This is a genomic window from Pseudomonas sp. TE6283, from assembly GCF_054060555.1.
This window is the reverse complement of the sequence record NZ_JBSSDH010000012.1, coordinates 1-56859: the sequence shown is the minus strand read 5'-3', so window position 1 is coordinate 56859 and position 56859 is coordinate 1. Positions and strand designations below refer to the sequence as shown.

48 protein-coding genes (1 of these 48 only partly in view) are annotated in these 56859 nt (G+C 66.1%); 28 read left to right on the top strand and 20 right to left on the bottom strand.

All coding sequences use genetic code 11. From position 1 onward, the window contains the following. From ybeY to ACVWZ5_RS16785, 6 genes are all read right to left on the bottom strand, one after another. Positions 1 to 241 carry the 5' portion of an rRNA maturation RNase YbeY gene (gene ybeY, locus ACVWZ5_RS16810; protein WP_062575294.1) on the bottom strand. 233 nt of this gene lie to the left of the window's left edge, so 241 of the gene's 474 nt are visible here — the first part of the coding sequence; it begins with the start codon at positions 239 to 241; its stop codon lies beyond the left edge, outside the window. Beyond that, positions 234 to 1232, bottom strand: a complete 999-nt coding sequence (locus ACVWZ5_RS16805; protein WP_050707047.1) for a PhoH family protein — start codon at positions 1230 to 1232, stop codon at positions 234 to 236. The genes ybeY and ACVWZ5_RS16805 overlap by 8 nt, the downstream gene beginning before the upstream one ends. A 179-nt stretch (positions 1233 to 1411) precedes the next feature. Further along, positions 1412 to 1957, bottom strand: coding sequence for a tetratricopeptide repeat protein (locus ACVWZ5_RS16800; RefSeq protein ID WP_050707046.1), 546 nt, complete (start codon positions 1955 to 1957; stop codon positions 1412 to 1414). Between the two features lie 199 nt (positions 1958 to 2156). Continuing rightward, a complete protein-coding gene (hemL, locus tag ACVWZ5_RS16795) occupies positions 2157 to 3440 on the bottom strand; it encodes a glutamate-1-semialdehyde 2,1-aminomutase (protein WP_457340738.1) in 1284 nt (427 codons plus the stop codon). Between the two features lie 17 nt (positions 3441 to 3457). Beyond that, entirely contained in the window at positions 3458 to 4081 is a 624-nt protein-coding gene (gene thiE / locus ACVWZ5_RS16790) for a thiamine phosphate synthase (RefSeq protein ID WP_062575292.1), read from the bottom strand. A gap of 14 nt (positions 4082 to 4095) precedes the next feature. Continuing rightward, positions 4096 to 4893 (bottom strand): hydroxymethylpyrimidine/phosphomethylpyrimidine kinase, encoded by a 798-nt coding sequence (locus tag ACVWZ5_RS16785; protein ID WP_457340737.1) that lies wholly within the window; start codon positions 4891 to 4893, stop codon positions 4096 to 4098. Positions 4894 to 5158: 265 nt separating this feature from the next. Between ACVWZ5_RS16785 and ACVWZ5_RS16780 the strand changes: the two genes are divergently transcribed. The 4 genes from ACVWZ5_RS16780 to ACVWZ5_RS16765 all read left to right on the top strand — a co-directional run bounded on the left by ACVWZ5_RS16780 (position 5159) and on the right by ACVWZ5_RS16765 (position 11118). Beyond that, positions 5159 to 7150 (top strand): sensor histidine kinase, encoded by a 1992-nt coding sequence (locus tag ACVWZ5_RS16780; RefSeq protein WP_062575290.1) that lies wholly within the window; start codon positions 5159 to 5161, stop codon positions 7148 to 7150. A 138-nt stretch (positions 7151 to 7288) separates the two neighbouring features. After that, complete coding sequence (locus ACVWZ5_RS16775; RefSeq protein WP_457340736.1) at positions 7289 to 8941, top strand: acyl-CoA dehydrogenase family protein; 1653 nt, start codon at positions 7289 to 7291, stop codon at positions 8939 to 8941. Positions 8942 to 9018: 77 nt separating this feature from the next. Continuing rightward, positions 9019 to 10482: an AMP nucleosidase gene (gene amn / locus ACVWZ5_RS16770; RefSeq protein ID WP_028690411.1), complete on the top strand. Its 1464-nt coding sequence runs from the start codon at positions 9019 to 9021 to the stop codon at positions 10480 to 10482. A 6-nt stretch (positions 10483 to 10488) separates the two neighbouring features. Continuing rightward, positions 10489 to 11118, top strand: coding sequence for a pseudouridine synthase (locus ACVWZ5_RS16765; RefSeq protein ID WP_280084048.1), 630 nt, complete (start codon positions 10489 to 10491; stop codon positions 11116 to 11118). A 109-nt stretch (positions 11119 to 11227) separates the two neighbouring features. Here the strand turns inward: ACVWZ5_RS16765 and ACVWZ5_RS16760 are convergent, their stop codons facing one another. After that, positions 11228 to 11431, bottom strand: a complete 204-nt coding sequence (locus ACVWZ5_RS16760; protein ID WP_028690413.1) for a DUF2788 domain-containing protein — start codon at positions 11429 to 11431, stop codon at positions 11228 to 11230. A gap of 53 nt (positions 11432 to 11484) precedes the next feature. Next, positions 11485 to 11961, bottom strand: coding sequence for an Lrp/AsnC family transcriptional regulator (locus ACVWZ5_RS16755; RefSeq protein ID WP_011535815.1), 477 nt, complete (start codon positions 11959 to 11961; stop codon positions 11485 to 11487). 471 nt (positions 11962 to 12432) lie between these two features. Here ACVWZ5_RS16755 and ACVWZ5_RS16750 point away from each other — a divergent pair, with 471 nt between their 5' ends. Then, complete coding sequence (locus ACVWZ5_RS16750; protein WP_260270512.1) at positions 12433 to 13269, top strand: DUF6515 family protein; 837 nt, start codon at positions 12433 to 12435, stop codon at positions 13267 to 13269. Positions 13270 to 13290: 21 nt separating this feature from the next. Here the strand turns inward: ACVWZ5_RS16750 and ACVWZ5_RS16745 are convergent, their stop codons facing one another. Next, complete coding sequence (locus ACVWZ5_RS16745) at positions 13291 to 14160, bottom strand: cation diffusion facilitator family transporter (RefSeq protein WP_457340735.1); 870 nt, start codon at positions 14158 to 14160, stop codon at positions 13291 to 13293. Between the two features lie 24 nt (positions 14161 to 14184). Further along, positions 14185 to 14604 carry a hypothetical protein gene (locus ACVWZ5_RS16740; RefSeq protein WP_028690416.1) on the bottom strand — a complete coding sequence of 140 codons (420 nt, stop codon included), beginning with the start codon at positions 14602 to 14604 and terminating at the stop codon, positions 14185 to 14187. A 119-nt stretch (positions 14605 to 14723) separates the two neighbouring features. Here ACVWZ5_RS16740 and hrpB point away from each other — a divergent pair, with 119 nt between their 5' ends. After that, complete coding sequence (gene hrpB, locus ACVWZ5_RS16735) at positions 14724 to 17252, top strand: ATP-dependent helicase HrpB (protein ID WP_062575284.1); 2529 nt, start codon at positions 14724 to 14726, stop codon at positions 17250 to 17252. 19 nt (positions 17253 to 17271) lie between these two features. Here the strand turns inward: hrpB and ACVWZ5_RS16730 are convergent, their stop codons facing one another. Further along, positions 17272 to 17928 carry a YciC family protein gene (locus ACVWZ5_RS16730; RefSeq protein ID WP_062575283.1) on the bottom strand — a complete coding sequence of 219 codons (657 nt, stop codon included), beginning with the start codon at positions 17926 to 17928 and terminating at the stop codon, positions 17272 to 17274. Positions 17929 to 18085: 157 nt separating this feature from the next. Here ACVWZ5_RS16730 and ACVWZ5_RS16725 point away from each other — a divergent pair, with 157 nt between their 5' ends. Together ACVWZ5_RS16725 and ACVWZ5_RS16720 are read left to right on the top strand one after the other, a co-directional pair. Next, a complete protein-coding gene (locus ACVWZ5_RS16725) occupies positions 18086 to 18811 on the top strand; it encodes a DUF2076 domain-containing protein (RefSeq protein ID WP_028692069.1) in 726 nt (241 codons plus the stop codon). A 91-nt stretch (positions 18812 to 18902) separates the two neighbouring features. Next, positions 18903 to 19382 carry an NYN domain-containing protein gene (locus ACVWZ5_RS16720; protein WP_028692068.1) on the top strand — a complete coding sequence of 160 codons (480 nt, stop codon included), beginning with the start codon at positions 18903 to 18905 and terminating at the stop codon, positions 19380 to 19382. Positions 19383 to 19423: 41 nt separating this feature from the next. Here ACVWZ5_RS16720 and ACVWZ5_RS16715 read toward each other — a convergent pair whose 3' ends face one another. Next, positions 19424 to 19882 (bottom strand): Lrp/AsnC family transcriptional regulator, encoded by a 459-nt coding sequence (locus ACVWZ5_RS16715; RefSeq protein WP_028692067.1) that lies wholly within the window; start codon positions 19880 to 19882, stop codon positions 19424 to 19426. 153 nt (positions 19883 to 20035) lie between these two features. Between ACVWZ5_RS16715 and yedA the strand changes: the two genes are divergently transcribed. Together yedA and ACVWZ5_RS16705 are read left to right on the top strand one after the other, a co-directional pair. Continuing rightward, positions 20036 to 20956: a drug/metabolite exporter YedA gene (yedA, locus tag ACVWZ5_RS16710; RefSeq protein ID WP_062575282.1), complete on the top strand. Its 921-nt coding sequence runs from the start codon at positions 20036 to 20038 to the stop codon at positions 20954 to 20956. A gap of 64 nt (positions 20957 to 21020) precedes the next feature. Then, positions 21021 to 22352, top strand: coding sequence for a DEAD/DEAH box helicase (locus ACVWZ5_RS16705; RefSeq protein WP_062361989.1), 1332 nt, complete (start codon positions 21021 to 21023; stop codon positions 22350 to 22352). A 34-nt stretch (positions 22353 to 22386) separates the two neighbouring features. On the opposite strand, the gene ACVWZ5_RS16700 is transcribed toward ACVWZ5_RS16705, so the two are convergent. The 3 genes from ACVWZ5_RS16700 to pmrG form a co-directional block, all read right to left on the bottom strand. Continuing rightward, the gene (locus ACVWZ5_RS16700; RefSeq protein ID WP_062575786.1) at positions 22387 to 23628 is read right to left on the bottom strand and encodes a TIGR03862 family flavoprotein; all 1242 of its coding nucleotides are present in this window, start codon (positions 23626 to 23628) and stop codon (positions 22387 to 22389) included. A gap of 149 nt (positions 23629 to 23777) precedes the next feature. Then, a complete protein-coding gene (locus ACVWZ5_RS16695; protein ID WP_084941841.1) occupies positions 23778 to 24692 on the bottom strand; it encodes a histone deacetylase family protein in 915 nt (304 codons plus the stop codon). Between the two features lie 83 nt (positions 24693 to 24775). Next, a complete protein-coding gene (gene pmrG / locus ACVWZ5_RS16690; RefSeq protein WP_062575280.1) occupies positions 24776 to 25462 on the bottom strand; it encodes a lipopolysaccharide core heptose(II)-phosphate phosphatase PmrG in 687 nt (228 codons plus the stop codon). A 167-nt stretch (positions 25463 to 25629) separates the two neighbouring features. Here pmrG and ACVWZ5_RS16685 point away from each other — a divergent pair, with 167 nt between their 5' ends. From ACVWZ5_RS16685 to ACVWZ5_RS16670, 4 genes are all read left to right on the top strand, one after another. Continuing rightward, positions 25630 to 26199: a GNAT family N-acetyltransferase gene (locus ACVWZ5_RS16685; RefSeq protein WP_028692061.1), complete on the top strand. Its 570-nt coding sequence runs from the start codon at positions 25630 to 25632 to the stop codon at positions 26197 to 26199. Positions 26200 to 26290: 91 nt separating this feature from the next. Beyond that, entirely contained in the window at positions 26291 to 27160 is an 870-nt protein-coding gene (gene tesB, locus ACVWZ5_RS16680; protein ID WP_062575279.1) for an acyl-CoA thioesterase II, read from the top strand. After that, entirely contained in the window at positions 27157 to 27747 is a 591-nt protein-coding gene (locus ACVWZ5_RS16675) for an HAD family hydrolase (RefSeq protein WP_084941842.1), read from the top strand. The genes tesB and ACVWZ5_RS16675 overlap by 4 nt, the downstream gene beginning before the upstream one ends. A gap of 94 nt (positions 27748 to 27841) precedes the next feature. After that, positions 27842 to 28852, top strand: a complete 1011-nt coding sequence (locus ACVWZ5_RS16670; protein ID WP_084941843.1) for a zinc-dependent alcohol dehydrogenase family protein — start codon at positions 27842 to 27844, stop codon at positions 28850 to 28852. 89 nt (positions 28853 to 28941) lie between these two features. Here ACVWZ5_RS16670 and ACVWZ5_RS16665 read toward each other — a convergent pair whose 3' ends face one another. Both ACVWZ5_RS16665 and ACVWZ5_RS16660 read right to left on the bottom strand, forming a co-directional pair. Beyond that, complete coding sequence (locus tag ACVWZ5_RS16665; RefSeq protein ID WP_157763516.1) at positions 28942 to 29835, bottom strand: GNAT family N-acetyltransferase; 894 nt, start codon at positions 29833 to 29835, stop codon at positions 28942 to 28944. A gap of 137 nt (positions 29836 to 29972) precedes the next feature. Continuing rightward, positions 29973 to 31079 carry a peptidase C39 family protein gene (locus ACVWZ5_RS16660; RefSeq protein ID WP_084941845.1) on the bottom strand — a complete coding sequence of 369 codons (1107 nt, stop codon included), beginning with the start codon at positions 31077 to 31079 and terminating at the stop codon, positions 29973 to 29975. 92 nt (positions 31080 to 31171) lie between these two features. Here ACVWZ5_RS16660 and ACVWZ5_RS16655 point away from each other — a divergent pair, with 92 nt between their 5' ends. The 13 genes from ACVWZ5_RS16655 (at position 31172) to ACVWZ5_RS16595 (ending at position 52401) form a co-directional block, all read left to right on the top strand. Beyond that, the gene (locus tag ACVWZ5_RS16655) at positions 31172 to 32758 is read left to right on the top strand and encodes a RimK family protein (RefSeq protein WP_336197379.1); all 1587 of its coding nucleotides are present in this window, start codon (positions 31172 to 31174) and stop codon (positions 32756 to 32758) included. Positions 32759 to 32770: 12 nt separating this feature from the next. Next, entirely contained in the window at positions 32771 to 33787 is a 1017-nt protein-coding gene (locus tag ACVWZ5_RS16650) for a magnesium transporter CorA family protein (protein ID WP_062575273.1), read from the top strand. 352 nt (positions 33788 to 34139) lie between these two features. Then, positions 34140 to 35534, top strand: coding sequence for a GABA permease (gene gabP / locus ACVWZ5_RS16645; RefSeq protein WP_062575272.1), 1395 nt, complete (start codon positions 34140 to 34142; stop codon positions 35532 to 35534). A 141-nt stretch (positions 35535 to 35675) separates the two neighbouring features. Then, positions 35676 to 36452: an efflux RND transporter periplasmic adaptor subunit gene (locus ACVWZ5_RS16640; RefSeq protein ID WP_096049279.1), complete on the top strand. Its 777-nt coding sequence runs from the start codon at positions 35676 to 35678 to the stop codon at positions 36450 to 36452. Beyond that, positions 36449 to 37768 carry an efflux RND transporter periplasmic adaptor subunit gene (locus tag ACVWZ5_RS16635; protein ID WP_084941848.1) on the top strand — a complete coding sequence of 440 codons (1320 nt, stop codon included), beginning with the start codon at positions 36449 to 36451 and terminating at the stop codon, positions 37766 to 37768. The genes ACVWZ5_RS16640 and ACVWZ5_RS16635 overlap by 4 nt, the downstream gene beginning before the upstream one ends. Then, on the top strand, positions 37765 to 39861 hold the full coding sequence (locus ACVWZ5_RS16630) for an HlyD family efflux transporter periplasmic adaptor subunit (protein ID WP_084941849.1): 2097 nt from the start codon (positions 37765 to 37767) through the stop codon (positions 39859 to 39861). The genes ACVWZ5_RS16635 and ACVWZ5_RS16630 overlap by 4 nt, the downstream gene beginning before the upstream one ends. A 25-nt stretch (positions 39862 to 39886) precedes the next feature. Beyond that, the gene (locus ACVWZ5_RS16625; protein WP_062575269.1) at positions 39887 to 40687 is read left to right on the top strand and encodes an aspartyl/asparaginyl beta-hydroxylase domain-containing protein; all 801 of its coding nucleotides are present in this window, start codon (positions 39887 to 39889) and stop codon (positions 40685 to 40687) included. Then, positions 40675 to 41658, top strand: a complete 984-nt coding sequence (locus ACVWZ5_RS16620; RefSeq protein WP_457340734.1) for a sulfotransferase — start codon at positions 40675 to 40677, stop codon at positions 41656 to 41658. The genes ACVWZ5_RS16625 and ACVWZ5_RS16620 overlap by 13 nt, the downstream gene beginning before the upstream one ends. Before the next feature lie 175 nt (positions 41659 to 41833). Beyond that, complete coding sequence (locus tag ACVWZ5_RS16615) at positions 41834 to 42328, top strand: GNAT family N-acetyltransferase (RefSeq protein ID WP_062575267.1); 495 nt, start codon at positions 41834 to 41836, stop codon at positions 42326 to 42328. Positions 42329 to 42340: 12 nt separating this feature from the next. Then, a complete protein-coding gene (locus ACVWZ5_RS16610) occupies positions 42341 to 42649 on the top strand; it encodes a DUF6916 family protein (RefSeq protein ID WP_028692047.1) in 309 nt (102 codons plus the stop codon). A 75-nt stretch (positions 42650 to 42724) separates the two neighbouring features. Then, the gene (locus ACVWZ5_RS16605; RefSeq protein WP_028692046.1) at positions 42725 to 43315 is read left to right on the top strand and encodes a phage tail protein; all 591 of its coding nucleotides are present in this window, start codon (positions 42725 to 42727) and stop codon (positions 43313 to 43315) included. Positions 43316 to 43453: 138 nt separating this feature from the next. Beyond that, complete coding sequence (locus tag ACVWZ5_RS16600; protein WP_336197382.1) at positions 43454 to 50842, top strand: Ig-like domain-containing protein; 7389 nt, start codon at positions 43454 to 43456, stop codon at positions 50840 to 50842. Between the two features lie 62 nt (positions 50843 to 50904). Next, the gene (locus ACVWZ5_RS16595) at positions 50905 to 52401 is read left to right on the top strand and encodes a TolC family protein (RefSeq protein ID WP_028692044.1); all 1497 of its coding nucleotides are present in this window, start codon (positions 50905 to 50907) and stop codon (positions 52399 to 52401) included. A gap of 32 nt (positions 52402 to 52433) precedes the next feature. Here ACVWZ5_RS16595 and cysC read toward each other — a convergent pair whose 3' ends face one another. The 3 genes from cysC to ACVWZ5_RS16580 are packed head-to-tail and all read right to left on the bottom strand — an operon-like array spanning position 52434 to position 54944. Next, positions 52434 to 53009, bottom strand: coding sequence for an adenylyl-sulfate kinase (gene cysC, locus ACVWZ5_RS16590; protein WP_081100349.1), 576 nt, complete (start codon positions 53007 to 53009; stop codon positions 52434 to 52436). Positions 53010 to 53065: 56 nt separating this feature from the next. Then, the gene (locus ACVWZ5_RS16585) at positions 53066 to 54082 is read right to left on the bottom strand and encodes a hypothetical protein (RefSeq protein WP_069016248.1); all 1017 of its coding nucleotides are present in this window, start codon (positions 54080 to 54082) and stop codon (positions 53066 to 53068) included. Beyond that, positions 54072 to 54944, bottom strand: coding sequence for a LysR family transcriptional regulator (locus ACVWZ5_RS16580; RefSeq protein WP_062575265.1), 873 nt, complete (start codon positions 54942 to 54944; stop codon positions 54072 to 54074). The genes ACVWZ5_RS16585 and ACVWZ5_RS16580 overlap by 11 nt, the downstream gene beginning before the upstream one ends. Before the next feature lie 149 nt (positions 54945 to 55093). Here ACVWZ5_RS16580 and ACVWZ5_RS16575 point away from each other — a divergent pair, with 149 nt between their 5' ends. Continuing rightward, complete coding sequence (locus ACVWZ5_RS16575; RefSeq protein ID WP_084941851.1) at positions 55094 to 56650, top strand: MFS transporter; 1557 nt, start codon at positions 55094 to 55096, stop codon at positions 56648 to 56650. Positions 56651 to 56859: the final 209 nt, after the last annotated feature.

Sequence of the window (56859 nt, the reverse complement as noted above, 5' to 3'; positions counted from 1 at the left end):
CCAGCAGCGGGATGTCGAGCAGCTCGTCGGGCACGTCGGCGGGGAAGGACAGCACGTTGGTGGCGTAGTCCTTGTGCCGATAGGTGTGGTTCAGCTCGCGGCCTTCGGCTTCGTCGACCAGGCGAATGGTCATTTCCGAGTCGGCGCTGCGCTGGCGCAGGGCAAGTTCGCACCAGCGGCGCAAGGCGGCGTCATCGGGGGCGGCGGCGTCGGTGGCCCGTTGCAGGTCGAGTTCAAGCATCTTTGCCGGGTGCCTCGGGCTTGGCCTGACGGGCGTCGAAGCGGTCGTAGGCTTCGACGATACGCTGCACCAACGGGTGGCGTACCACGTCCTTGGGCTGGAAATGGGTGAAGCTGATACCCGGGACGTCCTTGAGCACCTCGATCACATGGGCCAGACCCGACTTGGTGCCGCGGGGCAGGTCGACCTGGGTGATGTCGCCGGTGATCACTGCGGTCGAGCCGAAGCCGATGCGGGTGAGGAACATCTTCATCTGCTCGAGGGTAGTGTTCTGGCTCTCGTCGAGGATGATGAAGCTGTTGTTCAGGGTTCGGCCGCGCATGTAGGCCAATGGCGCGATCTCGATCACCTGGCGCTCGATGAGCTTGGCCACGTGCTCGAAGCCGAGCATTTCGTAGAGCGCGTCGTAGAGCGGGCGCAGGTACGGGTCGATCTTCTGGGCGAGGTCGCCGGGCAGGAAGCCGAGCTTTTCGCCGGCCTCGACCGCCGGGCGCACCAGCAGGATGCGGCGCACCTGTTCGCGCTCCAGTGCATCGACCGCGCAGGCCACGGCCAGGTAGGTCTTGCCGGTACCGGCCGGGCCAATGCCGAAGTTGATGTCGTTGGCCAGGATCTCTTTGACGTAGCGCTGCTGGTTGACGCCGCGCGGACGGATGTTGCCCTTGCGCGTGCGCAGCGAAACGCTGACTTCGTTGACCGCCGGGTTCTCGAGGGTCTCGACCGTCGACTCCTGGAGATAGAGATGGACCGTTTCCGGCGACAGGTCGGTGGCCTTGGCCTCGCGATAGAGGCGGCGCAGCAACTGTTCGGCGGCGGAGGTGGTCTTGGGTTCGCCAATCAGTTCGAATTGATTGCCGCGGTTGCGGATCTCGATGGCCAGGCGTTGTTCGATCAGGCGCAGGTGCTCGTCGAACTGGCCGCACAGGTTGGCGAAACGATGGGCCTCGAAGGGTTCGAGGATGAAACGATGGGGTTGTATGGGTGCGTTCAAGGTCGTTTTTAGCCGCTCGACGGCAATGAATGTGAACTCAAGAATAACCCTTGAGTGGCAGTGGCGAAAGCACTGAAACGATCAAGGGTCGGTGCGACGCTTCCGATCCGCGTGCCGATGATGGCAGGGCAAGTTGACGAAACGGTGATGCCGGTGGCCCGTGCAGGGGCCGGGGCGGCTCAGGGCAGGGGCGAGAAGGGCGTGCGACCTTCGGCGTTCTGCAGTTCCAGCAGGTATTTGCGGAAGATCTGGCCGAGCACCTGGGTGGCGTGCTCGAGCTCGTCGCGGGGCATCTGCTCGGTAACTTCGTCGGCCATGTCCAGGGCGTCTTCGGCGCCGTTGACCGCGGCGATCTTGAGCAGGATGTAGGCCTGCACGTTATTGGCCTTGACCCCTTCGCCATGGAAGAACATCGAGCCCAGGCGGTACTGGGCCTGGCCCTGGCCCTGCAGCGAGGCCTTTTCGAACCACTTGAGCGCCTTGTCGAGATGGCGCGGCGTGCCGCTGTAGTAGAACTCGCCCAGCTCGTACTGCGCTTCGGCATCCCCGGATTCCGCCGTCTGCTCGCAGGCCTTCAGGGCGTTCTGCAGGTCTTCGGGTGCGGTATCGAGCGTGCAGCGGCCCGTCGTTGGAATCAGCAACGAGTTTCCGCCCTCCGCCAAGGCCAGCAGGGGCTGAAGAAGCAACAGGCAGCCCAGGGTCAGGGCGCGGCCGGTGCGGTTCATGGGGATCGACTTACCTCTGCAAAGCTACGGCCAATGTCTCTGGTGGCACATTATGGGATAAGCAGCGCCTACCTTACAAAGTTTTACTCAGATTTCTACTGGGTTGGGGGAGCCAACTGATTGTGCATGGGGATTTATTGATGGTACTGACCTTTGTGGGAGCGGCAAGGCAGCTCCCACAAAGGTGGGATGCAGCTATTTACTTCAGGGCGGCGAAGGCCTTTTCGGCGGCGTCCAGGGTGATCTGCAGTTCCTTGTCGCCATGGGCGATGGAGGTGAAGCCTGCCTCGAAGGCGCTTGGCGCCAAGTACACGCCGCCTTCGAGCATCAGGTGGAAGAAGCGCTTGAAACGCTCGGCATCGCTGGCCATCACGTCGTCGAAGGTGACGATGTCGTCGGCACCGCTGAAGTACAGGCCGAACATGGCGCCCGCCTGGGTGGTGACGAATGGGATGCCGGCGGCATCGGCGCGTTGTTGCAGGCCATCGAGCATGCGGCTGGTGAAGGCGCTCAGCTCGTCATGGAAGCCCGGGCGGCTGATCAGCTTCAGGGTGGTGAGGCCCGCGGCCATCGCCAGCGGGTTGCCCGACAGGGTGCCGGCCTGGTAGACCGGACCCAGCGGGGCGATGCAACCCATGATTTCGCGCTTGCCGCCGAAGCAGCCGACCGGCATGCCGCCGCCAACGATCTTGCCGAAGGTCGACAGGTCCGGGGTAATGCCGTAGTGGCCCTGGGCGCCACCCAGCGACACACGGAAGCCGGTCATCACTTCATCGAAGATCAGTACCACGCCATGCTGGTCGCACAGCGAACGCAGGCCTTCGAGGAAGCCCGGCGCCGGGGGGACGCAGTTCATGTTGCCGGCCACGGGCTCGACGATGATGCAGGCGACGCTCTGGCCGACGTCGGCCAGGGTCTTCTCGACGGCGGCGATGTCGTTGAACGGCAGGGTCAGGGTGTGCTTGGCGAAGTCCGCCGGTACCCCGGCCGAGCTTGGCACGCCTTGGGTCAGCAGGCCGGAACCGGCCTTGACCAGCAGGCTGTCGGAGTGACCGTGGTAGCAGCCCTCGAACTTGATGATGGCGTCGCGGCCGGTGTAGCCACGGGCCAGGCGGATGGCGCTCATGGTCGCCTCGGTGCCGGAGCTGACCATTCGCACCATCTCCATCGACGGCACGATCGAGCAGACCAGGTCGGCCATCTCGGTTTCCATGGCGGTCGGCGCGCCGTAGGACAGGCCGTGCTCGAGCTGCCTGCGCACGGCATCCAGCACGTCGGGGTGGCCGTGGCCGAGAATCATCGGGCCCCAGGAACCGACATAGTCGACATAACGCTTGTCGTCCTCGTCGATGACGTAGGCGCCTTCGGCGTGCTTGAAGAACAACGGGGTGCCGCCGACGCTCTTGAAGGCGCGCACCGGCGAGTTGACGCCGCCGGGGATGTGTTTCTGGGCTTGGGCGAACAGGGCTTCTGAACGGGACATGGAGTCTTCTCTCGAAATCAGGAAACGAACAGGGCGTTGAAGGCGCGGGCGCGGCGGGTGACTTCCTGCGCGCTGTCGGCACCGAACAGGCCGTGGATCACCGCCAGCAGGTCGGCGCCATGGGCGACCAGCGGGGCGGCGTTGTCGAGGGTGATGCCGCCGATGACGGCGATCGGCAGCTTGACCTGGGCGCGGGCTCGCTCCAGCAGTTCGACGCTGGCGGCGGGCGCGCCCGGTTTGGTGACGGAATTGAAGAAGCGACCGAAGGCGACATAGCTGGCGCCTTCGCTGGCGGCCTGCTGCGCGAGGTCGAGGCTGGCGTGGCAGGTCGAGCCGATGATCGCCTGGCGGCCGAGCAGGGCGCGTGCCGGGGTGAGCGGGCCGTCGGTCTGGCCCAGGTGCACACCGACGCCCAGGCGCGCGGCCAGTTCGGCGTCGTCGTTGATGATCAGCTGGGTGCCGTAGCGTTCGCAAAGCTTGGTCAGCGCTTCAGCTTCGCGCAGGCGACGTCCGGCGTCGTCGCTCTTGTCGCGGTACTGCAGCAGGCAGACACCGCCTTCGAGTGCTGCCTCGACATGGCTCAGAAAACGGCCGGCGAGCAGCTGGCTGTCGGTGATGGCATACAGACCGCGGAGCGTCATCGGGTAGCCTCGAGTCAGGAACAGAAATCCAGGGGCAGGCGGCGCGGCACGTACTGGCCCTTGCCCAGTTGTTCGGCGTCGCGCAGGGTCCGCCAGGTGTAGTCCAGGGCGCTGCGCACGGCGCTGGTCAAATTTTCGCCCAGGGCCAGGCGGCCGGCCAGGGCGCTGGCCAGGGTGCAGCCCGAGCCGTGGTAGCTGCCCGGCAGGCGCTGGCAGGTCCAGGTGTGCTGCTGGCCGTCGCGGCTGTACAGGCGGTTGTGAATTTCCACTTCGTCGCCGTGACCGCCGGTGATCAGCAGGTGTCTACAGAACGGCAGCAGCTTATCGGCGCATTCGTCCGCGGTGCCTTCAGGCAGTTCCGCCAGGATACGCGCCTCCGGCAGGTTCGGCGTGGCAATGGTGGCCAGCGGCAGCAGGCGTTCGCGCAGCGCGTAGCCGACCTCGTCCTTGCCCAGGCGACCGCCGCCGCCGGCGCGCAGCACCGGGTCGCAGACCAGTGGCAGGTGCGGATGGGCGGCGAGCAGTTCGGCGACGGTGTCGACCATCTCGATCGAGCCGAGCATGCCCAGCTTCACCGCGGCCACCTTGGAATCGGCCAGCACGGCGTTGGCCTGGGCCAGGACCCACTCGCGGTCGAGCACGCGGAAGTCGGAAACGTTGACGGTATCCTGCACGGTCAGGGCGGTCACGGCGGGCGCGGCGTGACAGCCCTGGGCGATCAGGGCTTCGATATCTGCCTGCAGCCCGGCGCCACCACTGGGGTCGTGGCCGGAGAGACAGAGGACAACGGGGCGGGAGCTGTAGGTATTCATGGGCGGCGAGCTTATCACCAAACCTTTTTCTGCGGTTCGCTCGCGGCGAGAGAATTGCTGATCAAGTGGTCAGCTTGGCCTGGCTGTAAATTCTGAAATATGCATTCTAGAGCCTCTGCATTCAAATTCCGGGTGGCTCATTGCCAGTGCTGGAGGCTATGCTAGAGTGCTCGGATAACTCGATAAATGGGTTCTGCTGGATCACGTCGTCTCAAAGGGATGGGAGGCAACCGCGACGCGACCGGACAGACCACGCTGGGGCTGTATGCGCTATTTGCTGATTGTGCTTCTGGGCTGCTTGCCCGTGCTGGCCGGAGCGGTCGAATTCGACGACGCCACCGGACGCCTGCCGCTGGGCCGGTACATGCAGGTCTATGAAGACCACGATGGCAGTGCCAGCATCGCCCAGGTCAGCTCCGCGGCGTTCGCCGGGCGCTTCCAGGCGCATCAGGACGAAGTGCTCAATGCGGGCTACTCCACCTCGGTGTTCTGGCTGCGGGTCGATCTTGCCTATGCTGCCGCCCCTTCGGCTGCGCCACGCCAGTGGCTGCTGGAACTCGCCTATCCGCCGCTGGATCACCTGGAACTCTACCTGCCGGATGCTCAGGGCACCTATCGCCTGGCCCGGCGCACCGGTGACGCGCTGCCCTATGCCAGTCGGGAGATCCGCCAGAACAACTACCTGTTCGAATTGCCGCTGCGGCCCGGCCAGGCGACCACCGCCTACCTGCGCCTGCACAGCCAGGGCTCGATCCAGGCGCCGCTGACTTTGTGGTCGGCCGACGCCTACCTGGAAGACCAGCCCACACGCCTTTACGTGCTAGGCATGATTTACGGCGTGCTGCTGGTGATGCTGGTGTACAACCTGTTCATCTACCTCGGCGTGCGTGACGTCAGCTACCTGTACTACATCCTTTATATCGCTTCGTTCGGTCTCTACCAGGTGTCGGTCAACGGCGCAGGCATCGCCTATTTCTGGCCCGACAGCCCGTGGTGGGCCAACGCCGCCACTCCGTTGTTCATCGGTGCCGCCGGGCTGTTCGGCTGCCAGTTCGCCCGCCACTTCCTGCAACTTGGCAGCCTCAGCCGGGGCTTCGACCGCCTGCTTAAAGGGTTGATGGCCGGCGGCGCGTTGGTCATGGTGCTGGCAGTGACCTTGCGCTACGGTGTGGCGCTGCGCATGGCCACGGTGCTGGCGCTGCTGTTCACCGTCAGTATCTTCAGCGCCGGGCTCTATGCCTGGTGGCGTGGGTTGCGCGTGGCGCGCTGGTTCATCATCGCCTGGACCGCCTTCCTCGTTGGCGGGCTGGTCAACACCCTGATGGTGCTGGGTTACCTGCCCAACGTGTTCATCACCATGTACGCCAGCCAGCTCGGCTCGGCACTGGAGGTGGCGCTGCTGTCGCTGGCCCTGGCCGATCGCATCAACAGCCTGCGCGAGCAGCAGGCACAGACCCTGCGCGAGACCGGGCGCACCCTTGAACAACTGAACCTGCAGCTGGCGCGCAGCAACCGGCTCAAAGACGAGTTCCTGGCCACCGTGACCCATGAACTGCGCACGCCGATGAACGGCGTGATTGGATCGCTGGAGCTGCTGCATACCTTGCCCATGAGCGCCGAGCAGGCCCAGTACCATCGCACCGCCACCGGTTCCGCCCTGGACATGATGGCGATGGTCGACGACATCCTGATCCTCACTGAACTGCAGGCCGGGCGCCTGCGCAACCAGGGCATGGCGTTCAGCCTGCGGCGCCTGCTCCAGGAACTGCGCGCCGGCTATGCCAGCCAGGCGTTGGCCAAGGGCCTGTACCTGAGCCTGGACATTCCTGCCGACCTGCCCGACAGCCTGGTCGGCGATGCGCAGAAGCTCGCCCGCTGCCTTGCCTGCCTGGTGGACAATGGGCTGAAGTTCACCCATCAGGGTGGCGTCACCGTGCAGGCCCGTGGCCGGCGCACCGGGCCGGACAGCCTGGTCTTGAGCCTCACGGTCAGCGACAGCGGCATCGGCTTCGACGACCTGGACCAGGCGGTGCTGTACCAGCGCTTTTCCCAGCTGGACGGCTCGATGACCCGGCGTTACGGCGGGCTGGGCATCGGCCTGTCGATCTGCCGGCAACTGGGCGAGTTGATCGGTGCGCAGCTGTCCCATGAGTCGACGCCTGGGCTGGGCAGCCGCTTCGAGCTGACCCTGGCCCTCGCTGTGGCGCAGGTGCAGATACCGCCGACGCGTGCCGTTTCGGGGATGGAGCGCTTCTGACGAGTCCGTTGGTTACAGGGACTGCGTAGGGTTCGAGGGCGCGAAGCGCCCCCATGTAGTCCGTTTTGTCACTTTGACTCGAGGGCCTGCGGTGCTTCACTGGGTTATCCAGGCATGACCCGATCCAGGAGGCCGCCGATGAACCTGCACCAGTTCGCTGAAACCCACGAAGTCACCAACCAGCCGCCGTCCCTGGACGGCGCCAACCTGTATCGCCTCGATCAGCCCCTGCAGGAGTGGTCGCGCAGGTTCGGCGCCGGCTGGGCCGAATCGCGGATCGACGCCTACGGCGCCCTGGCCGGTGGTCCGCTGATGGCTGCGGGTTTCCTGGCCAATGCCCACAAACCCGAGTTCAGCAGCCATGACCGCTATGGCCACCGTATCGACCTGGTGGAGTTTCATCCCGCCTATCATCAGCTGATGCGCACCGCCGTCGAGCACGGCCTGCCCTCGCTACCCTGGGCCGAGCCAAGGGACGGCGCCCATGTGGCGCGGGCCTCGATGACCTACCTGCACAGCCAGGCCGAAGCCGGTACCGGCTGCCCGCTGACCATGACCTTCGCCGCCGTGCCGGCCCTGCGCTTGCAACCCGAGCTTGCCGGCTACTGGCTGCCGAAGGTCCTGGCCCGCGAATACGACCCGCGCAACGTCGGCGACCGGCACAAGGCCGGTGTCACCATCGGCATGGCCATGACCGAGAAACAGGGCGGCACCGATGTTCGCGCCAACACCACCCGCGCCTACCCGGTGGGCACGCCCGGCCCGGGCCAGCCCTATGAACTGGTGGGGCACAAGTGGTTCTGTTCGGCGCCCATGTGCGACGCCTTCCTCACCCTGGCCCAGACCGACAAGGGCCTGAGCTGCTTCCTGCTGCCGCGCCACCGGCCCGACGACAACCGCAACCAGTTCTACATCCAGCGCCTGAAGAACAAGCTGGGCAACTGTTCCAACGCCTCCAGCGAGGTGGAGTTCCGCGGTGCCCTGGCCTGGATGATCGGCGAGGAGGGACGCGGCGTGCCGACCATCATCGAGATGGTGGCCATGACCCGCTTCGACTGCATGGTCGGCTCCAGCGCGCTGATGCGCCAGGCCCTGACCCAGGCCGCGCACCACTGCGCGCACCGTAAGGTCGGCGGGCGTGTGCTGGCCGAGCAGCCGCTGATGCAGAACGTGCTGGCCGACCTGGTCCTGGAGAGCGAGGCCGCCCTGGCCCTGAGCCTGCGCATGGGCCAGGCCCTGGACCGCCTCGGCGACCCGCAGCAGGCGCACTTTGCCCGCCTGGTCACGGCCGTGGGCAAGTACTGGATCTGCAAGCGCGCCCCCGGGATGATCAACGAGGCCGCCGAGTGCCTGGGCGGTGCCGGCTATGTCGAGGACAGCATCCTGCCGCGGCTGTACCGCGAGGCGCCGGTCAACTCGACCTGGGAGGGCTCGGGCAACGTGCAGTGCCTGGATGTGCTGCGGGCCTTGTCGAAGGAGCCGGGCGTGCTCGAGGCGCTGTTCTGTGAGTTGGGCGACGGCCATGGCGATCCGCGGCTGGCGGCGTTCATCGGCAACCTCAAGGGTGCCTTCGCCGATACCGGTGATATCCAGTACCGCGCCCGGCAACTCACCGAGGACATCGCCGTGGCGCTGCAGGCCAAGCTGCTGCTCGAGGCGGGCAATGCCACGGTGAGCGATGCGTTCATCGGCAGTCGCCTGGGCGGCGGCGGGCGGGTGTATGGCGCGTTGCCACGCGGCGTGGACGCCGAGGCGCTGGTGGCCAGGGCCACGCCGGTGTGGGCCGGGTAACGCCCTCGTGGGGGTGTATTTGCCCGGCAACGCAGGCAAGATGGCTGTCATGCATCCCCTAAGACAGGAAGCCCAGTGTGAGCCAAGCGTTTGTAGTCGTTGATACCCCCGAACAGGCCGTCGACCGTCTGGCGGCCCTGCATGAACAGGCCACCGGGGCCTTGAGCCAGGCCCTCAAGCGCTACCTCAAGGACCGCACCGAGCCGGGCGACGAGGAGCGTGCGTTGTTCCGCTACCCGGCACTGCGCCTGACCTACTCCAGCCAGGGCGAAGTCGCCGCCACCACCCGCGCCTACGCCAAGGTCCAGGTGGACGGCACCTACAGTGTCACCGTCACCCAGCCCGCGGCGTTCCGTGGCTACCTGCTCGAGCAACTGCGCCCACTGATGCACGACTACACCGTGACCGTGGAAGTCGGCGTCAGCGAGCAGAACATCCCGTACCCCTACGTGGTCGACCAGGGCGACGAACTGGCCGGCAGCGGTATCACCGCCGCGCAACTGGCGCGGGTGTTCCCCAGCACCGACCTGTCGGCGGCCACCGACAACATCGCCGATGGCCTGTACGACTGGGAAAGCGCCGAGACCCTGCCGCTGGCGCTGTTCGACGCCGCCCGCGTGGATTTCTCCCTGCGCCGCCTGGTGCACTACACCGGCAGCGACTGGCGGCACATGCAGCCGTGGATCCTGCTGACCAACTACCACCGCTACGTCGACCAGTTCATCGCCCATGGCCTTGAGCAGTTGCGCGAGGACCCACGCTTCGTGCGCATGGTCCTGCCGGGTAACGTGGTCATCGAGAAGGGCATGGACAACGGCGAGGCCCAGGCCCTGGTCGCCAGCGTGGTCTGGCACCGCTACCAGATGCCGGCCTACCACCTGATCGCCGCCGACGGCGATGGCGTGACCCTGGTCAACATCGGCGTCGGCCCGTCCAACGCCAAGAACATCACCGACCACCTGGCGGTACTGCGCCCGCACTGCTGGCTGATGATCGGCCACTGCGGCGGCCTGCGCCAGTCGCAGACAATCGGCGACTACGTGCTGGCCCACGCCTACATGCGTCGCGACGGCATCCTCGACCGCGTGGTGCCGCCGAACATCCCGATCCCGGCCCTGGCCGAGGTGCAGCTGGCGTTGCAGGAGGCGGCCGCGCAGGTCACCGGCGAGCGTGGCGAGCAGCTCAAGAAGCGCCTGCGCACCGGCACCGTGCTCACCTATGACGACCGCAACTGGGAACTGCGCTGGGCCCAGGAACGTCCGTTGATCAACCTGTCCCGCGCCGTGGCGGTGGACATGGAGAGCGGTACCATCGCGGCCCAGGGCTACCGCCTGCGCGTGCCCTACGGCACCTTGCTGTGTGTCTCCGACAAGCCGCTGCACAGTGAGATCAAGCTGCCCGGCTCGGCCAACGCCTTCTACAACCGCGCGGTCAGCCAGCACCTGAAGATCGGCATCGCCGCCCTTGATCTGCTGCGTACCGAGCTCAACTCGCTGCACTCGCGTAAACTGCGCAGCTTCGATGAGCCGCCGTTCCGCTGAGGATCCATGTCCCTGCCACCCCGTAGCACACCGCGCCGCCCTGCGGCGCGGCCCACCGGCCCGCGTCGCCAGCCCAAGGCGCCGCCGGCCGAGCCGCGCTTGATCCTGTTCAACAAACCGTTCGATGTGCTCACCCAGTTCAGCGACGGCGAGGGGCGGACCACGCTCAAGGACTTCATCGACATCCCCGGCATCTACCCGGCCGGGCGCCTGGACCGGGACAGCGAAGGCCTGCTGCTGCTGACCAACGACGGGCGCCTGCAGGCGCGCATCGCCGATCCGAAGCACAAGCTGGCCAAGACGTACTGGGTGCAGGTTGAGGGTGAGCCGAGCGAAGAGCAGCTAAAGCACCTGCGTGACGGCGTCGAGCTCAACGACGGGCCCACGTTGCCGGCCCAGGCGCGTCTGCTCGAGGAGCCCGAGCTGTGGCCGCGCAATCCGCCGGTGCGTTTTCGCAAGAGTGTGCCGACCGCCTGGCTGGAGCTGGTGATCCGTGAAGGACGCAATCGCCAGGTGCGGCGGATGACGGCGGCGGTGGGATTGCCCACCTTGCGCCTGGTGCGAGTGCGGATTGGCGACTGGACGATCGAGGGGCTGGAGCAGGGCTGCTGGCGCGAAGTGCCAGCGAAGCTTTGAGCCGCACGCGTCCCCCGGCAGTTTCTGCCTTGATGCGGCAATCTGGGGCTGCTTTGCAGCCCTTTCGCGACACAAGGCCGCTCCTACAAGGAAGGGGGGCGTCAGGCCGCTACACCCCTTCGATAAACCCCACCACCACGCTCTTGATGATGAACGCCAGTACGCCAAGGCCCAGCACAAAGAACAGGATCAGCGTGCCAAAGCGTCCGGCCTTGGACTTCTTCGCCAGGTCCCAGACGATGAAGCCCATGAAACCGATCAGCACGGTGACCAGGACGATCATCATCCATTCTTCGAATACTGCGGGATCCATCGGTTCACTCCAGGCAGGTTGAGCCCTCGATCATACGCCGCACGCGCGAGGATTCAACGCAGGTGGGTCAATGGCAGCTCGGTGCTGGCCAGCACCTGGTTGAGCACGAAGCTCGAGCGCACGCTGGTCACGCCTTCGATACGGGTCAGGCTGCCCAGCAGCAGCTTTTGGTAGTGGTCCATGTCCGGCACCACCACCTTGAGCTGGTAGTCGGCGTCCATCCCGGTGACCAGGCTGCACTCGAGCACCTGGGGCAGGCTGCGAATCGCCGCCTCGAAGGTCTCGAAGCGCTCGGGCGTGTGCCGGTCCATGCCGATCAGCACATAGGCGGTCAGGCTCAGGCCGAGCTTCTTGCGGTCCAGCAGGGCCACCTGGCGCGAGATGTAGCCATCGTCCTCGAGCTGCTTGACCCGACGTGAGCATGGGGAAGGCGACAGGCCGATGCGTTCGGCCAGTTCCTGGTTGGAGATGCGCGCATCGCGCTGCAATTCGGCGAGGATGCTCAGGTCGTAGCGGTCGAGCTTGCTCATGGAAAGGGCCTTTTCTGTTCGGATTGCTGCGAATTATCGATCCTGAGTGAAAAATTGCGCAAGCGCTATTTATCAGAGCAATCTTCGCAATCCTCTGCCCCGGCGTCTGGCCTATCTTTATCACCAGAATCACTGCCCGGACATCAGTCCACGGCGACGCGCCCTAGGCGGGCGGTCGCGGCCAGCCATCCAACAGGATCCGCCAGGCCCCCGGGCTACGCACTGTCCAGAAGACGGCGCGAGGTGAGCCGGTGTCACAAGCACCGAGCACGGACGACAATTCCCGAAGGGAGGCCGCAAGGCCTCCCTTTTTTATTGCGCCGCAGGCTACGCTTGCCAGGCCAGCGAGCAACCCATTCAGGCCTTTGAGCAATTGGCGCACCAGAATGTCGGCTAATTTAATCTGCCGGTCGCGTTCTGCGGAGTAGACTGCCGACGATAATGGCGGGTGTTTGCATCGAGAGGAACAACATGAGTTCGCGCATCTGGCGGTTGGCAGGTGTTGGTTTGCTGGGCCTGGGCATCAGCCTGGGCGCCCTGGCCGAAGGGCCTGGAGAAGGGCATGACGGTCATGGCGGTCAGCAGGAGCAGGGCGCAGGCGAACGGCGTGGCTCGCCGCTCAATTCGCGTGATGAAGTGCGCCAGACGCAACCGCCACGCCAGGGCTACTACCAGGACATTCCCCGTCGTTACGGCGACAACCGTCACTGGGAAGCGGGCGGTCCGGGTCAGCGCCCCGGTGGCGACTGGTCAGGTCGGCCCGATGGTCATGGCAATGGCTGGGGGCCAGGGCCGCAGTACCATCCCGGGCATACCGTCGACCGCTTCCCGGATCGCTATTGGAAGGTGCCGTACCGCGGACAGGACTACTTCTACTCCGGCGGCTACTGGTACCGGCCCCATGGCGGCGGCTACGTGGTGGTCACACCGCCCTACGGCGTGCGGGTCGGCTACCTGCCGCCCTACGCCCGTGAAGTGTGGCTGAGCGGTGCGCTGTTCTTCCTGGTGGCCGACACCTACTACCAGTACCTGGCCGACAGCCGCGAGTACGTGGTGGTCAACCCGCCCGCTGTGGCGCCTGCGCCAATACCGCAGCAGGGCGGCGGCTACGATGTGATCGCCTATCCGATGTATGGCCAGGGGCAGGAGCAGCAGGAGCAGGACCGCTATCAATGCCATCGCTGGGCGGTGAGCCAGTCGGGATTCGATCCGGCGACCGCCACCTATGCGCCGCCGGCCAATGTGGCGGACAACTATCGACGGGCCTTGGGGGCGTGCCTGAGCGGGCGTGGCTACAGCATCAATTGATGGCGCTTTTGCGATAACCGGCTACACCGGGTCGGCGTGGACCATCACATCGGCCCGTGGATAGCGCTGGCGAATGACCTGCGAGGCCTGCACGCACAGTTCATGGGCGGCATGCAGCGGCATGTCGCCGGGCAGCTCCAGATGCAGTTGCACGAACCACTGGCTGCCGGAGACCCGCGTGCGCAGGTCATGCACCCCCTTTACCCCGGGGATCGCCAGCACCACTTCGAGCATGCGCTCGCCGATATCGGCGGGCAGTTCCTTGTCCATCAGGATCGCCGTGCTCTCGCGGGCGATCTGCAGCGCGCTCCACAGGATGTACAGGGCGATCCCCAGGCCGAACAGGGCGTCGAGCTGAGGCCAGCCGTAGCGGGCCAGGAGCAGCGCCAGCAGGATGCTGGCATTGAGCAGCAGGTCGGAGCGGTAGTGCAGCGAGTCCGCGCGCACGGCGGTGGAGCCGGTCAGGCGGATGACCTTGCGCTGGAGCGCCAGCAGCGCCACGGTCAGCGCCAGGGAAAGCAACATCACCGCGATGCCGACCGCGGTATCGCCCAGGGGCTCCGGCGACTTCAGCCGCTCCACCGCCTGCTCCCCGATCAGCACCGCGCTGACCCCGATGAACAGCGCCTGGGCCATGCCGGCCAGGGCTTCGGCCTTGCCATGGCCGAAACGGTGGTCGTCATCGGCCGGGCGCAGCGCGTAATGCACCGCCAGCAGGTTGAGGAAGGAGGCGGCGGCATCCAGCGCCGAGTCGGTCAGCCCGGCCAGCAGGCTGACCGAGCCGCTCAGCCACCAGGCCACGGCCTTGCTCAGCACCAGGATACAGGCGACGCTCAGCGAGGCGCGGGTGGCCAGGCGCAGCAGGTGTTGGTGTTCGGCGGTGGCGGTCATGCGCAGGGGATCATCCGGATCAGGTCAGGCCGCGGGTACCAGGCCGTAGCTGGCCAGTTGCTCGACACTGCCGCGGTGCTGGATCAGCCGCGGGTCGTTCAGCGGCAGGCGCTGGCCCAGTTCGCTCTCCAGGATAGCCTGCAGCTTGGTCCTGTCGACCTGGCCGTCGGCATTGATCGCCGGCTTGAGCTTGGCCGGGTCGATCTGCGCGCTCTTGCCGCCAGGGTAGTAGATGGCGCCGGTGGCGAAGTCGATGCCGAAGGCGATCAGGCCGGGAATCACGTAGAACAGGATACCGATGGCGTCCATGGCCGCGACCACGGGGTCGATCTTGCCTTCGATCTGGCCGCGACGGTCAGGGTAGAACAGGGTGCCGCAGGCCGTCAGCTGGGTCAGCAAGGTGGCGATGAGGGCGCCACCGATGACGCGGGAAGGGATGCGCATGTGAGTCTCCGGAAGATAACGACATACAAGGGCGCGGCAATCGTGCACGCCTGAGGTTAAGACCATGATAGGGCAGCCTCGGTTCGCCGTTATACTCGGACGATTGTTCGAGGACCACCATGATTTCATTACCGATCGATGCCGTACTGTCCGACCTGCGCCAGGCCCTGGCCCAACGTGACGAAGCGGTGCTCGAGGCGCCTCCCGGCGCCGGCAAGACCACCCGCGTGCCCCTGGCCCTGCTTGATGAGCCCTGGCTGCAAGGACAGAGCATCCTCATGCTCGAGCCCCGGCGCCTGGCCGCCCGCGCCGCTGCCGAGCGCCTGGCCAGCGAATTGGGCGAGAAGGTCGGCGATACCGTGGGCTACCGCATCCGCCTGGACAGCAAGGTCGGCCCGAACACGCGCATCGAAGTGGTCACCGAGGGCATCCTCACCCGCCGCCTGCAGGCGGATCCTGCGCTGGAGGGGGTGGGGCTGCTGATCTTCGACGAGTTCCACGAACGCAGCCTGGATGCCGACCTGGCCCTGGCCCTGAGCCTCAACGGCCGGGCGCTGCTGCGCGACGAGCCGCCGCTGAAGATCCTGCTGATGTCGGCGACCCTGGAGGGCGAGCGACTCTCGCGCCTGCTCGACGAGGCGCCAATCATCAGCAGCCAGGGACGCATGCATCCGGTGGATATCCGCTGGAGCCGACCCTGGCAGCCTGGCGAGTTCGTCGAGCCGCGCGTGGTCGACTGCGTGCTCCAGGCCCTGGCCGACGAGTCCGGCAGCCTGCTGGTGTTCCTCCCCGGGCAGGCCGAGATCCGCCGCGTGCACCAGGCCCTGCAGGAGGCCGTGGGCGAACGCCCGGACATGCTGCTCTGCCCGTTGCACGGCGAGCTTGAGCTGAGCGCCCAGCGCGCCGCCATCGAACCGGCGCCCAAGGGGCAGCGCAAGGTGGTGCTGGCCACCAATATCGCCGAAACCAGCCTGACCATCGACGGTGTGCGCGTGGTGATCGACGCAGGTCTGGCGCGGGTGCCGCGCTTCGATCCCGGCAGCGGCATGACCCGCCTGGACACCCAGCGCATTTCCCGCGCCAGTGCCACCCAGCGTGCCGGGCGTGCCGGTCGCCTTGAGCCCGGCGTGTGCTATCGACTGTGGTCCGAGGCGCAGCACGATCAGTTGGCGGCCCATGGCAGCGCCGAGATCCTCCAGGCCGACCTGGCCGGGCTGGCCCTGCAGCTGGCGCGCTGGGGCGTGCCACCGGAGCAGCTCAGCTGGCTCGACCAGCCTCCGGCCGCTGCTTACGGCCAGGCCCAGGACCTGCTGGCCCGGCTCGGTGCCTTCAAGCCCGGGTGCCGCGACAACCTGAGCACCCATGGCCAGGCCATGGCCGAGCTGCCTGCGCATCCGCGCATCGCCCACCTGCTGCTGCGCGGCCAGGACCTCGGATTGGCCGACATGGCCTGCGATGTCGCCGCGCTGCTGGGCGAGCGCGACATCCTGCGCGGCGGCGGTGCCGACCTGCACAGCCGGCTGGCGCTGCTAAGCGGCGAGAGCCGCGTCTCTCGTGGCGGGCAGGGCGGTGTGCAGCGCGCCCGGCAACTGGCCCGGCAGTACCGCGGCCAGTTGCGTGGCAAACCGCGCAGCCCGGTCGCCGACCCCGACCATCCCCGCTGGCTGGGCGCCGTGCTGGCGCTGGCCTACCCCGACCGGGTGGCGCAGCAGCGTCGCGAAGGCGGCGCCGAGTACCGCCTGGCCAATGGCCGGGCGGCGTTGTTCGCCGAAGCCGATGCGCTGATGAAAAGCCCGTGGTTGGTGATTGCCGACCTGGGCAGCCGCCAGGGGCAGCGTGAGGAACGCATCTACCTGGCCGCCGAATTCGATCCGGCGCTGTTCGACGGTGTGCTGGCCGAGCAGGTGGAGCAACTCGACCTGCTCGACTGGGACGAACGTGAACAGGTGCTGCGCGCCGAGCGCCAGCGCAAGGTCGGTGAGCTGGTGCTCAGTCGCGAACCGTTGCCGGGGCTGGATGACGACGCACGGGCCAGGGCATTGCTGGGGTTGGTGCGGCGCAAGGGCCTGAACCTGCTGACCTGGACCCCGGAACTGCGCCAGTGGCAGGCCCGCGTCGCGCTGTTGCGTCAGCTGGATCTGGAAAAGGACGGCCACAGCGAGTGGCCGGATCTGGGCGACGACGCCTTGCTCGCCAGCCTGGAAGACTGGTTGCAACCTTATCTGGGCAAGGTGTCGCGGCTGAGCCATTTCGCCAATCTGGACCTGCCGTCGATCCTGCGCAACCTGTTGCCCTGGCCCCTGCCCCAGCGTCTGGACGAGCTCGCGCCATCACACCTGGCCGTGCCCTCGGGCTCCAGCATTCGCCTGGACTACAGCGAGCAGCCACCGATCCTCGCCGTGCGCCTGCAGGAGCTGTTCGGCCTGGCCGACACCCCGCGCATCGCCAACGGTCGCCAGCAGGTCAAACTGCACCTGCTGTCACCGGCGCGCCGACCCGTGCAAGTGACCCAGGACCTGGCCAACTTCTGGCGCACCACCTATGCCGAGGTGAAGAAGGACCTGAAAGGGCGCTATCCCAAGCACTACTGGCCGGACGATCCACTGGTGGCGGAAGCCACGGCCAGGGCCAAGCCAAGGAAAGCCTGACGCTTGGTGAATACCGGTCTCAAGCGCCGGCTTCACCTTCGAGCAGCATGAACAGGCGGTACAGCACCACGGTGCTGAACAGCTGCAGGAAGCCGCTGAGGCTGTCCAGGGCCAGTTGCACGCCAGGCTGCGGCTCGGGGAACAACTGCAGCAGCAGGCCGTCGATCAACCACAGCGGCGCCAGCACCGAGAGCATGCAGACCATGATGCGCAGGAAATGCCCGGTGGTCATGCGCGCGCTGGTGCGCATCGACTCGATCACCGGCAGGCCGCGCAGCACCAGCAGGTACTCGGCGAACACCAGGTTCACCATGATCCACACGCCGGGGAAGATGAGCAGCGCCAGGCCCGCCATGATCAGCAGCGAGCTGATCACGATCAGCAGGGCCAGCATCGGCCAAAGCTGCAGTGCGCGGGCGAACAGGTCGCGCTTGGCGGTGTCCTGGCCGTTGCTGCGGGTATCGAGGTAAAGGATCAGCGCGGCGCTGTACAGCGGGTAGAACAGCAGGCTGACAAGCATGCCGTAGGCCGGCGAGGCCTGCTCGCCCAGCTGGCTGTAGAGCAACTGGGTGCCGAGGGCCTCAAGAACGACCAAGGGCAGGCACAGTTGCAGGATGCTCGTCAGGTGACGGCGGAAGAAGTACAGGGAGTCGCGCAGAACGCTCAGCGGATTCATCGGTCAACATCGCATGGCAGAAAAAGCAGGGCGTAACTTTAGCCCAGTCGGCCCGCTTGCTGAAAAAAGTTTCATGGCCCGGACAATTGAATCGCGACATCCGGGCCTCCATCTTTGACGCTGTCCGATGTCCTGTTCAGCGCACGAGGTTGCCCCGATGAACACTGAAGAACAAACCCTGATCGACGGCCTGTTCGGCCGTCTCAAGCAAGCCGAGGACCCGGCCCAGCCGCGCGATGCCCAGGCCCAGGCGCGCATCGAGGAGCACCTGCGCCAGCAGCCGGCGGCGCCTTACTACATGGCCCAGGCGATCCTGGTCCAGGAGGCGGCGATCAAGCGCCTGGACGAGCAGAACAAGCAGCTCGAGGCCGAGCTGCGCCAGGCGCGTGCGCAAGTGGATGCGAGCCGCCCCAGCAGTGGCGGTGGTTTCCTCTCCAGCATCTTCGGCGCGGGAGCCCGCAATCCAGAACCGCAGCGCCCGGCCGCGCCGCCTACTTCCTCGGGAGGCTGGCGTGAACCGGCGCCCCAGGCGTATGCCCCGCCACCGCAGCAGCAGGGTTTCGGTGCGCCACCCGCGCCGGCGCGCAGCGGCGCCAGCAGCTTCCTCGGTGGCGCCATGCAGACCGCCGCGGGCGTAGCCGGTGGCGTGTTGCTGGCCCAGGGCATCAGCAGCCTGTTCAACCATCACTCGCAGCCTGAAGAAATCGTCGAGGTGATCAAGGAGGAGCCGGCGCCAGCCAGCGACGCTGGCGGCTGGAACGACCAGGACAGCCAGCGTCAGGTGGCGGACAACGGTGGCTGGGGCAATGACCAGGGTGGTTATGCCGATGCCGATTACAGCGGTGACGATGGCGGCTTCTTCTCGGACGACGACTACGTCTGAGGGCTCTGGCATACTCGCTGGAATCTGGGGGCGCGTTGCGCCCCTTTCGCGGGCAGCAGCCCCCATACACGGATTCGCGGGGTGCCCACGTTTGAAGAAAATCGCGCTGTTCGCCGATGTGCAGAACCTCTACTACACGGTTCGCCAAGGTCATGGCTGCCACTTCAACTACGCCGCGCTGTGGGCCGAGGTCAGCCGCGAAGGGCAGATCGTCGAAGCCGTGGCCTATGCCATCGACCGTGGCGACAGCAAGCAGCAGCAGTTCCAGCAGATCCTGCGCAACCTGGGGTTCGAGGTGCGCCTGAAACCCTTCATCCAGCGCGCCGATGGCTCGGCCAAGGGCGATTGGGACGTGGGCATCACCCTCGATGTCATCGAGGCGGCGGCGCGGGTCGACCAGGTGGTGCTGGCCTCGGGCGACGGTGATTTTGACTTGTTGCTGGAGCGGGCGATGCAACGCCATGGCGTGGAAACCGTCGTGTACGGTGTGCCTGGGTTGACCGCGTTGTCGGTGATCCGCGCCGCAAACCGTTACGTGCCTATCGAAGGCCGGCTACTGCTGCGCCACTGATCTGTGATGCTGCGAGCCGCGCACGTACAAGGGAGTGGGCTTCAGCCTTTCTTGCCGTTGCTGTCCAGATGCCCCAGCGGCACCCGTCGCGCCACCGCGCTCGACAGGATGATCGACGTCTTGGTGAAGCCCAGCTGCGATACGCGGTTGATCAGCGCCTCCAGCTCGCCCATCGAGGTGACGGCCGCCTGCATGATCACGCACGGGTCGCCGGTCACCCGATGGCATTCGGTGAGTTCGGGGATTTTCTCCAGGGCCTCGTAGGCCTGCTGATTGCCATGGCTGGCCAGGCGCAGTTCCATCACGCACTGGATCGGCAGGCCGATCTTCTCCAGGTCGACCTTGGCCGTGTAGCCGCTGATCACGCCGCAGGCCTCAAGCTTGGCCACCCGCTCGGCCACTGCCGGGGCCGAGAGATTGACCTGGCGCGCCAGCTGCGCGTATGTGGCCCGCCCGTTTTCCAGCAGGGCGGCGAGGAGCATGCGGTCGTACTTGTCCATGGGGACTCCTGCTGACTTTGTAATCGATTGGAAAGGCGCCGTATAACCATGCATTACAAAGTGTTTCGGTGTTTTAAACGTGTTTTGTAACTTAAGTTTGCGCCTGGGCCTTTCTAAACTAATCCACCCGTAAACGGATTTCGAGCCCTTGCCATGTCCTCCTCCCGTCGCTTCCCGTTGTTGCTTGTCGGCGCCTTTCTCGCCCTGTACCTGGTCTGGGGCTCGACCTATCTGTTTATCCGCATCGGCGTGGAGTCCTGGCCGCCAATGCTGATGGCCGGGGTGCGTTTCCTGATTGCCGGCAGCCTGTTGTATGGCTTCCTGCGCTGGCGCGGCGCGCCTGCGCCGACCTGGCCTCAGTGGCGTGCGGCCGGAGCGATCGGTTTCCTGCTGCTCAGTTGCGGCAACGGCGGGGTGACCCTGGCCGAACACGCCGGGGTCGCCTCGGGCGTGGCGGCACTGGCGGTGGCCACGGTGCCGCTGTTCACCCTGTTGTTCGGCCTGTTCTTCGGCCATCGCAACTCGCGCCTGGAGTGGGCGGGGATCGCTCTTGGGCTGGTGGGCATCGGCATGCTCAACATGGGTTCGAACCTGCAGGCCAGCCCCATGGGCGCGGCGCTGATCCTGTTCGCCGCGGCGGCCTGGGCCTTCGGTTCGGTGTGGAGCAAGAGCCTGCCACTGCCCCAGGGCGCGATGGCCAGTGCCGCTGAAATGCTGGTGGGCGGTGCCGCGCTGCTGATCGGCAGCGCCGTCAGCGGCGAGCGCCTGACCCAGATGCCCACCGCCGCCGGCTGGGGCGCGCTGGCCTACCTGGTGTTCTTTGGCTCGATCCTGGCGTTCAGTTCCTACATGTACCTGCTCAAGCACGTGCGTCCGGCGGCGGCCACCAGCTATGCCTACGTCAACCCTGCGGTGGCGGTGCTGCTGGGGATCGTCTTCGCCGGCGAGCAGATCGGCGCCGAGGAATGCGTGGCGATGGCGGTGATCATCGGCGCGGTAGTGCTGATCGGCCTGCCGCAGTGGCGCAAGGTGCCGGAGGCGCCCGTGCCGCTTAAAGAAGGGGTGTGCAAGTAAATACCGGCCACCGTGGCACTGGGGTAAACTTGCCGCCTTCGCTGAACCCCCTGACGGTATTGCCATGAATTTCGCCCAACTCGGCCTGATCGAACCGCTGCTGCGTACCCTGCAGACGCTGGACTACACCACGCCCACCCCGGTCCAGGCCAAGGCCATCCCCGCCGTGCTCGCCGGCCGCGACCTGATGGCCGCCGCCCAGACCGGCACCGGCAAGACCGCCGGCTTCGCCCTGCCGGTGCTGCAGCGCCTGGCGCTGGAAGGGGAGAAGGTCGCCAGCAACTCGGTGCGCGCGCTGGTGCTGGTGCCGACCCGCGAGCTGGCCGAGCAGGTCCACGCCAACGTGCGTGAGTACGCCGAGAACCTGCCACTGTCCACCTACGCGGTGTACGGCGGTGTCAGCATCAACCCGCAGATGATGCGCCTGCGCCGCGGCGTCGACCTGCTGGTGGCCACCCCGGGCCGTCTGCTCGACCTGTTCCGCCAGAACGCCATCAAGTTCGGCCAGGTGCAGACCCTGGTGCTCGATGAAGCCGACCGCATGCTCGACCTGGGCTTCGCCGAGGAGCTGCAGGCGGTGTATGCGGCGTTGCCGCGCAAGCGCCAGACGCTGCTGTTCTCCGCCACTTTCTCCGACCAGATCCGCCTGCTCGCGGGCCTGGCGCTGAACGATCCGCTGAGCATCGAAGTCAGCCCGCGAAATGCCGCTGCCAACACGGTCAAGCAATGGCTGGTGCCGGTGGACAAGAAGCGCAAGGCCGACTTGTTCTGCCACCTGCTGCGCAAGCAGCGCTGGAAGCAGGTGCTGGTGTTCGCCAAGACCCGCAATGGCGTGGACCAACTGGTCGAGCGCCTGCTAGCCGAAGGCGTGAACGCCGACGGCATCCACGGTGATCGCCCGCAGGCTACCCGCCAGCGCGCCCTGGACAGCTTCAAGGCCCGTGAGGTCCAGGTGCTGGTGGCCACCGACGTGGCCGCCCGCGGCCTGGACATCGATGACTTGCCGCTGGTGGTCAACCTCGACCTGCCGATTGTCGCCGAGGACTATGTGCACCGTATAGGTCGCACCGGCCGCGCGGGCAACAAGGGCGAGGCGATCTCGCTGGTGTGCGCCGACGAGGTGCAACTGCTGGCGTCGATCGAGACCCTGATCCGCCAGGTGCTGCCGCGCCATGAGGAGCCGGACTTCATTCCCGATCACCGGGTGCCGGTGACCGACGCCAGTGGCCAGGTGCTGAAGAAACCGAAGAAACCCAAGAAGCCGAAAGAGAACAGTGCCAAGCGCGGCCTGGGGCGTTGGATGGACAGCGAGGAGGCGGGGGCTTCGGCACCGGCGGTCAAGGCGGTGCGCAAGGTGCCGAGCTTTGGCGGCAAGCCTGGCAAGCGCAAACCTTGAGGTCACCGGGGCTGCTTAGCAGCCCCGGCATTACTCAGGCCAGGCGCGCCAGCCAATCCGCCGCCGCATTTCCCGCCCGCAAACCACTGGCGAAACACGCCGTCAGCAGGTAGCCCCCAGTCGGCGCTTCCCAATCCAGCATCTCGCCCGCGCAGAACACCCCCGGCAGGTTGCGCACCATCAGCCCTTCATCCAACCCTTCGAAGCGCACGCCACCGGCACTGCTGATCGCCTCGTCCAATGGCCGGGTCCGCACCAGCATGATCGGCAACGCCTTGATCGCCGCCGCCAGGCGCTCGGGGTCGGCAAAGGTCGCCTGGTCGGTCAGCTCGCGCAACAAGGCCGCCTTCACCCCGTCGATCCCCAGCTGGCCGTGCAGGTGCTTGGCCATCGAGCGCGATCCCCTGGGCTTGGCCAGGGCCTGTGCAATCTTGTCCACAGGCCGGTCCGGCAGCAGGTCGAGCAGCAGCGTCGCCCGCCCGGCGCGTTCGATCGCTTCGCGCAGCGCCGCCGACCAGGCATACACCAGGCTGCCCTCCACCCCTTGGGCGGTGAGGATGAATTCGCCCTTGCGCGCGGCAGTACCGGGCATGCCGAGCGCGATGTTCTTCAGCGGGGCGCCGGCGAACTTGTCCTTGAGCAGATCGCTCCAACCCTCGACCTCGAAACCGCAGTTGCTCGCCCGCAGCGCAGAGATATCCACACCCCGCTCAGCCAGCAGCGGCATCCAGGCGCCGTCCGAGCCCAGGCGCGCCCAGCTGCCGCCACCCAGGGCCAGTATCACGGCATCGGCTTGTACCTGCAGCTCGCCTTGTGGATAACTCATCCGCAGGGCGCCTTCGGCTGTCCAGCCCAGCCAGCGGTGCCGGGTGTGGATAACCACGCCGGACTCGCGCAGGCGCTTGAGCCAGGCGCGCAGCAGTGGCGCGGCCTTCATGTCGCGAGGGAACACGCGGCCCGAGGTGCCGACGAAGGTTTCGATGCCCAGGCCGTGAATCCACTGGCGCAGGGCCTGGCCATCGAAGTCGCGCAGGAGGGGGTCGATCTCGCCCTGGCGCGCGCCGTAGCGGCCGACGAAGGCGGGGTAGGGCTCGGAATGGGTGATATTCATGCCACCGACGCCGGCCAGCAGGAACTTGCGGCCCACCGAGGGCATGGCGTCGAACACTTGCACCGCCATCCCGCGCCGGGCCAGGGTCTCGGCGGCCATCAGGCCGGCAGGGCCGCCGCCGATCACGGCGACAAGGGGGCTGGAAGCGGGGCGGGGATCGTTCATGGCGGGCGACAGGCTGTGGAAAAGGCCGCGCATTCTACCTCAGCGGGGCCTGCCACGACACAGCTCAAAAAACGATCAATTCTCTGCAGCGCAGGAAGCTAAAGGGCTGGAGCGGCTTTCCCGCAGGTTATCCACAAGCGGTTCCACAGTCATTGTGAACAACCGAGCACCCGCGCCGCGCTGTGGTGGAGGATACCGTGGCGCCGGGCGAGGGCTTCGCGGTCCTTGCTATAGCCGCCGCCGATCACGCCCACCACCGGAATGTCGCGGCCCAGGCACTGGCGCAACACGTGCTCGTCGCGGGCGGCCAGGCCTGCGTCGGTCAGGTTCAGATAGCCCAGGGCGTCGTCCTTGTGCACATCGACGCCGGCGTCGTACAGCACCAGGTCGGGCTGGTACAGCGGCAGCAGGTAGTTCAGCGCGTCCTCGACCACCTTGAGGTAGGCGCTGTCGTGCATGCCGCGGGGCAGGGGGATGTCCCAGTCGCTCTGGGCCTTGCGTGCCGGGAAGTTCTGCTCGCAGTGCAGCGACACGGTGATCGCTTCCGGGGTGTCCTGGAGCATGCGCGCGGTACCGTCGCCCTGGTGCACGTCGCAGTCGAAGATCAGCACCCGGTGCACGCGACCGGCCTCCAGCAAATAACGGCTGATCACCGCCAGGTCGTTGAAGATGCAGAAGCCGGCCGGGTGGTCATAGTGGGCGTGATGGGTGCCGCCGGCCAGGTGGCAGGCGATGCCGTGTTGCAGCGCCTGCTCGGCGGTCAACAGCGAACCGCCCACGGCGCGCACGGTGCGCCGGGCCAGGGCTTCGCTCCAGGGCAGGCCGAGGCGGCGCTGGTCCTCGCGGGACAGATCGCCGTTCATGTAGCGCTCGATGTAGTCGCGGTCATGGGCCAGGGCGAGGATGTCGTTGGGGCAGATCTCCGGGCGCAGCAAGGCGGCGTCGGTGGTCAGGCCGCTGTCCACCAAGTGGTCGCGCAACAGGCGGAACTTGTCCATCGGGAAGCGATGGTCCGGCGGGAACTCCGGGCTGTAGTCGTCGTGGTAGATCAGCGGCAGGGGCATGGTGTCGACGCGATGGGGGGCGAGCACCGATCTTGCCAGCTTTGGTGGCTCCGATGCCAACCGAATCTGGGCCTGCTATTCGCTCATTGACCTGCCGATGCCAGCACCCTCTGCCAGTCCGGCTCGTTCATCCGCCCGAGGATCCGCGCCTTGCCGTTGCCATCCACCGACACGAACAGCGCACTGACGTAGCCGCTCTCCCGTTCGCCGCCCGGTACATGCTGCTGGCGCGCGAAGTGATCGATGCAACCGTTGTGAGTCACCAGCACCAGGTTGTGCCCGGGCCGTTTGCGGGCCATGGCCTCGGCCGGGAACCGGTGCTCGCAGCGCTCCAGCCAGTCTTCGCTGGTCACGGCCTGGCCGAGGATGAAGTGCGCGGTCTGGCGGGTGCGCAGCTTCGGGCTGCTAAGCAGGTCGGCGCCGGCCAACCCCAGTTGCTGCAGGCCCTGGCCGACCCGTTGCGCCGCCTGGCTGCCGGACACGGTGATGCCGGTCGGATCGTCCAGGCACGGCCCCGGGGCACTGTCGCAGCGTTCGGCGTGGCGGATCATCACGATCACCGCACCTTCCTTCCAATCCTGCAGCAGGCCGCTGTCGCTCAACTGTTGCTCGTTGCCAAGGTTCACGATGTGCGTCCTCGTCGCTAGCCAGGTGCTGGCCCCGGCCAGTGCCAGGAGCAGGCCGATGGCGGCGCCGACCGCGGTGCGCGAGCGGCGGCGTTTGCGGGGGGCCAGCAGGGCCGGATTGTGCAGGGTGTTGCTGGGGTGCATGCGTCACTCCGATGGCAATGCGGCGTCGACGAAGGCCGCGGTATGTGCCGGCATTGTGCGAAGCGGCCTGTCGGGGGGCGGTGAAACCGATGTGAAAAAAGCATCGGTTGACTGATGCGCGCGGCCTACGCTGTACACTGCCAGACCGTGATTTCGGAGCCGTGCCCATGACCCCCCTTCTCGAACTGGAAAGTCCGCGCCTGGTGTTGCGCCAATGGCAGGACGACGACCTGCGCGAGTTCGCCGCCCTGTGCGCCGACCCGCAGGTGATGCGCTACTTCCCCGCGCCGATGACCCGGGTCGAGGCGGCGGCGCTGATTGGCCGGATCCGTGGCCATTTCAACGAGTACGGCTTTGGCCTGTGGGCCCTGGAGCGCAAGGACAGCGGCGCCTTCATCGGCATGACCGGCCTGCTCCACGTCAACTTCGACGCCCCGTTCGGCCCGGCGGTCGAGATCGGCTGGCGCCTGGCCCGCCGCCACTGGGGGCTGGGCTTCGCCAGCGAGGCGGCCTGGGCCTGCCTGCGCTGTGCCTTCGCCCAACTGCACCTGGACGAAGTGGTGTCGTTCACCACCGAGGGCAACCTGCCGTCGCAGAAAGTGATGCAAGCCATTGGCATGGTCCAGGACCTGGCGGGCAGCTTCGAGCATCCGCGCCTGCCTGTCGGCGATCCACTGCGCCCCCATGTGCTGTACCGCATCGACCGTGATCGCTGGCAACAGAACCTGCGCGGCTGAATAGGTCGCCATTCGTACGACGGGACGAACGGCAAAACCCTGTATCATTCGCCGGTACAACCGCGCCGTATTGCCTTGCCAGGAGAACCCCATGAGCCACGTACTCGACGATCTGGTCGACTTGCTGAGCCTCGAGTCCATCGAGGAGAACCTGTTCCGCGGACGCAGCCAGGACCTGGGCTTCCGCCAGCTGTACGGTGGCCAGGTGCTTGGCCAGTCGCTGTCGGCGGCCAGCCAGACGGTCGAGGATGCCCGCCATGTGCATTCGCTGCACGGTTACTTCCTGCGCCCGGGCGACGCCAGCATGCCGGTGGTCTATTCGGTGGACCGTGTGCGCGACGGCGGCAGCTTCAGCACCCGGCGGGTCACGGCGATCCAGAAGGGCCAGCCGATCTTCACCTGCAGCGCGTCGTTCCAGTACGACGAGGAGGGTTTCGAGCATCAGGCGCAGATGCCGGACGTTGTCGGCCCGGAAAACCTGCCCAGCGAAGTCGAGCTGGCCAGCGCCATGGCCGACAAGCTGCCCGAGCGCATCCGCGAAAAGGTGCTGTGCGCCAAGCCCATCGAGATTCGCCCGGTCACCGAGCGCGATCCGTTCGATCCCGAGCCCGGCGAGCCGATCAAGTACGCCTGGTTCCGTGCCGACGGCAACCTCCCGGACATCCCGGCGCTGCACAAGTACCTGCTGGCCTACGCCTCGGACTTCGGCCTGCTGACCACCTCCCTGCTGCCCCATGGCAAGTCGGTGTGGCGCAAGGACATGCAGATCGCCAGCCTCGACCATTCGCTGTGGTTCCACCGCAACCTGCGCGCCGACGAGTGGCTGCTGTACGCCACCGACAGCCCTTGGGCCGGCAATGCCCGTGGCTTCTGCCGTGGCAGCATCTTCAACCGCGCCGGGCAACTGGTGGCCTCGTCCACCCAGGAGGGCCTGATCCGCCATCGCAAGGACTGGGCATGAGCCTCGGGGATATTCGCCACTGGGTGTTCGACATGGATGGCACGCTGACGGTCGCCGTGCATGACTTCGCGGCCATCCGCGAGGCGCTCGACATTCCGTCCGACCACGACATCCTCACCCACCTGGCCGCCTTGCCGGCGGAGGAGGCGGCGGCCAAGCATGCCTGGCTGCTGGAGCACGAACGCGACCTGGCGATCGCCTCCAAGGCCGCGGACGGCGCGGTGGAGTTGGTGCGTGAGCTGGCCGGGCGTGACTGCCGGCTGGCCATCCTCACCCGCAACGCCCGCGAACTGGCCCATGTCACCCTCGAGGCCATCGGCCTGGCTGACTGCTTCCCGGTCGAGCATATTCTGGGGCGCGACGAGGCGGCGCCCAAGCCCAGCCCTGACGGGCTGCTGCAGATCGCCAGGGCCTGGGGCGTGAGCCCCGCTGAGATGGTGATGGTCGGTGACTACCGCTTCGACCTGGACTGCGGCCGGGCCGCAGGCACCCGCACCGTATTGGTCAACCTGCCGGACAACCCATGGCCGCAGTTGGCCGACTGGCATGCGGCCGATTGCCGGGTGCTGAGGGCGTTGCTCGGCTGACATCCCTCATGCCATGCGCGATCCCTCTGAGCGGCCTTGTGCCGCGAAAGGGCTAAGCTGCACTGCACCTTTTGCCACGATGGAGGCCTCACCCATGAACACCAAGGCCCTTTATGTCCTGCCCGGCGGCGGCTACGACAAGGTCCAGGTCGGCACTTGCGAAACCGCCGCGCCCAAGGCCGGCCAGATCACCGTCCGCCTGCATGCCAGCTCCCTCAACTATCACGATTTCGCCGTGGTCAGCGGCATGTGGGGGCCGAGCGAGCGGCGCATCCCCATGGCTGACGGTGCCGGCGAAGTGGTCGCGGTGGGCGCCGGGGTCAGCGAGTTCCAGGTCGGCGATGCGGTGGTCAGCACCTTCTTCCCCGACTGGCTCGATGGTCAGGCCCTGGTCGAGGGTTTTGCCAGCGTGCCGGGCGACGGCATCGACGGCTATGCCCGTGAACAGGTGACCGCCCGGGCCAGCTCCTTCACCCTTGCGCCCAGGGGCTACAGCCATGCCGAGTCGGCGACCCTGACCACCGCCGGCCTCACCGCCTGGCGCGCCCTGATGGGCGATGACCACCTCAAGCCCGGCGACAGCGTGCTGGTGCAGGGTACCGGCGGCGTGTCGATCTTCGCCCTGCAATTCGCCAAGCTGGCCGGCGCCATGGTGATCGCCACCTCGTCCAGCGATGCCAAGCTGGAGCGTCTCAAGGCGCTGGGAGCGGATCACCTGATCAACTACAAGACCACGCCCGCCTGGGGCGAGAAGGTTCGTGCGCTGACCGGCGGACGCGGTGTGGACCATGTGATCGAAGTCGGTGGCCCGGCCACGCTGGAGCAGTCGATGGTTGCCGCCCGGATCGGCGGGCATGTGTCGCTGATCGGCATCCTCACCGGCGTGGCCGGGCAGTTGCCGCTGGTGCAGGCGCTGGTGCGGCAGATTCGCCTGCAGGGCGTGCTGGTAGGCAGCCGCGCTCAGCAGCAGGCGATGGTTCGCGCTATCGACGCCAATGGCCTGCGGCCGGTGGTGGACAAGCATTTCGAGCTGGAGCAGATGGTCGAGGCCTTCAAATACCAGGAGAGCAACAAGCATTTTGGCAAGATTTGCCTGACCTGGTGACGCTCTCCCCAAGGTGTTGTGGCGAGCAAGCGCTGGTTTGGTGTGGGGGCGACGGCGCGCCGATGCTCCCACGCAGCCCCAGTACCCATTCAGGTGTGGGACAGCAGCGGAAACATCAGCACCTGTCCATCGACATTGGTTTGCGATGCACCCCAGACGAACAGTGCATCATCGTTATCCACAACCCGCGCCGCGAAGCCCTCGCTGCTCAGCGGCGCAAACCCCAGCAGCACCTCCCGGGTCGTTGCCCTGACCAGTTCGGACACCACATCGGCCAGCACCAGTTCGCGCTCGCAGAATACATCCACCAGCACCATCCGCTCGCCGTCGTGCTCCACCACCACGTATGCCTCGTGTCTTGAGGAATGGAACAAGGCTTCTCGGTAGGGGCCGTCACAGTAGAACATTGTCAACGGTACATTCGGCACAAGGCTCAACCGTGCCTGTGGGCAACTCTTCATTACCGCTGCCATGAAGTGTTCACGTTGTGTGCTGTCGCCAAGATCCACAGGATGGAACGTGCTGACTTCAGGGGGCGTCGACCTGGCTTGGAAATATTCGTGTTCGATCACCCGGCGGAAGCCGAACCGTGGATAGAGATCCAGCACGGTGCTATTGGCGAACAGGTACAACAGGTCACATTTACCTGCCCAGCGCTCTACAAGCACTTCCATCAGGTAGCGGCTGTAGCCACGGCCTCGTGCCGCAGGCGCTGTCATCACCGTGCCGATCTGGACACAACGCAGAGGCTGGCCATCGAGGGTGAAGTCGAGCAGGTTGGCCGAGGCGTTGGCCAGCATTTTCCCGCTGCGAACCAGTGAGCACGGCTGGTTGTCTTCTTGCCAGAAGCCAGCCTGGTACCAGTCTTCGAAGTCGAAGCCGTAGGTCTGGCGGGTGAGGGCATTGAGTTCGGCGCGCAGGTGCGGGTCGTCGCGATAGTGCTCGACTTGCGCGAGGGAGGGGTCGTCGGCGAGGAGTGCCATGGCGTTCATACCTGTCCGTAATTTGAGGGTGAACGTTAACCGTTGCGCGGATGAAAAGTTGTAAGGGTTTGTGCCATCGCGGTCGGGGGCAGGCGCAGAAAGGTGGCCGCCCACACCGGTCAGGCGGTGGTCTCTGTTTACACCGCAGTTTCACTCCCTGCATACACCACCACCGCCGCCCGCAACTTGCGCCCGCCGAACAGGCTCATGCGCTGGAACGCCTGGTGGCTGACCGGCAGGTGCTGGCAGTCCAGGGCCTGGCGGTGACGAGCGTGGTCGGTGTCGGGATCGTGCAGGTAGACGAAGTCGTCGTCGCAGGCGGTGACCAGCACCCAGTGCGGTGCCTTGCTGCCGGTCAGCCGGTAGTTGCTGATCAGCACCAGCGCCAGGCCGCCTTCGGCCAGCACCCGAGGCAGGTTGGGCGCCTGCCGCGCGATGACCACGTCGCTGTCCTGCAACTCGGCGCAGAAGTCCTCATGGACCAGGCGCATGACCTCCTTCTTGCCGGGCTGGCGCACACCGTCGAGAAACAGCGGCCCTTCGGTATTGAGCAGCAGCCGTACGCGAAAGCCCCGGCGCCAGGCGGCCAGGGCCAGGCCATGGGGGCTGCAACCGCCGTGACCGGAGGTCATGAACACGGTGGTCGCCTCGCGCCACAGGCGCAGTTCCTCGCGCCGGCTTGGCGGGCGCAGCGGTTGCAGGGCGGCCATGGCCATCAGCAGGCAGGCCGGGCCGCAGGTGAAGTCGGTGGTCTGGGCGTAGTAGGGGACCAAGCGCGTCTCGCCCGTCGGGTGCTGGAGGATGCGCTTCTCGTAACGCAGGGCGCTGGTGTGGTCCTCGTAGTAGTCATCGACCTGGGCAAAGCGGCGATAGCCATGGCGTTCATACAGGGCGATGGCCTTGGGGTTGTCGGTGCGTACCTCAAGACGCAGGTAGGCGCGGTCGTGCTCCAGGGCGCAGCGCTCGGCCTGTTCCAGCAGTCGGGCACCAAGGCCACGGCCACGCGCCTGTTCGGCAATGGCGATGGAATACAGCCGGGCCAGCGAGGTGCCACGGTGGAAGAGTAACAGCGCATAACCCATCAGCTGGCCGTCGCGTTGCGCCACCAGCAGGCTGGCGTTGGCGTGGGACAGCATCCAGCGAAAGCTGCGCGGGGTCAGCCGGTCGAGCGCGAAGCACTGGTTCTCCAGCGCCAGCAGGGCCGGCAGGTCGTCAACAGTTGCCAGGCGAAATTCGATGTGCATAGGGCCGCCGTAAAAGTTGCGTAATGAAACGGGACATTCGAAAAACTTCGTGCTTAATAGAAACCGTGTCTACCCAACACAGGGCTTCAAATATGTCATCGTTTCAGGAACCCTTACCTGGCTGGCCCGGGGAAAGTTCACACTCACGTACGGCTGGTGTTATTTATCCACTGACCCTGGATAATAAGTCAAGTCAGCTGGTTATCATCGTGGAGCGGCGTGAGGACTGGGCTTCGTACCTGCCCAGCGAGGATGTCGTGACGGCCCAGGAATACCTGGAGGCGCCACGCGAAGCCGATAACGGCAAGCGTGTCCAGGTAATAAACCTATGTCGTAATTATAAGTATCTAGGCCACGGTTATTATTGTTCGTTGTTGGCCGAGGCGCGCGGACACAAAGTCATTCCTTCGGTCAGAAGTATCAGTGAATTGACCCGCAAGTCGTTATATGGATTGGCCCTGGACGACATGGCGCGCAGCTTGGAAAGTGCCCTGGCCAATCACCCCTACGGCGAAACCGAAGGGTTCACCCTGACCCTGTATTTCGGCCGTACCGATCTGGAACCGCTGCAAGACATTGCCCGCCAGCTGTTCGAAAGCTTCCCGTGCCCGATCCTGCTGGTGGAGTTCCGCAAGACCAGCACCTGGCATATCGCCGGGGTCAAGGTCGGCGCGCTGCACAAGTTGCGTGAAGACCAGCAGGACCCCTTCGCCAATGCCCTCGATGGCTTCAGCCGGCGGATCTGGCGTCAACCGCGCTCGCGGCGGGTGGCGCGCTACGACCTGGCGATCCTCCACGACCCTGATGAGGCGCTGCCGCCGTCGAACCCCAAGGCGCTGGAGCACTTCATTCGCGCCGGTCGCCAGCTCGGGGTCGACGTCGAGCTGATCGGCAAGAAGGACTACGCCCGCCTGGCCGAATACGACGCGCTGCTGATCCGCGAGACCACCAGTGTCGACAGCCACACCTACCGTTTTGCCAAGAAAGCCGAGAGCGAAGGGCTGGTGGTGATGGACGACCCGGCGTCGATCCTGCGCTGCACCAACAAGGTCTACCTGACCGACCTGTTGCGCAGTCATCGCCTGGCCATGCCGGCCAGCGAAATCCTCTACCGCGACAACCCCCAGGCGCTGGAAGGTATTGGCGAGCGGCTGGGCTTTCCTCTGGTGCTGAAGATCCCTGACGGCTGTTTCTCCCGGGGCGTGATCAAGGTCAAGGACGCCGCCGAACTCCAGGCCGCCACCGCCGAACTGTTCGAGCACTCGGTGCTGCTACTGGCCCAGGAATACCTCTACACCGAATACGACTGGCGCATCGGCGTGCTCAACCGCAAGCCAATCTTCGCCTGCCAGTACTTCATGTCCAAGGGCCACTGGCAGATCTTCAACCACCAGGCCCAGCGCGACGAGGTCAACGGCGAGTGCCGCACACTGGCCGTGCACGAGGTACCGCGCGCGGTGGTGGAACTGGCGGTGAAGGCCGCGAACCTGATAGGCGATGGCCTGTACGGCGTCGACCTCAAGCAGGTCGGCGACCGGGTGGTGGTGATCGAGGTCAACGACAACCCCAACCTCGACGCCGGCATCGAGGACGCCTATCTGCACGACGACCTCTACACCCTGGTGCTGGAGGAATTCATCCGCCGCCTGGAGCAGAAGCGCCGGGGGCAAGCCTGGTAACGAGGTGCTGGCATGATCGAAAGCTACAGCCTGGCCCATGGTCAGTTGCGCAAGCGCGAGGGGCTCGATTGCGAGGTGCTGCTGTTCGTCGAACCGGACAGTGCCGAGCGTGAACTGTTGCAGGCCTGGTTCCACCTGGATGCCCATGCCCTGGCTTCGGCACTCGACCCGGACGAGGTGTCACGCATCGAACTGCACCGCGATGGCCTGTTCCTGATCTGGAAACGTCCGCAGAGCTACACCGGGGGAGACAGCTTCGCCTTCCAGGTGTCCTCGTTCGGCATGCTGATGGTCGACGGCCACCTGGTGCTGATCGCCCCGGATGCCTCCCTGCTCGACGGCCTCGGGCAGCGCCATGCGCTGCACGATCCGATGGATGTGCTGCTGGCCATCCTGCTGGACAACCTGCATCACTACCTGGGGCACCTGAAGGTGATCAAGATGGTCGCCCGCGAACTGCAGCAACGTTTCGAGCAGTCGCTGGAGAACCACCACCTGATGCAGATGTTCAACCTCAGCGAGAGCCTGATCCACTACATCAACGCCATCCACAGCAATGGCGCGGTGCTCTCGCGGCTGCGCGTCCATGGCGAGAAGCGCCATTTCAAGCCCGAGGTGCTGGCGCTGATCGACGACCTGGTCATCGAGAACGACCAGTGCCACAAGCAGGCCGAGATCTACTCGACGGTGTTCGCCGGCTTGATGGACGCCCGCGGCAACCTGGCCAACAACGCGATGAACGACACCTTGCGCAAGCTCACCCTGATCAACGTGGTATTCCTGCCGCTGAACCTGATCGCCAGCGTTGGCGGCATGTCCGAGTTCAGCATGATGACCGCGGGCGTGCCGTGGTGGCTGGCCTATGCCTTGTTGGTGCTGGGGATGCTGTTGCTGGGCATGCTCATGGTGCTGGCACTCCAGCGCCTGGCCCGAGGGCGTCGCCCTGTCGCGTCCCCTGCGCAAACCGAGCGCCCTGCTGTGCGGCCCACCCCTTCATTCCCTGGAATCGCCAGTTGGAGAACACCATGAGCAATCTGCAGATCGGCCTGATGATCGTCACGGTGATCGTGGTGTTCGCGGTGGTGAACTTCTACTGGCACTACCGGCGTGACCGCGACTGACGCAAACAGGCACGTCCGGGGGCTTGACTGACGTGCGTGGGCACGCGGTGTCGTGATCGAACAGTTGTCTGACGTTTTCGAGCATTTTGCTCGCGCCGCGCCCGGCTTAAAGTGAAGCCCGCATCCCCACGGTGCGTTGCCCGGGCGCGTGAGAAGGCCGTAACAGAGCGTGCGCAACGTACTCCGCCCTTTGCCGAGGAGACCGTTTCGCCTGCCCCTGCCCGTCCCTTCCTTGTGTCAGCAAAAAGAGAACAAGACCAATGAACACCGTGGGAACTGATGGCAACCTTGCTCAAGGTTTCAAGCCACGTCACGTAACGATGCTGTCCATCGCCGGCATCATCGGCGCGGGGCTCTTCGTCGGCTCCGGGCACGCCATCGCGGCGGCCGGCCCGGCCACCATCCTCTCCTATTTCGTGGCCGGCACCCTGGTGGTGCTGGTCATGCGCATGCTCGGCGAAATGGCCGTGGCCCACCCCGACACCGGCTCGTTTTCCACCTACGCCGACCAGGCCATCGGTCGTTGGGCGGGCTACACCATCGGCTGGTTGTACTGGTGGTTCTGGGTGCTGGTGATCCCCATCGAGGCGCTGGCCGCCGGGCATGTGCTCAACGCCTGGTTCCCCCAGGTGGACAGCTGGATCTTCGCCCTGGCCTCGGTGCTGCTGCTGGCCTGCACCAACCTGTTCAGCGTGGCCAAGTACGGTGAGTTCGAGTTCTGGTTCGCCATTCTCAAGGTCACCGCCATTCTCGGCTTCATCGGCCTGGGCTTCGCCGCGCTGCTGGGCTGGTTGCCGGAGCGCGAGGTCAGTGGGCTGAGCACGCTGATGGACGAGCATGGCGGCTTCGCGCCCAAGGGCTGGTCCGCGGTGGTCGGCGCCTTCATCACCGTGATGTTCAGCTTCATCGGCACCGAGGCGGTGACCATCGCCGCCTCCGAGTCCAGCGACCCGGCACGCAACATCGCCAAGGCCACCCGTTCGGTGATCTGGCGTATCAGTACGTTCTATATATTGTCGATCTTCGTGATTATCTCGGTGGTGCCGTGGAATGACCCGCAACTGGCGGTAGTGGGTTCCTACCAGCGTGCGCTGGAAATCATGAACATCCCCAACGCGGCGCTGATGGTCGACATCGTGGTGTTGATCGCGGTGACCAGCTGCATGAACTCATCGATCTATATCGCTTCGCGGATGATGTACTCGCTGGCCAAGCGTGGCGATGCCCCGGCCTTGCTGAAGCACACGTCCAAGGTGGGGGTACCGCGCGCCGCGGTATTCGGCAGCACCCTGATCGGCGCAGCCATCGCCATCCTCAACTACTTTGCACCCAAGGGCGTGTTCGAGTTCCTGCTCGCCAGCTCCGGCGCCATCGCGCTGCTGGTGTACCTGGTGATCGCCATTTCGCAACTGCGCATGCGTGGTCGGCTGGAGCGCGAGAACGCCAACCTCAAGTTCCGCATGTGGCTGTTCCCCTGGCTGACCTGGGCGGTGATCCTGTTCATCAGCGGTGCCCTGGCCGTGATGATGCTCACCGAGGAGCACCGCGCCGAGGTGACCGCCACCTTGAGCCTGGCGATCGTGATCTCGTTCCTGGGGATCGTCACCACCCGTGGACATTCCCGCAGGGCCGTGGGGGCGCGTTCGCTGGGTTGAGGTCATTGCGACGGCGCTGGCCGCCACTCGGAGGATTTGCCGGATCCTTCGAGTGGCCCGGTTCTTCATCCAGGTGATGTATCCGTGCCATCATTTTTTGCCTTACACTCCCGGCAACCAGCTCGCAAGGGAGTGCGCAACATGCTTCGCGGTATCCGTCTGGCTTTGACCCTGTGTGTGTTGCACCTGCCGCTGGCGCATGCCGGCGAGTCGCCTGCCGACCCCTTGCTCGACACCTCCGCCAGCGGCAGCGCCGAACAGAATCCCCGTGGCGTGCTGCGGGCCCGTGACCAAGCCGTGTTGTCCAGTGAACTGGCCGGGCGCATCGTCGAAATGCCCTTCGCCGATGGCCAGGACTTCAAAAAGGGCAGCACCCTGGCCCGCTTCGATTGCAGCGCCTATCAAGCCCAGCTCAATGCCGCCCAGGCCGCCGTGCGTGCCGCCAGTGAGGAACTCAGGCACAACCGCCAGTTGGCTGCCCTGAAGTCAGTCGGCCAGTTCGAGGTGTCGCTGGCCGAGGCCAAGCAGGCCCAGGCCCAGGCCGAAGCCCAGGTGTACCAGGTGCAGATCAAACGCTGTGTGATCAGCGCGCCTTTCGACGGGCGGGTGGTGCAGCGCCGAGCCCAGCCCCATGAAAGCGTGCCCAGCGGTGCGCCGTTGATCGAGGTGGTGGACAACCGCTCGCTGGAAATCCACCTGCTGGTACCCTCACGCTGGTTGGGGCGGCTCAAGCCCGGTCAGCCGTTCGAATTCGTTCCGGATGAAACCGGCAGGCCGCTGCAGGCACAGGTCAAGCGTGTCGGCGCGCGAATCGACGAAGGCAGCCAGACCCTGCAACTGATCGGTGAACTGCCCAGCGACAGCCAAGGGCTGCTGGCCGGCATGAGCGGTACCGCCCACTTCGCGCAACAGCCATGACCGCCGCTGCCGCAGGTGTGGCCGAGCATGCCTTCGCCCACTTTCTCGGTTTGCAGCGCCAGGCGCGCCAGGCCGCCAGCACCGAGCAGTTGGCTTACAGCATGGTCAATGACGGCCAGGCGTTGTTCGGCTTTCGTCATGCCGCGCTGCTGATCGCTGGCAAGGTTCGGGCGCTGACCGGCATAAGCGTGGTGGAGCCCCATGCGCCGTTCGTGGCGTTCGTCGAGCGCGCCGCTCACCGCTTGCAAAGGGCTGGATTGGCCGCTCAGGCCGCCGTGGTAGACCCGGCCAGGCTGGATGACCAGGCACTGGCCGACTGGCAATCATTGTCGGCCGCTCATGCCTATTGGTTGCCGCTGCTCGACCGCAAGGGCGACGTGTTCGGTGGCCTGTGGCTGGCCCGTGATCAAGCCTTCACCCCCGCCGAGCAGGCCCTGCTCAACCAGTTGGGCGATACCTACGCCCATGCCTGGCTGGCCCTGCACCCGGTCCGTCCCTGGCGCCTGCGCTGGCCACGGCGGCGTCTGCTGACGGTGGCCGCAGCACTGTTGCTGGTATTGCTGGTGCCGGTGCGCCAGTCGGTGCTGGCACCGGCCGAGGTCGTGCCACGGGCGGGACGGGTGGTCGCCGCGCCGCTGGACGGGGTGATCGCCGAATTTCTGGTCAAGCCCAACCAGACGGTCGCCGTTGGCGACGTGCTGGTGCGCTTCGATGCCACCACGCTCAAGGCCCAGGCCGACGTCGCCGGGCGCGCCCTCGGCGTGGCCGAGGCCGAGCTCAAAGCCAGCACCCAGCGCGCCTTCAGCGACGCCGAGTCCAATGCACGCCTCGATCTGCTGGCTGCTCGTGTGGAGCAGAAGCGTGCCGAGCTGGATTACGCCCGCCAGCTCCTCGGCCGCAGCGAGATCCGCGCCGAGCGCGCGGGGATTGCGGTGTTCGCCGATGCCGAGCGCTGGACTGGCAAGCCGGTGCAGACCGGCGAGCGCCTGATGCAACTGGCTGATCCACAGCAGGCCGAGCTGCGCCTGGAGCTGCCGGTGGGCGATGCCATCGCCTTGCAGCCTGGCGCCGAGGTGGCGCTGTTTCTCGACAGCGATCCGCTGCATCGCCATGGTGCTCGCCTGCAGCGCGCCGCCTACGAGGCCCAGGTGACTGCCGCCGGGCAGCTCGCCTACCGGCTCGACGCCGGTTTCGAGGAGGCGCCACCGCGGATCGGCCTGCGCGGGACCGCCAAGCTGTATGGCGAGCGCGCGCCGCTGGTCTACTACCTGCTGCGTCGACCACTGGCGGCATTGCGCCAGGGGCTCGGGCTATGAACCTGCCGCCGCTGCGGGCCGACCTGCAACTGTCCGCGGCGGCGCCCGGCCACGATGGCGCGCCCCAGTGGACCCTCGCCGACCCGTTGCGCGGGCGCTACTTCAAACTCGGTGCCATTGCCGTGCGGTTGCTGCAACACTGGCGTCTGGGCGACCCGCAGCATGTGCTGGCGGCGGCCAATGCCGAACCCGGCCTGGCCGTCGACCAGCAGGCGCTGGAAGAACTGTTGCTGTTCCTCGGCCAGCACGATCTGATCAGCGCCGAGGACGCCCGCCAGCGCGACAGCTATGCGACCAAGGCCGCCGCGACCCGCCAGAGCCTGTGGACGCGCGTGCTGCACCAGTACCTGTTCTTCCGGATTCCGTTGTGGCGTCCGGATGCTTTCCTCAATCGTGCCTGGCCGGTACTCGAACGTCACGGCGGCTGGATGGTGCGCGTGGCCCTGCCGCTGCTGCTGGCGTTGGGCGTGTTCCTGGTGGCGCGCGACTGGTCGCGCTTCATCGCCACCTTCCCGCACCTGTTCAGCCTGGGCGGCATCCTCGCATTCGGCGTGGCGCTGGGGTTCGCCAAGCTCTGCCACGAGTTCGGCCATGCATTCATGGCCAAGCGTGCCGGCTGCCGGGTGCAGAGCATGGGGCTGGCGTTCATGGTGCTGCTGCCGATGTTCTATACCGATGTCAGCGATGCCTGGCGGGTGCGTGACCGCCGCTCGCGGCTGCTGATCGACGCCGGCGGGGTGTTCGCCGAGCTGGTGCTGGCGGTTTTGGCGCTGCTGGCCTGGTCGCTGTTGCCCGATGGCCCGGCGCGCACGGCGGCATTCATGCTGGCCAGTGCCACCTGGATCACCACCTTGCTGGTCAACCTCAACCCGTTCATGCGCTTCGATGGCTACTTCCTGGTCAGTGACCTGTGGGGTGTCGAGAACCTGCAGCAGCGCGCCTTCGCCCTGTGTCGCTGGTGTCTGCGCGAGGCCCTGTTCGGCTATGGCGAGCCGGCTCCAGAAGCCTGGCCGCCGGTGATGCGCCGGCGATTGCTGGTCTGGGGGTATGGCGCCTGGCTATGGCGCGCGGTGTTGTTCTTCGGTATCGCCCTGGCGGTGTATCACCTGTTCTTCAAGGTGTTGGGCATCTTCCTGATGTTGGTGGAACTGGTGTGGTTCATCGGCCTGCCGGTGTGGAAGGAGCTGCAGCAGTGGTGGCTGCGCCGTGGTCAGGCGGCGCCGGGCAAGACCTTGCGGGTCGCAGCCGCGCTGGCGCTGCTGTTGGCCGTGCTGGTGGTGCCCTGGCGCGGCGCGGTGGACGTGCCGGCGATGCTCGAGGCGTCCCGGGTCAACGCCTTGCACGCGCCCGTGGCGGCTCGGGTGAAGCGTCTGCCGGTGCAAGAAGGGCAGGTAGTCGCCCAAGGTGAACTGCTGGTGGAACTGGAGTCGCCCGACCTGGCTTCGCGCCAGTCCATTGTGCGTCGCGAGATCGACATCCTGCAGTTGCTCTTGCGGCGTCAGGCCGGCCGCAGCGAGACGGCGGGCGATACCGGTGTGCTCGAGCAGCAGCTGGCCGAGGCCGTGGCCGAATATCGGGGGCTGGCGGCCCAGCGTGAACGCCTGCAACTGCGGGCGCCGCGTGCGGGGGTACTGCGTGACCTGCCGGCCGATCTGGCCCCAGGACAATGGGTCAGCCCGGCACAGACACTCGGCCGTTTGGTCGAGCCAGGCCTGCGCCTGCGGGGCTATCTGGCCGAGGCCGACCTGTGGCGCGTGGCGGTTGGCAGCGAGGGACGCTTCATCGCCGATGACCCGGGGCGGCCGGCGTTGCCGGTGCGCGTCGAGCAGGTCGATGCCACCGGCGTGGCGGTGCTGGAGCTCGAGGCGCTGGCGTCCGATCGCCATGGGCCGGTGGCCGTGCGTCGCGATGCCCAGCAGCGCGCGGAGCCGGTGCAGGCACAATACGGCGTACGCCTGAGCCCGCTGGCCGAGATGCCCGACGTGAACCAGCCACTGCGCGGGGTGGTGGTGCTCGATGGGGCCCGGGAGTCGCTGCTGGGCAGCGCCTGGCGTCGGCTGGCGGCATTGGGCGTGCGCGAGAGCGGTTTCTAGTAAGCATTCACTACGAGGGCGCTGCATGAGTGAGGTCACGTTGCCGCGTTGTTCCCGACTGGCTTTGGCCACGGACTTGCCGGCATTGCTGCAGGCATTGGCCCGGGTACGGGCCGAGGCCTGGCAGGCGCATTTCAACAGGGGGTATCACGAGGGTGACTGGAGTGGTGTGGCCTTGGTCACCGCCGAGGATGCCTCGGTGCCACTGGCTCCTGGCCTGGGCGCTCCCAAAGACCTGATCTGGTGGCAGGGCGAAGCAGCCTGGCAAGCAGTGCTGGCGCCGTTCCAGTCCTCGCTGCGCGCCGCCCGCCTGCTGCGCCTGGGGGAAGGTGCCAGGATCCACGAGCACCGCGATCCCGACCTGGGGCGCCCCGGCGGCTGCCTGCGCCTGCACATTCCTTTGCTCAGCCCGCCCGGCGTTGAATTTCTGGTGGACGACCTGCAGGTGCCGATGTGCCCCGGCGAATGCTGGTTCATCGACCTGTCGCGACCTCACCGAGTCAACAACCCCGGGCCCGGCGAACGCATCCACCTGGTGCTCGACTGCACGCCAGCCCCTTGGCTGCTGGCACTGATCGAGGAGGGGCTGGCGCGCACGCCAACGTTGCAGGTGGGCAGGGCGGGGCAGGCATTCGAACGGTTCTGTCAGCAGGTGGCCGAGTCACCGGCGTTGGCCGCACGCCTGCAGGCACTTGAGGACCCTCGAGCATTCGTCGCCGAGGCCGTGCGATTGGGCGCCGAGCACGGGCAGTTGTTTTCCGACGCAGAGGTCTTGGCCGCCATGCGCCGGGGCAAACAGGCATGGAGCGATCAATGGCGCGTATGAACACTCCGCTGGACTTTCAGGGCTGGCTGCCCATTCGCCTCTGGCAAGGTGACGCCGGCTGGCGGGTGGACTGGTGCTGGTTTGGCGAGCGGCGCCTGAGCCGGCCATTCTTCCGCGACGATGTCGACCTGGCGCTGCGCCTGCCGTTCAACCAGGCGATGCGCCGCGAAACCGATGTCCAGGCGCTGCTCGACGGGTTTGCATGCAGTCCGGGCCTGAGCCCCACGGCCCTGGTGTTCCACGCTTCACGTTGTGGTTCGACCCTGGTCGCCCAGTTGCTGGCCAGCCAGCCCCGTAACATCGTGCTGTCCGAACCTGCGCCGCTGGACAACCTGCTGCGCGCCGCGCGCCAGGATCCAGCCGCCGCAAGCTGGCAAGCCGAGGCCCTGCGCGCACTGTGCTCGGCCTATGGCCAGCGCCGCCAGGGTGACGAGCAGCAACTGCTGATCAAGCTCGACGCCTGGAGCATCTTCGACGCACCGCTGCTGACGGCGCTGTATCCCGACGCGGCCCGGGTGTTCCTCTACCGCGACCCACTGGAAATCGTTGTCTCGCAACTGCGCCAGGCGGGCATGCACCGGGTGCCGGGGCTGCTCGGTGCTTCGGGCCTCGACAGCCTGCTGCCTGCCCCCCAAGCCATGGGCGCGGTGGAATACACCTGCCGGATGATTGGAGAAATTCTCGCGGCTGGCCTAACGTTGTGCGAACGCCACGGCGCCATCGCCGTGAACTACAGCGAATTGCCCGACGCCGTCTGGGGACGCCTCGGGCCACTGTTCGGCATCCAGCCAGGCGATGTGGCAGACCTGCGCGCCGTCGCGACCTTCGACGCCAAGCAGCCGGCCATGAACTTCAGCGCCGACAGCCAGCGCAAGCGCGAGGAGGCCGGCGACGAAACACGGGCTGCGGTCAGGCGTTGGGCCCAGGCGCCTTACAACGCGTTGGAATCCATACGGTTGCGAAACGTCTAGGAAATGGCGTCAAACTACCTCGAACGGGTGTTTGAGAAAAAAGTTGGAAAGACCCTGTTCGGGTAGTGGCTATTTGCCTTGCTCTTCGGCTACGCTGCTGCAGATTGTGTAGGACAATTCACTTGGATGTGCGCCCCTCACCATGGGGTAACCTTATGCAGGGAAGCCATACCCGATGTCCATTTCCGAGGTGAGCCTCCGTCCCGTCCTGGACGTCGACCGGGCGTTCCTACGCACCCTCTATGGCACCACCCGTGCCGCCGAAATGGCCCTGCTGCCGTGGCCCCAGGCCGCCATCGATGTGTTCCTCGACCAGCAGTTCCAAGCCCAGCACGACTATTACCAAGCCCAGTTCGCCGACGCCGACTTCTTCATCATCGAAGTGGCGGGCGAGCCCATTGGCCGCGTCTACCTGCACTGGACCGACAGCCACGTGCAGTTCATCGACATGGCCCTGTTGCCCGCCTGGTGCGGGCGCGGCATCGGCAGCCGGTTGCTCGTGCAGTGGCTGGCGCAAGCCGATGCCGATGGCCTCAGCGCCGGCCTGCATGTCACCCCTCATAACCCGGCCTTGCGGCTTTACCAGCGCTGCGGGTTCGAGGTGGTCGGCGAGACCGGCCTGTCCCTGAAGATGCGCCGAGCGGCGCTCACCACTGCCATTCGTGCCTGAAGGACCAGATCCATGCATGCCATGCCCACGTTCGACGCACTGCAACAGGCCACCGGCAGCCACTTCCAGCTGTGGGTCAGCGACGAGCAGGCGCTCGAGGCGCAGCTGCTGGCCGTGACCGAGGGCCAGGCCATGTCGCCGCGTCACCAGCGTTATGCGGCGGAATTCGCCCTGCCGGCCGGCACCGAGCTGCCGCAGGCGGTGTTCCGCCTGTCGCCGCCAGGCGAGCAAGGTTGGCTGCTGTTGATGACGCCGGTGAGCCCCGATGACGATGGGCGCCCGGTGCTGGAAGCGATTTTTCACGTAGACCGGCCGCTCTGAGGGCGTCCGCCACACGCGTCATGTCCGGCGGGCCATGGGGCCCGTCTTCGCAGTGTTGTCATAGGAGAGCAGCAAATGAGTGAGCCGTTCCTCGGTCAGATCACCTTGTTCGCAGGCAACTTCGCCCCTCGGGGCTGGGCCTTCTGCCAAGGTCAGCTTCTGAGCATCGCCCAGAACACCGCGTTGTTCTCGATTCTCGGGACGACCTACGGTGGCAATGGCCAGACCACTTTCGCACTGCCTGACCTGCGTGGCCGGGCGCCTATCCAGCAAGGGACGGGGCCGGGGTTGCCGAATGTCGTGCTAGGGGAGGTGGCAGGTGCCCCAACGGCCAGCCTGACGTCACTGAACATGGCCTCGCAACCCGTCATCATCCCGGCCAGCACGGTGTCGGTCGCCATCCCCGCAGCGGAAGGCGATGCTGACCTGCCCGCACCTTCGACCAGTGGCGTGCTGGCCAAGCCCAAGGACACCACGGGCTCCGGTGCTGCGATCGACATCTATGCCTCGACCGCCAGCGACACGACGCTCAAACCGTTCAACCTCACCATTCCGGCCAGCACCGGTGCGACCACGGGGCAAAGCCAGCCCTTCTCGATCCGAAACCCCTACCTGGGTATCAACTTCATCATTGCAGTGGAAGGGCTGTTCCCGTCCCGCAACTGAGGCCGGGTAGGCAACAAGCAGGGCTGCGGGGCGCACATCGGCGCCCCGTCGTCCGTTCAGGATTTTCCAACAAGGACAGGCCGTCCTCACCCGCAAGGGCGGCACGCACAACCAGCCCCAGGGCTGAGCGAGGGCATCATGGCATTCTGGAAACGCGGCAAGGACACCCACACACCCAACGTTTCCACGAGCCGCCCGAGCCTCATCCAGGCCCTGGAGCCGCGCATGATGTTCGACGCCTCGGTGGGCGTGGTCGCCGACCAGGGCGCCCAGGCGGTCGAAGCAGTCGCAGCCGCCAGCGTGGCCAAGGACACCAGCGCCGCGAGCGATGCGGCCAGCACCCGCGACAGCGCCACCCACGAGCCCGTCCACGAGGCGGCGCCCGCCACCGCGCCGGTCACGGCAGCTTCGGGCAACCACGAAGTAGTATTCGTCGACTCCGCCGTCAGCGACTACCAGAAGCTCATTGCCGGCCTGCCCGCCGGGGTCGAAGTGGTGGTGCTGGAGAACGGCAAGGATGGTTTCAAGCAGATCGCCGATTACCTCGATGGCCGCAACGACGTGACCTCGATCGATATCATCAGCCACGGTGACAAGGGCTATGTCTACCTGGCCGGCAACGCCATCTGGGCCAACCAGCTGGCCAGCCATGGCGCGGACCTTGCGCGTATTGGCAGCAGCCTGGCGCCGGGCGGTGACATCCGGTTCTTTGCCTGCAACACCGGGGCCGGCAGCGACGGCCAGCTGTTCGTCAACGAAGTGGCGCGGCTCAGCGGTGCGGATGTAGGCGCTTCGTCCGACGCCACCGGCAACCGCGCCGGCGAGGACTGGGCGCTGGAGACCGTCTCCGGGGTGGTGGCCACGGACGTCGGCGTGCAGCGTGGCAACCTGTCGGCTTTCAACACTTCGCTTGCGACCATCACCGTCACCACCACCGATGCGTCGGCCATCACCAACGATGGCCAGGTGTCCCTGGCCGAGGCCATCCAGGCCGCGAACACCGACACCTCGGTGGACGGCTCGGCCGCAGGCAGCGGCAGCGACATCATCGTGTTCCACCAGAACCTGAAAGGGCAGACCATCCGCTGGTCCTCGGCCACGGCACTGGCGGTGACCAGCAACATCACCATCAACGGAGATGTCGACGGTGACGGCAAGGGCGACATCATCTTGAGCGGCGACGTCAACAACAACGGTACCCGCGACCCCCTCGAAGCCTCGGGCCTGCAAAGCAACAGCGGTGGCGTGCTGACCGTGCGCAACCTGGATTTCCGTCATTTCTCCAGCAACATCGCTGGCGGCGCGATCCGCGCCAACGGCGGCTCAATCACCGTCGAGGACTCCAACTTCGAGAGCAACGCCGGCACGGTGATCAACTCGGCGACCACCGCAGGATCCACCGTGGTGGTGCGCAACACCACGATCCACGACAACAGCGCCAGCATTGTCGGCGGCACCGCCATGTCGACGCTCGTGCGCCTGGGCGGCGCCAACAACCACGTGCTGGAAAACGTCGCCATCTACAACAACACCGGCACCTACGGCGCCACCGGCACGGTGGCGGCCGGCTCGATCATCGTGCTGAGCAACAGCGGGGGCACGGTGCGCATCACCAACAGCACCATTGCCAACAACGTGTTCCTCAACACCAGTACCGGTAGCATCGCCTCGGGCGGCCTCGGCTGGGTCAGCGGCCAGGCCGGCACGGTGACGGTGCAGAACAGCATTTTCACCGGCAATACCGTGAACGGCACCCAGCTCGATGCGGCCACCAATGGTGGCGTTGGCGGCGGCTACACCAGCACCACCAACTTGATCGGTACCGCGGTCAACTTCGTCAACACCGCCACCGGTGACTACCGGTTGGCCAGCACCGCCAGCAACGCCATCGACCAGGGCACCCTCGCCGGCGCACCGCTCACCGACCTGCGCGGCTTCGACCGGCCCCGTGGCGGTGGCGTTGATATCGGCGCCTACGAGGTGCTGTATTCGGCGCCGCCGGTGGTCGACCTGGACACCGGCACCGGGGGCAACGACAGCACGGTCAACTTCACCGGCAGCCCGGTGGCCATCGTGCCGAACATCAGCCTCACCCAGACCGACGGCGACACCCAGGTCAGCGGTGCGACCTTGACCCTCGGTGGCGTGCTGGACGGCGGCAACGAAACCTTGTCGCTCAGCGCCGGGCAGATCGCCACCGCGGCCAGCTACGGCATCACCATCAGCGGCTCCGGCACCACGGTGCTGTCGCTCAGCGGTGTGGCCACCCTGGCCCAGTACCGCTCGATCCTCGCCGTGGTCGCCTACGGCAACAGCACCGGGGCATACACCAGCGGCACGCGCAGCGTGACGGTCAGCGTCAATGACGACATGGGCAGCACCACCCGCACCGCTTCGGTGGTGGTCCAGCCGCCCAATGCCGCCCCGGTGATCGCCAACCTCAACGGCGACAGTCAGACCTTCTCCCAAGGCGCAGGCTCGGTGCTGCTCGACAGCGGCGGCAATGCCACCGTCACCGACAGCGACTCGGTCGACTTCGCCGGCGGCAACCTGACCGTGGCGGTGAGCGCCAACGGCGTAGCCGGCGAAGATGTGCTGGGCATTCGCAACCAGGGCAATGGCGCCGGGCAGATCGGCGTCAGCGGCAACACGGTCAGCTACGGCGGCGTGGCCATCGGCACCTATACCGGAGGCACGGGGGGCGCAAACCTGGTGCTGACATTCAACGGCAATGCCACGGCGGCGGCGGTCCAGGCGGTGGTGCGCAACCTCACCTACGACAACAGCAATGCCGCCAACAGCATCGGCCAGGCCACCCGTACCTTGTCGGTCACGGTCAACGATGGCGACGGTGGCACTTCGAGCGCGGCATCGGTGTCGGTGGCCATCCACGAGACCGTCCCGCCCACCGCCACCATCACACTCAGCGACACGGCCCTCAAAGTGGGCGAGACCGCGACGGTGACGATCACCTTCAGCGAGGTGGTGACCGGCTTCACCAATGCCGACCTGACGGTGGCCAACGGCACCTTGAGCGCGGTGTCCAGCAGCGATGGCGGCAAGACCTGGACCGCCACCTTCACCCCGACCAACAACCTCACCAATGCCAGCAACGTCATCACCCTGAACAACGCGGGCGTCACCGATCTGGCCGGCAATGCTGGCGCCGGCACCACCAGCTCGGCCAACTACAGCATCGATACCATGCGCCCGACCGCGACCATCGTGGTCACCGACAGCAACCTGACCATCGGTGAAACCTCGCTGGTGACCATCACCTTCAGCGAGGCGGTGACCGGCTTCACCAATGCCGACCTGAACGTGGCCAATGGCACCTTGAGCGCGGTGTCCAGCAGTGATGGCGGCATCACCTGGACGGCGACGTTTACCCCGACCAGCGCCATCACCGACGCGACCAACCTCATCACCCTGGACAACACCGGCGTGACCGACCTGGCGGGTAACGCCGGCAGCGGCACCACCAACTCGAACAACTATGCCATCGATACCGTGCGCCCGAGTGCGACCATCGTGGTGGCCGACAGCAGCCTGAGGATCGGTGAAACGTCGTTGGTGACCATCACCTTCAGCGAGGCGGTGACCGGCTTCACCAATGCTGACCTGACCGTGGCCAACGGCACCTTGAGCGCGGTGTCCAGCAGTGATGGCGGCATCACCTGGACGGCGACCTTCACGCCGACCAGCGCCATCACCGACGCGACCAACGTCATCACCCTGGACAACACTGGGGTGACCGATGCCGCCGGCAACGCTGGGGCCGGTACCACCGACTCGAACAACTTCGCCATCGACACCCAGCGCCCGACCGCGACCATCGCGGTGGCCGACAGCAACCTGGCCATCGGCCAGACGTCGCTGGTAACCATCACCTTCAGCGAGGCGGTGACCGGCTTCAGCAATGCCGACCTGAGCGTGGCCAACGGCACCCTGAGCGCGGTGTCCAGTAGCGATGGTGGCATCACCTGGACGGCGACCTTTACCCCGACCAGTGCTATCACCGACGCGACCAACGTCATCACCCTGGACAACACTGGGGTGACTGATGCCGCCGGCAACGCTGGCGCCGGGACCACCGACTCGAACAACTACGCCATCGACACTCAGCGCCCGACCGCGACCATCGTGATGGCCGACAGCAACCTGACCGTGGGTGAGACCACCACGGTGACCATCACCTTCAGCGAAGCGGTGAGCGGCTTCACCCTGGCCGACCTGACGGCGCCCAACGGCACCTTGAGCGGGCTGTCCAGCAGCGACGGCGGCATCACCTGGACGGCCACCTTTACCCCGACGGTCAACGTGCAGGACACCACCAACGTCATCACCTTGAACAACACCGGGGTGGCCGACTTGGCCGGCAACGTCGGTGCCGGTACCACCAGCTCCGCCAACTACACAGTCAGTACCCTGCAGCCCACGGCGACGGTGGTGGTGAGCAACCCGGCCCTGCGCGTGGGTGAAACCAGCCAGGTGACCTTCACCTTCAGCGAGGCGGTGACCGGCTTCACCAATGCCGACCTGACGGTGGCCAACGGCACCCTGAGTGCGGTGTCCAGCAGCGACGGCGGCATCACCTGGACCGCCACCTTCACCCCTACCAACAACATCACCGACAGCACCAACCTGATTACCCTCGACAACAGTGGCGTGGTAGGCGCGAGCAGTGGCAATGCCGGCTCCGGCACCACGAACTCGAACAACTACGCCATCGACACCCAGCGCCCGACCGCCACCATCGTGGTGGCCGACAGCAACCTGGCCATCGGCCAGACGTCACTGGTGACCATCACCTTCAGCGAGGCGGTGACCGGCTTCACCAATGCCGACCTGACGATCGCCAACGGCACCCTGAGCGCGGTGAGCAGCAGCGACGGCGGCGTGACCTGGACCGCGACCCTGACCCCGGCCGCCGGTATCACCGACACCAGCAACCTGATCACCCTGGACAACACAGGCGTGACGGATATCGCGGGCAACGCCGGCACCGGCAGCACCGATTCGAACAACTACGCCATCGACAGCCAGCGCCCGACAGCCACTATCGTGATCGCCGACCCCAATCTGACAGCGGGGGAGACCACCACGGTAACCTTCACCTTCAGCGAAGCGGTGACCGGTTTCACCAACGCCGACCTCTCGGTGGCCAATGGCACCCTGAGCGCCGTGAGCAGCAGCGACGGCGGTATCACCTGGACTGCCACCTTCACCCCGAGCAATGGGGTGAGGGACCTCAGCAATGTGATCACCCTGAACAACACCGGTGTCAGCGACCTGGCCGGCAACGCCGGTGTCGGCACTACCTCGTCGGCCAACTACACAGTCGACACCGTCGTCCCCACGGCCACCGTCGTGGTCGCCGACACGGCCCTGCGCGTTGGCGAGACATCTCTGGTGACCATCACCTTCAGCGAAGCGGTCAGCGGTTTTACCCTGGCCGACCTGAGCGTGGCCAACGGTACCTTGAGCGGGTTGAGCAGCAGCGATGGCGGCATCACCTGGACCGCGACCCTGACCCCAACCAGCAATGTCGAGGACACCAGCAACCTGATCTCCCTGGACAACACCGGCGTCGTGGATGCGAGCTCCGGCAACGCCGGGATAGGCAGCACCGACTCCAACAACTATGCCATCGACACCCGAGCGCCCAGCGTGACCAGCGTCGGAGGCCCGGCCGGGGTTTCCTACAACGCAGGCGACGCCCTGGTGTTCGTGGTCAACGCCAGCGAAGCTGTGCAGGTGGCGGGTTCGCCGCGCCTGGCCCTGGACATCGGCGGCCACACGGTGTTCGCCGACCTGGTGGCTGGGGCCGGCACCACGACCCTGGTGTTCCAGTACACCATCCAGCCCGGCGACAACGACAGCGATGGTGTCACCGTCACCGGTCTCACCGCCAATGGCGCGACCCTGACCGACGCAGCGGGCAACGCCATGAACCTGACCCTCAATGGTGTGTCCGACACCCATCAGGTGCTGGTCGACACCCAGGCGCCGACAGCGGTCGGTATCGTCACCCTCGACCCGTCGCCGAGCAATGCACAGAGTGTGCGTTTCACGGTGACCTTCAGTGAACAAGTCAGCGGTGTCGACCTGGCCGACTTCACGCTGGTCGGCAGTGGCTCGGCATCCGGCACGCTCAGTGGCCTGCAAGCGCTGGGCGGCGGTGTCTATGTGATCACCGTCAGCGGTGTGAGCGGGACCGGTACCTTGGGCCTGAACCTCAATGGCAGTGCGACCGACATCACCGACGTGGCTGGCAACGCGTTGGTAGGGGGGCTCACCGGTGCCGTGTACAGCATCGACCGCGATGCCCCCACGGTGGGCAGTGTCAGTGTGCCGGTCGGCGTCCTCTACAACACCGGCGATGTGCTCACCTTCGTGGTCAACACCAGCGAAGCGGTGGTGGTCGACGGGGTACCCCGTCTTGCCTTGGATGTGGGCGGGCGCACGGTGTACGCCGACTTCGTGGCCGGCTCGGGCACGCCGACACTGGTATTCCAATATCAAGTCCAGGCCGGTGACAACGATGCCGACGGCATCCAGGTGCTGGGGCTGTCGGCCAACGGGGCGAGCCTGAGGGACGCCGCCGGCAACGCGCTGACACCGGCTCTTGAAAATGTCGGTGACACCCATGGTGTGGTCGTCGATGGTACGCCACCCACCGTGGTGTCGATCGTGGCCAACCCCTCGCCGACACCAGGTGGCCAGTCGTTTACCGTGACCTTCAGTGAGGATGTCAGCGGTGTCGACCTGGCAGACTTCGAGCTGGTGGGCAATGGCAACGCCAGCGGCACCCTGCAATCGCTGGTGCGTCTCGACGGTCGCACCTGGCAAATCAACGTCGGCGGTGTGGCCGGCGCCGGTAGCCTGGCCCTGGCGCTCAGATCCAGTGGTACCGGCATTACCGATGCTGCGGGCAACGCGCTGGTCGGCGGCTTTATCGGGCAAGGCGTGGCCCTGCAGTCGAACGACGGTGATCCGGAGTTCCGGGCCTATCCGCCCGCGCAGCCGGTGCAGGTCAGCCCGGGCATGCCTGTGTCGGTCTCGCACCTGCCGGTGACCGCGCCATACCAGTCACCGCTGTTGCCACAACCGTTGTTCGAGGTTCCGACATCGGGTGGCGGGCTGCCGACCTTGGGCAACCTGTTCATCCAGAACGGCGCGCTGGCGCCGAGCTATCTGGCCCAGGTATTCGCCGGTCACCAGGGTGACAGTGCCATCGGCAATGGTTCTGGGGCCGGCTTCCTCGGCTTTGGCGGTGGGGACGCCAATGTCTTCGGGGCCAGCAGCCTGGCCAACATCTTCGACAAGACGCTGCCGGATGACGGTGGCCAGTTCGAGCTCAGCGGCGGCAAGCCGTTCCGCCAGGGAGCGGAGGCAGAGAAGGGTTTGACCGGGGCTCCAACCCTGGGGCAGCAACTGCAGGCCTTCCGGGAGGGGGAGCAACGTCAGGCCAGGCAACTGGCGCAGGCGTTGGGGCAGGTAGAGGTACCCGCGCCGCAGGCATGAGCCAGCGGACGCAAGCTATCCATTAGAAGAACAGCAGTGCCGTACCAAGGGGGCGGACAGGGATGAGCAGAGCATCGAGGATTTTCGCGGTAAGCGTGCTGGCGTTGGCGGTGACGGGGTGCGCGGTCAAGACCCAGCCCATTGACCGCAGCGTCAGCGAGCAGCGGGCAAAGGCCGACCTGGCCAGTATGTTCAAAGGCCAGGAGGCGCTGCACGGGCCGCTGACGTTGCACCAGGCCATGGCCAGGGCGGTCAAGTACAACCTGGAGGCCCGCCTGAAAGTCATGGAGGAGGCCCTGGCCCAGCGCCAGGTTGACCTGGCCAGCTTCGACATGCTGCCACGCATGGCCCTGTCGGCCGGTTATGCCGGGCGCAGTAACGTCAGCGCGTCGAGCAGCCGTAGCGTGCTGACCAACACCCAGTCCCTGGAGCCGTCGACCTCCCAGGACCGTGACCGCGACGTGGCCGACCTGACCATGGTCTGGAACGTTCTCGACTTCGGCGTCAGCTACGTCAGCGCCAAGCAGCAGGGCGACCAGCGCCTGATCGTGCAGGAGCGTCGGCGCAAGGTGGTGCAGACCATCATCCAGGACGTGCGCTCGGCCTATTGGCGGGCCGTGGCTGCCGAACGCCTGCTCAAGCAGATCGATGCGCTGATGGTGCGCGTCGACCAGGCCAGGGACAACAGCCAGCGTCTGGGCGAGCAACGCATCGGCGATCCGATCCAGGCGCTTGGCTACCAGCGCGCGCTGATCGAGGCCACCCGCCAGTTGGAAGAGCAACGTCGGGCCTTGTCGCTGGCCAAGACCGAGCTGGGCGCGTTGATCAACCTGCCGCCCGGCACCGAGCTGACCCTCGCCGCCACCGACGACTACAGCGTGCCGGAGCTCAAGGTGGGCCTCGAAGCGCTGGAGCAGCAGGCCTTGGCGACCCGTCCCGAGCTGCGTGAGCAGGACTATCAGGCACGTATCAGTGCCGCCGAGGTGCGCAAGTCGATGCTGCGCATGTTGCCGGGGTTGGAGTTTTCGGCCGGCGGTCACTACGACAGCAACAGCTTCCTGATCAACCAGCATTGGGCCGATTATGGCGTGAAGGTCACCTGGAACCTGTTCAACGTGCTGTCGGGGCCTGCCTCCATAGATGTGGCCAAGGCCGGCGAGCAGGTGGTCGAGGCACGGCGCCAGGCCATGTCCATGGCTATCCTGGCACAGTTGTACGTGGCCAACGCCAACTACAATGAAGCCCGTCGCCAGTTCACCACCAGCCAGCAACTGGTGAGCCTCGACCAGCAGATCGTCGAGCAACTGCGTAACCGCCACCAGGCACAAGGGATCGGCGAGCTCGAGCTGATCCAGGGCGAGCTGAACGCGCTGCAGGCCGACCTGCGTCGCGATTTGGCTTATGCCGAGCTGCGCAACAGTTATGGCCAGCTGTTCGCCAGCGCCGGCCTCGACCCGCTGCCGCAGAGCCTGCCGTCCAATGAGCTGGCCGATATTGCCCAGGCCTTGAGCAACAATGAGGCGCGCTGGCAGCGTGGCGATATCGCCCCGGGCAGCTGAGCGCAACCAGCAGGCGCGGGGCCAGCCCGCGCCTACTGCGGTTGGTACAGTACCCGCTGCTGTACGTACGCCAGCAGTTGCGCCGTTGCTATCGACAGCGGCACGTGTGCCGTCTCCACCACCAGCTCCGGCCGCTCCGGCACTTCGTAGGGCGCATCGATCCCGGTAAAGGCCGCCAGCTCTCCCGCTCGGGCGCGGCGATACAGGCCCTTGGGATCGCGGGCCTCGCAGGTGGCCAGATCAGCGTTGACGTGCACCTCGTGGAAGCCCGCCTTGCAGGCCTGGCGTGCGGCGGCGCGCCCCGCGCGATAAGGTGAGATCAACGCGGCGATGCATATCAGCCCGGCATCGGCGAACAGCGCCGCCACCTCGGCTGTGCGGCGGATGTTTTCATGGCGATCCTCGGGTGAGAAACCCAAGTCGGCATTTAGCCCTGTGCGTAATACATCACCGTCGAGCACGTAGCAGCCATGTCCCAGCTCTTGGAGCTCTCGGGCCAGGGCCTGGGCCAGTGTCGACTTTCCCGCGCCTGAGAGTCCGGTAAGCCAGATGACTGCGCCAGATCGGGCACGTGCCGGTGGATGTTCATCGCTTCCTGCGTGATGCACCTTGGGCGTCTCCGAAAGGGGGAGGGGCCCAGTGTACTGCGCGGCGTGGTGGTATGTCAGTGGCCGGAAAACAGCAGTTGGGCAACGCTTGGATCGGTCAGCAGGTGGGCGGGGTCATGGCCAATGCCCGGCAGTACGTACTGGCGATGCGCGAGCGCTATCGACCAGCGCTGGGAAAGTAAAGCCTCGTAGCGCAGGTAGTTGAGTTGCCGCTCGACCCGGTCACGGCCCTGGGCCTGGGCTGCACAGCTGCGGTCCATGATCCGGCTGTGCGGGTGACGGTCGCGCTCGCCGACCAGGTAGGTCACGTCGCGTGCGGCGTAGCGGCTGAGCACCTGGCGGGCATCGAGATGCTGCGTGGCGAAGTAGTCCGGTGCGCCCGGCAGGCCATAGCGGTAACGGTCGTAGTCGGGGCACTGCGCGGCAGCTAAAGGGGCGAAGCCTTCGCCAAGGGGGCGGTTGGCATCCAGGTACAGGTAGGTGGAGGGGCTGGCGACAATGTAGCGCACGTGGATCCCAAGGGCTCGCAGCGCCTGGTCGCCCGTGCCGAGCAGCGTGTAGCGCTGCAACAGTTGGCCGCCGGCGGAATGACCGATCAACGTGATGTCTTCAAGGTGTGGAAATCGATGACGATCGCCAAGGTAGGCGAGAAGGTCGTCGAGCACCGCGAATGCTGAGATGCCGGTGCGTCCGGCCACGGACTCGTGGCCCTGCAGCCATTGGTTTTTTACCCACAAGGGCGCAGTGGGCGTTGTCTGGGGATCGTCTTCGCTGAAGAAGCGGGGGGCCAGCAGCAGCGTGTCGTCCTGGGTGAGTCCCGCATTGCCGAGCAGGATCAGGCCGTTGCGATAGTAGTGGTCGGCATCACGGTGCACGCCATGGAGCACGATCACTGCGTGTTGGACCGGCAGGCGGATGTCGAGCCTGACATTGGCATAGGTGAAGAAAGGGTAGGGCGCAGGCTTGCCCAGCGCCATCGTCTGCATGGCGTCGCCGGCCCACGCGGGCCAGGCCAGGCAGGCGAGCAACGCCAGCAGCACTCGATAACCGGTACGTAGTTGATCATTTGGCACCTTGGCGCACTCCTTCTATATAGCGCAGCACTGCGGGCGACTTTTCGAAGCGGCGGTGCACCAGGCTCAGCCATGAACTTGCCTGGGCGTCGGCGATGGGCCGGTAGTTGACCTGGGGCAAACTGATACGCTGGACCACCGACGCCGGTACCACGGCCACGCCCTGGCCCAGTGACACCAGGGTGAGTACCGCCACCAGGCTGCCCGGTTGCGGCCCCAGGCGCGGGGTGAAGTTGCCCTGGGTGGCAATTGCCAGTGTGCCGGAGATCTGCTCGGGCAAGATGAAGGTTTCGTCGGCCAGGCGTGAGGCCGAGATGGTCTTCAGTTCGTTGAGGCGCGAGCTGGCCGGTAGCGCCAGGACGAAATCTTCCTGATGCAAGGCGACGGCTTTCAGGGGCTGCGGCAGCTCCATCGGTGAACGCAAGTAGGCGAGGTCGAGTTGCCCCTCGTCGACAAGAGAGGGGAGCTCGAGCATGGGCACTTCGCGAATGTTCAGCTGTACGTCGGGATAGGCCTGGACAAACCGACTGACCTGTTGCTGCAGGGTACCGGAGTAAGCTGCCGAGGCAACGTAGCCGAGTTCGATCCTCCCACTGTCGCCGCGACCTGCACGCTGCGCACCCAACTGTGCTGCGTCGAACTGCTGCACCGCCTGTTCGGCCTCGGTAAGCAAGGCACGGCCGGCGGCGGTGAGGCTTACCTCGCGCTGGCTGCGTTCGAACAGCCGCACTCCCAGCTCACGCTCCATGTCCTGGATCTGCCGGCTCAGGGTCGGCGGGGCGATGCCCAGTTGCTCGGCGGCGCGGGTGAAGTGGCCGTGACGGGCGACGGCAAGGAAGTAGCGGAAGTGACGTATCTCCATGGGGCCTCGTTAGCCAGGCGCTAATGACGCGGGACGTGCTGGCTAACAAGCCAGGTGCCCGGCGGCGTTATGGTGAAGGCAACACTACAAGGCTGGCGTCGTGGCGGTAAAGCGGCGACGACCCGCCTGCTCTTTGTAACGGAGCCTTCATGCCTGCCGCCGCCTCACCGCGCTTCACCCTGTTCACCGCCTCGGCGGTGTGCGCCTTGATCATCCTCGACACCAACATCGTCGCGGTTAGCCTGCCCAGCATTGCCCGTGATCTGTCCGGCTCGTTCAGCGACATCGAATGGGTGGTCAGTGCGTATTTGCTGGCGTTCGCTGCCTGTCTGCTACCCGCTGGCAGCCTGGCCGACCGCTTCGGCAGGCGGCGCATGCTGCTGCTCGGCCTGGCGCTGTTCGGCGCTGCCTCGCTGGCGTGCGGCGCCGCGCCCAGCCTGTTGTTCCTTGATCTGGCCCGCGCAGCCAAGGGCATCGGTGCCGCGTTGTTGCTGACTGCCGCGCTGGCCGCCATCGGCCACCGTTTCCACGCACCGCAGGAACGCATGCGGGCCTGGGCCTTCTGGGGCGCCTGCATGGGCGCGACCATCACCTTCGCACCGCTGCTCGGTGGGCTGATCGCCAGTACCTTGGGCTGGCGCTGGATCTTCTATATCAACCTGCCGCTGGTGATCGTGCTGGCGTTCATGGTCGCAAGCAGTATCGAGGAGTCCCGCGACGGTTTGGCGGCGCGGTTCGATCCACTGGGCAGCCTGACTTTCGCCGGTGGCCTGGGCTACCTGACCTGGGCCTTGATCGACGCCAATCGGGTTGGTTGGGATAGCGCCCCCACGTTGGGGCGTCTGCTGATCGGCGTGTTCCTGCTTGGCTTGTTCGTGATGGTCGAGCGCAGCCAGGCGCGGCCGATGGTCGACCTCGGCCTGATGCGCAGCGGGCGTTTCATCGGGGCCTTGCTGGGGATGCTCGCCTATGCCGCCTGTGCGCAGGTGATGATGACCTTGCTGCCGCTGTACCTGCAGAGCGGCTTGCAGCTCTCGGCCCTGGCCGCGGGCGCGGGCATGCTGCCGTTCGCCGTGGCCATGCTGCTCACGCCTCGGCTGGGCATGCGCATGGCTGCGCGCCTGTCGCCGGCCCAGGTGTTCGCATTGGGGTTGGTCCTGGTCGGGGTGGGCAACCTGGCCTGCGCCTGGGCCACCGGCCAGAGTGGCTATGCCGCGTTCGCCCTGGCCAGTGTCGTGCTGGGCGCCGGAGCCGGGCTGCTCAATGGCGATACGCAGAAGAACATCATGGCCTGCGTGCCGCGTGAGCGCACCGGTATGGCTTCGGGGCTGAGCACAACCACGCGCTTCGGGGCCATCGTCCTTGCCATAGGCATTCTCGGCGGCATCCTTGCGGCGCGCAGTGGGCAACTGCTGCGCGATGCCCTGACGCTCCAGGCACCCGAGGCGTTGGGTGTGGCGGGGGAGATGGCTACGCGGGTGGCAGCGGGGGATCTGCATGCCGCGTTGGCGTTGCTCGACCCAAGGTTGAGAGAGGTGGCGGCACCACTGGCGCACCAGGCGTTCATCGGCGGCTTCGAGGCGGTGCTGTGCAGCGCGGGTGTCGCGGCGCTGATTTTTGCGGTGCTGGTGGGGGTATTGCTGAACAAGCCCTTGCCGATCGGTGAGGCTCCTCATCAGACAGCGCCGGACATTGCAAATATATGAAATAAACGGTTGACGGGCTTTCAGATCCCCTTATAATGCGCCCCACTTCCAGCGACATCGGAACGAAAAACTCCTTGAATATCAATGAGTTGATTGTTGAAGAGGGTGGCGGAAGTGCTTCGATCATCTGATCGGCAGCGGTGAAAAAGGCAGTTGACAGCAGGTTGTAACGCTGTATGATTCGCCTCCCGCTATGAGAGATCGCAGCG

Coding starts and splice junctions, on each gene's coding strand:
- ACVWZ5_RS16800 (WP_050707046.1), bottom strand. CDS start 1,957: ATGAACCGCACCGGCCGCGCCCTGACCCTGGGCTGCCTGTTGCTTCTT.
- hemL (WP_457340738.1), bottom strand. CDS start 3,440: ATGTCCCGTTCAGAAGCCCTGTTCGCCCAAGCCCAGAAACACATCCCC.
- thiE (WP_062575292.1), bottom strand. CDS start 4,081: ATGACGCTCCGCGGTCTGTATGCCATCACCGACAGCCAGCTGCTCGCC.
- ACVWZ5_RS16785 (WP_457340737.1), bottom strand. CDS start 4,893: ATGAATACCTACAGCTCCCGCCCCGTTGTCCTCTGTCTCTCCGGCCAC.
- ACVWZ5_RS16780 (WP_062575290.1), top strand. CDS start 5,159: ATGCGCTATTTGCTGATTGTGCTTCTGGGCTGCTTGCCCGTGCTGGCC.
- ACVWZ5_RS16775 (WP_457340736.1), top strand. CDS start 7,289: ATGAACCTGCACCAGTTCGCTGAAACCCACGAAGTCACCAACCAGCCG.
- ACVWZ5_RS16765 (WP_280084048.1), top strand. CDS start 10,489: ATGTCCCTGCCACCCCGTAGCACACCGCGCCGCCCTGCGGCGCGGCCC.
- ACVWZ5_RS16760 (WP_028690413.1), bottom strand. CDS start 11,431: ATGGATCCCGCAGTATTCGAAGAATGGATGATGATCGTCCTGGTCACC.
- ACVWZ5_RS16755 (WP_011535815.1), bottom strand. CDS start 11,961: ATGAGCAAGCTCGACCGCTACGACCTGAGCATCCTCGCCGAATTGCAG.
- ACVWZ5_RS16750 (WP_260270512.1), top strand. CDS start 12,433: ATGAGTTCGCGCATCTGGCGGTTGGCAGGTGTTGGTTTGCTGGGCCTG.
- ACVWZ5_RS16745 (WP_457340735.1), bottom strand. CDS start 14,160: ATGACCGCCACCGCCGAACACCAACACCTGCTGCGCCTGGCCACCCGC.
- ACVWZ5_RS16740 (WP_028690416.1), bottom strand. CDS start 14,604: ATGCGCATCCCTTCCCGCGTCATCGGTGGCGCCCTCATCGCCACCTTG.
- hrpB (WP_062575284.1), top strand. CDS start 14,724: ATGATTTCATTACCGATCGATGCCGTACTGTCCGACCTGCGCCAGGCC.
- ACVWZ5_RS16730 (WP_062575283.1), bottom strand. CDS start 17,928: ATGAATCCGCTGAGCGTTCTGCGCGACTCCCTGTACTTCTTCCGCCGT.
- ACVWZ5_RS16725 (WP_028692069.1), top strand. CDS start 18,086: ATGAACACTGAAGAACAAACCCTGATCGACGGCCTGTTCGGCCGTCTC.
- ACVWZ5_RS16715 (WP_028692067.1), bottom strand. CDS start 19,882: ATGGACAAGTACGACCGCATGCTCCTCGCCGCCCTGCTGGAAAACGGG.
- yedA (WP_062575282.1), top strand. CDS start 20,036: ATGTCCTCCTCCCGTCGCTTCCCGTTGTTGCTTGTCGGCGCCTTTCTC.
- ACVWZ5_RS16705 (WP_062361989.1), top strand. CDS start 21,021: ATGAATTTCGCCCAACTCGGCCTGATCGAACCGCTGCTGCGTACCCTG.
- ACVWZ5_RS16700 (WP_062575786.1), bottom strand. CDS start 23,628: ATGAACGATCCCCGCCCCGCTTCCAGCCCCCTTGTCGCCGTGATCGGC.
- ACVWZ5_RS16695 (WP_084941841.1), bottom strand. CDS start 24,692: ATGCCCCTGCCGCTGATCTACCACGACGACTACAGCCCGGAGTTCCCG.
- pmrG (WP_062575280.1), bottom strand. CDS start 25,462: ATGCACCCCAGCAACACCCTGCACAATCCGGCCCTGCTGGCCCCCCGC.
- ACVWZ5_RS16685 (WP_028692061.1), top strand. CDS start 25,630: ATGACCCCCCTTCTCGAACTGGAAAGTCCGCGCCTGGTGTTGCGCCAA.
- tesB (WP_062575279.1), top strand. CDS start 26,291: ATGAGCCACGTACTCGACGATCTGGTCGACTTGCTGAGCCTCGAGTCC.
- ACVWZ5_RS16675 (WP_084941842.1), top strand. CDS start 27,157: ATGAGCCTCGGGGATATTCGCCACTGGGTGTTCGACATGGATGGCACG.
- ACVWZ5_RS16670 (WP_084941843.1), top strand. CDS start 27,842: ATGAACACCAAGGCCCTTTATGTCCTGCCCGGCGGCGGCTACGACAAG.
- ACVWZ5_RS16665 (WP_157763516.1), bottom strand. CDS start 29,835: ATGGCACTCCTCGCCGACGACCCCTCCCTCGCGCAAGTCGAGCACTAT.
- ACVWZ5_RS16660 (WP_084941845.1), bottom strand. CDS start 31,079: ATGCACATCGAATTTCGCCTGGCAACTGTTGACGACCTGCCGGCCCTG.
- ACVWZ5_RS16655 (WP_336197379.1), top strand. CDS start 31,172: ATGTCATCGTTTCAGGAACCCTTACCTGGCTGGCCCGGGGAAAGTTCA.
- ACVWZ5_RS16650 (WP_062575273.1), top strand. CDS start 32,771: ATGATCGAAAGCTACAGCCTGGCCCATGGTCAGTTGCGCAAGCGCGAG.
- gabP (WP_062575272.1), top strand. CDS start 34,140: ATGAACACCGTGGGAACTGATGGCAACCTTGCTCAAGGTTTCAAGCCA.
- ACVWZ5_RS16640 (WP_096049279.1), top strand. CDS start 35,676: ATGCTTCGCGGTATCCGTCTGGCTTTGACCCTGTGTGTGTTGCACCTG.
- ACVWZ5_RS16635 (WP_084941848.1), top strand. CDS start 36,449: ATGACCGCCGCTGCCGCAGGTGTGGCCGAGCATGCCTTCGCCCACTTT.
- ACVWZ5_RS16630 (WP_084941849.1), top strand. CDS start 37,765: ATGAACCTGCCGCCGCTGCGGGCCGACCTGCAACTGTCCGCGGCGGCG.
- ACVWZ5_RS16625 (WP_062575269.1), top strand. CDS start 39,887: ATGAGTGAGGTCACGTTGCCGCGTTGTTCCCGACTGGCTTTGGCCACG.
- ACVWZ5_RS16620 (WP_457340734.1), top strand. CDS start 40,675: ATGGCGCGTATGAACACTCCGCTGGACTTTCAGGGCTGGCTGCCCATT.
- ACVWZ5_RS16615 (WP_062575267.1), top strand. CDS start 41,834: ATGTCCATTTCCGAGGTGAGCCTCCGTCCCGTCCTGGACGTCGACCGG.
- ACVWZ5_RS16610 (WP_028692047.1), top strand. CDS start 42,341: ATGCATGCCATGCCCACGTTCGACGCACTGCAACAGGCCACCGGCAGC.
- ACVWZ5_RS16605 (WP_028692046.1), top strand. CDS start 42,725: ATGAGTGAGCCGTTCCTCGGTCAGATCACCTTGTTCGCAGGCAACTTC.
- ACVWZ5_RS16600 (WP_336197382.1), top strand. CDS start 43,454: ATGGCATTCTGGAAACGCGGCAAGGACACCCACACACCCAACGTTTCC.
- ACVWZ5_RS16595 (WP_028692044.1), top strand. CDS start 50,905: ATGAGCAGAGCATCGAGGATTTTCGCGGTAAGCGTGCTGGCGTTGGCG.
- ACVWZ5_RS16580 (WP_062575265.1), bottom strand. CDS start 54,944: ATGGAGATACGTCACTTCCGCTACTTCCTTGCCGTCGCCCGTCACGGC.
- ACVWZ5_RS16575 (WP_084941851.1), top strand. CDS start 55,094: ATGCCTGCCGCCGCCTCACCGCGCTTCACCCTGTTCACCGCCTCGGCG.